This window comes from Massilia sp. YIM B02769 (genome assembly GCF_030411995.1).
Classification (GTDB): domain Bacteria; phylum Pseudomonadota; class Gammaproteobacteria; order Burkholderiales; family Burkholderiaceae_D; genus Telluria.
The window spans coordinates 113166-170166 of record NZ_JASNRC010000010.1 but is presented as its reverse complement, the minus strand read 5'-3'; the positions used below and the strand labels follow the sequence as shown (position 1 = coordinate 170166).

50 protein-coding genes and 2 tRNA genes (2 of these 52 only partly in view) are annotated in these 57001 nt (G+C 65.2%); 40 read left to right on the top strand and 12 right to left on the bottom strand.

Annotated elements, in window-relative coordinates; translation table 11 throughout:
- Positions 1-770: the 5' portion of a transglycosylase SLT domain-containing protein gene (locus QPK31_RS17540; RefSeq protein WP_290424187.1), read on the bottom strand. It extends 517 nt beyond the left edge of the window; 770 of the gene's 1287 nt are visible here — the first part of the coding sequence; it begins with the start codon at positions 768-770; its stop codon lies beyond the left edge, outside the window.
- A gap of 444 nt (positions 771-1214) precedes the next feature.
- On the opposite strand from QPK31_RS17540, the gene QPK31_RS17535 reads away from it, so the two are divergent.
- The 4 genes from QPK31_RS17535 (at position 1215) to QPK31_RS17520 (ending at position 7668) form a co-directional block, all read left to right on the top strand.
- The gene (locus QPK31_RS17535) at positions 1215-1784 is read left to right on the top strand and encodes a DUF1415 domain-containing protein (protein ID WP_290424186.1); all 570 of its coding nucleotides are present in this window, start codon (positions 1215-1217) and stop codon (positions 1782-1784) included.
- 13 nt (positions 1785-1797) lie between these two features.
- On the top strand, positions 1798-1980 hold the full coding sequence (locus tag QPK31_RS17530) for a DUF1289 domain-containing protein (RefSeq protein ID WP_290424185.1): 183 nt from the start codon (positions 1798-1800) through the stop codon (positions 1978-1980).
- 227 nt (positions 1981-2207) lie between these two features.
- Positions 2208-5390, top strand: coding sequence for a GGDEF and EAL domain-containing protein (locus QPK31_RS17525; RefSeq protein WP_290424184.1), 3183 nt, complete (start codon positions 2208-2210; stop codon positions 5388-5390).
- Entirely contained in the window at positions 5353-7668 is a 2316-nt protein-coding gene (locus tag QPK31_RS17520; RefSeq protein ID WP_290424183.1) for a molybdopterin cofactor-binding domain-containing protein, read from the top strand. Before QPK31_RS17525 ends, QPK31_RS17520 begins: the two co-directional genes overlap by 38 nt.
- 156 nt (positions 7669-7824) lie before the next feature.
- On the opposite strand, the gene QPK31_RS17515 is transcribed toward QPK31_RS17520, so the two are convergent.
- Positions 7825-8991 carry a putative sulfate/molybdate transporter gene (locus QPK31_RS17515; RefSeq protein ID WP_290424182.1) on the bottom strand — a complete coding sequence of 389 codons (1167 nt, stop codon included), beginning with the start codon at positions 8989-8991 and terminating at the stop codon, positions 7825-7827.
- 9 nt (positions 8992-9000) lie between these two features.
- Positions 9001-10095, bottom strand: a complete 1095-nt coding sequence (locus QPK31_RS17510) for a substrate-binding domain-containing protein (RefSeq protein WP_290424181.1) — start codon at positions 10093-10095, stop codon at positions 9001-9003.
- Positions 10096-10181: 86 nt separating this feature from the next.
- Here QPK31_RS17510 and QPK31_RS17505 point away from each other — a divergent pair, with 86 nt between their 5' ends.
- The 5 genes from QPK31_RS17505 to QPK31_RS17485 all read left to right on the top strand — a co-directional run bounded on the left by QPK31_RS17505 (position 10182) and on the right by QPK31_RS17485 (position 12649).
- The gene (locus tag QPK31_RS17505; protein ID WP_290424180.1) at positions 10182-10991 is read left to right on the top strand and encodes an extracellular solute-binding protein; all 810 of its coding nucleotides are present in this window, start codon (positions 10182-10184) and stop codon (positions 10989-10991) included.
- A 25-nt stretch (positions 10992-11016) separates the two neighbouring features.
- The gene (locus tag QPK31_RS17500) at positions 11017-11832 is read left to right on the top strand and encodes a substrate-binding domain-containing protein (protein WP_290424179.1); all 816 of its coding nucleotides are present in this window, start codon (positions 11017-11019) and stop codon (positions 11830-11832) included.
- 1 nt (position 11833) lies between these two features.
- Positions 11834-12175 carry a hypothetical protein gene (locus QPK31_RS17495; RefSeq protein ID WP_290424178.1) on the top strand — a complete coding sequence of 114 codons (342 nt, stop codon included), beginning with the start codon at positions 11834-11836 and terminating at the stop codon, positions 12173-12175.
- Positions 12176-12178: 3 nt separating this feature from the next.
- Positions 12179-12370 (top strand): molybdopterin-dependent oxidoreductase, encoded by a 192-nt coding sequence (locus tag QPK31_RS17490; RefSeq protein WP_290424177.1) that lies wholly within the window; start codon positions 12179-12181, stop codon positions 12368-12370.
- An 84-nt stretch (positions 12371-12454) separates the two neighbouring features.
- Positions 12455-12649: a hypothetical protein gene (locus QPK31_RS17485; RefSeq protein WP_290424176.1), complete on the top strand. Its 195-nt coding sequence runs from the start codon at positions 12455-12457 to the stop codon at positions 12647-12649.
- Between the two features lie 15 nt (positions 12650-12664).
- Here QPK31_RS17485 and QPK31_RS17480 read toward each other — a convergent pair whose 3' ends face one another.
- Complete coding sequence (locus QPK31_RS17480) at positions 12665-13090, bottom strand: thioredoxin domain-containing protein (protein ID WP_290424175.1); 426 nt, start codon at positions 13088-13090, stop codon at positions 12665-12667.
- Positions 13091-13180: 90 nt separating this feature from the next.
- Here QPK31_RS17480 and tsaB point away from each other — a divergent pair, with 90 nt between their 5' ends.
- From tsaB to QPK31_RS17460, 4 genes are read left to right on the top strand one after another with little or no spacing between them, the layout of a single operon-like run.
- Positions 13181-13900 carry a tRNA (adenosine(37)-N6)-threonylcarbamoyltransferase complex dimerization subunit type 1 TsaB gene (gene tsaB / locus QPK31_RS17475; protein ID WP_290424174.1) on the top strand — a complete coding sequence of 240 codons (720 nt, stop codon included), beginning with the start codon at positions 13181-13183 and terminating at the stop codon, positions 13898-13900.
- The gene (gene rimI, locus QPK31_RS17470; RefSeq protein WP_290424173.1) at positions 13897-14364 is read left to right on the top strand and encodes a ribosomal protein S18-alanine N-acetyltransferase; all 468 of its coding nucleotides are present in this window, start codon (positions 13897-13899) and stop codon (positions 14362-14364) included. Before tsaB ends, rimI begins: the two co-directional genes overlap by 4 nt.
- Positions 14361-15269: a uracil-DNA glycosylase family protein gene (locus tag QPK31_RS17465; RefSeq protein WP_290424172.1), complete on the top strand. Its 909-nt coding sequence runs from the start codon at positions 14361-14363 to the stop codon at positions 15267-15269. Before rimI ends, QPK31_RS17465 begins: the two co-directional genes overlap by 4 nt.
- Positions 15250-16218, top strand: a complete 969-nt coding sequence (locus QPK31_RS17460; RefSeq protein ID WP_290424171.1) for a DUF1853 family protein — start codon at positions 15250-15252, stop codon at positions 16216-16218. The genes QPK31_RS17465 and QPK31_RS17460 overlap by 20 nt, the downstream gene beginning before the upstream one ends.
- A 248-nt stretch (positions 16219-16466) precedes the next feature.
- Here QPK31_RS17460 and lplT read toward each other — a convergent pair whose 3' ends face one another.
- Positions 16467-17717 carry a lysophospholipid transporter LplT gene (gene lplT, locus QPK31_RS17455; RefSeq protein WP_290424170.1) on the bottom strand — a complete coding sequence of 417 codons (1251 nt, stop codon included), beginning with the start codon at positions 17715-17717 and terminating at the stop codon, positions 16467-16469.
- Positions 17718-17876: 159 nt separating this feature from the next.
- Between lplT and alr the strand changes: the two genes are divergently transcribed.
- The 3 genes from alr (at position 17877) to QPK31_RS17440 (ending at position 20751) form a co-directional block, all read left to right on the top strand.
- Positions 17877-18986, top strand: coding sequence for an alanine racemase (gene alr, locus QPK31_RS17450; protein ID WP_290424169.1), 1110 nt, complete (start codon positions 17877-17879; stop codon positions 18984-18986).
- A complete protein-coding gene (gene radA, locus QPK31_RS17445) occupies positions 18979-20358 on the top strand; it encodes a DNA repair protein RadA (protein ID WP_290424168.1) in 1380 nt (459 codons plus the stop codon). Before alr ends, radA begins: the two co-directional genes overlap by 8 nt.
- 75 nt (positions 20359-20433) lie before the next feature.
- Entirely contained in the window at positions 20434-20751 is a 318-nt protein-coding gene (locus QPK31_RS17440; RefSeq protein ID WP_290424167.1) for a PilZ domain-containing protein, read from the top strand.
- 345 nt (positions 20752-21096) lie between these two features.
- Here QPK31_RS17440 and QPK31_RS17435 read toward each other — a convergent pair whose 3' ends face one another.
- On the bottom strand, positions 21097-21678 hold the full coding sequence (locus QPK31_RS17435) for a hypothetical protein (protein WP_290424166.1): 582 nt from the start codon (positions 21676-21678) through the stop codon (positions 21097-21099).
- A gap of 376 nt (positions 21679-22054) precedes the next feature.
- Here QPK31_RS17435 and pstS point away from each other — a divergent pair, with 376 nt between their 5' ends.
- The 13 genes from pstS to QPK31_RS17370 all read left to right on the top strand — a co-directional run bounded on the left by pstS (position 22055) and on the right by QPK31_RS17370 (position 36267).
- On the top strand, positions 22055-23092 hold the full coding sequence (pstS, locus tag QPK31_RS17430) for a phosphate ABC transporter substrate-binding protein PstS (RefSeq protein ID WP_290424165.1): 1038 nt from the start codon (positions 22055-22057) through the stop codon (positions 23090-23092).
- An 83-nt stretch (positions 23093-23175) separates the two neighbouring features.
- Entirely contained in the window at positions 23176-24192 is a 1017-nt protein-coding gene (pstC, locus tag QPK31_RS17425; RefSeq protein ID WP_290424164.1) for a phosphate ABC transporter permease subunit PstC, read from the top strand.
- Entirely contained in the window at positions 24189-25043 is an 855-nt protein-coding gene (gene pstA, locus QPK31_RS17420; protein ID WP_290424163.1) for a phosphate ABC transporter permease PstA, read from the top strand. Before pstC ends, pstA begins: the two co-directional genes overlap by 4 nt.
- 16 nt (positions 25044-25059) lie before the next feature.
- Positions 25060-25857 (top strand): phosphate ABC transporter ATP-binding protein PstB, encoded by a 798-nt coding sequence (gene pstB, locus QPK31_RS17415; RefSeq protein WP_290424162.1) that lies wholly within the window; start codon positions 25060-25062, stop codon positions 25855-25857.
- 161 nt (positions 25858-26018) lie between these two features.
- Positions 26019-26711, top strand: a complete 693-nt coding sequence (gene phoU / locus QPK31_RS17410; RefSeq protein ID WP_290424161.1) for a phosphate signaling complex protein PhoU — start codon at positions 26019-26021, stop codon at positions 26709-26711.
- 6 nt (positions 26712-26717) lie between these two features.
- Positions 26718-27401 (top strand): response regulator, encoded by a 684-nt coding sequence (locus tag QPK31_RS17405; RefSeq protein ID WP_229435070.1) that lies wholly within the window; start codon positions 26718-26720, stop codon positions 27399-27401.
- Between the two features lie 18 nt (positions 27402-27419).
- On the top strand, positions 27420-28712 hold the full coding sequence (gene phoR / locus QPK31_RS17400; RefSeq protein WP_290424160.1) for a phosphate regulon sensor histidine kinase PhoR: 1293 nt from the start codon (positions 27420-27422) through the stop codon (positions 28710-28712).
- A 321-nt stretch (positions 28713-29033) separates the two neighbouring features.
- On the top strand, positions 29034-29945 hold the full coding sequence (locus tag QPK31_RS17395; protein WP_290424159.1) for a patatin-like phospholipase family protein: 912 nt from the start codon (positions 29034-29036) through the stop codon (positions 29943-29945).
- Between the two features lie 30 nt (positions 29946-29975).
- Positions 29976-30383: a heme-binding protein gene (locus tag QPK31_RS17390; protein WP_290424158.1), complete on the top strand. Its 408-nt coding sequence runs from the start codon at positions 29976-29978 to the stop codon at positions 30381-30383.
- Between the two features lie 429 nt (positions 30384-30812).
- Positions 30813-31976 (top strand): glutamine-hydrolyzing carbamoyl-phosphate synthase small subunit, encoded by a 1164-nt coding sequence (carA, locus tag QPK31_RS17385; protein WP_290424157.1) that lies wholly within the window; start codon positions 30813-30815, stop codon positions 31974-31976.
- 1 nt (position 31977) lies between these two features.
- Positions 31978-35208 carry a carbamoyl-phosphate synthase large subunit gene (gene carB / locus QPK31_RS17380; protein ID WP_290424156.1) on the top strand — a complete coding sequence of 1077 codons (3231 nt, stop codon included), beginning with the start codon at positions 31978-31980 and terminating at the stop codon, positions 35206-35208.
- A gap of 106 nt (positions 35209-35314) precedes the next feature.
- Positions 35315-35794 (top strand): transcription elongation factor GreA, encoded by a 480-nt coding sequence (gene greA, locus QPK31_RS17375; protein ID WP_229435081.1) that lies wholly within the window; start codon positions 35315-35317, stop codon positions 35792-35794.
- Between the two features lie 2 nt (positions 35795-35796).
- Positions 35797-36267, top strand: coding sequence for a DUF4149 domain-containing protein (locus tag QPK31_RS17370; RefSeq protein ID WP_290424155.1), 471 nt, complete (start codon positions 35797-35799; stop codon positions 36265-36267).
- Positions 36268-36452: 185 nt separating this feature from the next.
- On the opposite strand, the gene yhbY is transcribed toward QPK31_RS17370, so the two are convergent.
- Positions 36453-36923 carry a ribosome assembly RNA-binding protein YhbY gene (gene yhbY / locus QPK31_RS17365; RefSeq protein WP_290424154.1) on the bottom strand — a complete coding sequence of 157 codons (471 nt, stop codon included), beginning with the start codon at positions 36921-36923 and terminating at the stop codon, positions 36453-36455.
- Between the two features lie 42 nt (positions 36924-36965).
- On the opposite strand from yhbY, the gene QPK31_RS17360 reads away from it, so the two are divergent.
- The 6 genes from QPK31_RS17360 to QPK31_RS17335 all read left to right on the top strand — a co-directional run bounded on the left by QPK31_RS17360 (position 36966) and on the right by QPK31_RS17335 (position 42307).
- Positions 36966-37628 (top strand): RlmE family RNA methyltransferase, encoded by a 663-nt coding sequence (locus QPK31_RS17360; protein WP_290424153.1) that lies wholly within the window; start codon positions 36966-36968, stop codon positions 37626-37628.
- Positions 37629-37851: 223 nt separating this feature from the next.
- Positions 37852-39738 carry an ATP-dependent zinc metalloprotease FtsH gene (gene ftsH, locus QPK31_RS17355; protein ID WP_229435089.1) on the top strand — a complete coding sequence of 629 codons (1887 nt, stop codon included), beginning with the start codon at positions 37852-37854 and terminating at the stop codon, positions 39736-39738.
- A gap of 71 nt (positions 39739-39809) precedes the next feature.
- On the top strand, positions 39810-40646 hold the full coding sequence (gene folP, locus QPK31_RS17350) for a dihydropteroate synthase (protein WP_290424152.1): 837 nt from the start codon (positions 39810-39812) through the stop codon (positions 40644-40646).
- Between the two features lie 22 nt (positions 40647-40668).
- Positions 40669-42006: a phosphoglucosamine mutase gene (gene glmM / locus QPK31_RS17345; RefSeq protein WP_290424151.1), complete on the top strand. Its 1338-nt coding sequence runs from the start codon at positions 40669-40671 to the stop codon at positions 42004-42006.
- Positions 42007-42085: 79 nt separating this feature from the next.
- Positions 42086-42162, top strand: a tRNA-Pro gene (locus tag QPK31_RS17340).
- Positions 42163-42230: 68 nt separating this feature from the next.
- Positions 42231-42307, top strand: a tRNA-Arg gene (locus tag QPK31_RS17335).
- 25 nt (positions 42308-42332) lie between these two features.
- Here QPK31_RS17335 and QPK31_RS17330 read toward each other — a convergent pair.
- A complete protein-coding gene (locus QPK31_RS17330; protein WP_290424150.1) occupies positions 42333-42821 on the bottom strand; it encodes a hypothetical protein in 489 nt (162 codons plus the stop codon).
- A gap of 322 nt (positions 42822-43143) precedes the next feature.
- A complete protein-coding gene (locus QPK31_RS17325) occupies positions 43144-44250 on the bottom strand; it encodes a M28 family peptidase (RefSeq protein WP_290424149.1) in 1107 nt (368 codons plus the stop codon).
- A 218-nt stretch (positions 44251-44468) separates the two neighbouring features.
- On the opposite strand from QPK31_RS17325, the gene QPK31_RS17320 reads away from it, so the two are divergent.
- Positions 44469-45419: an MBL fold metallo-hydrolase gene (locus QPK31_RS17320; protein WP_290424148.1), complete on the top strand. Its 951-nt coding sequence runs from the start codon at positions 44469-44471 to the stop codon at positions 45417-45419.
- Positions 45420-45431: 12 nt separating this feature from the next.
- Here the strand turns inward: QPK31_RS17320 and QPK31_RS17315 are convergent, their stop codons facing one another.
- The gene (locus tag QPK31_RS17315) at positions 45432-46715 is read right to left on the bottom strand and encodes a family 1 glycosylhydrolase (protein WP_290424147.1); all 1284 of its coding nucleotides are present in this window, start codon (positions 46713-46715) and stop codon (positions 45432-45434) included.
- Positions 46716-46836: 121 nt separating this feature from the next.
- Between QPK31_RS17315 and QPK31_RS17310 the strand changes: the two genes are divergently transcribed.
- From QPK31_RS17310 to QPK31_RS17300, 3 genes are all read left to right on the top strand, one after another.
- The gene (locus tag QPK31_RS17310) at positions 46837-48828 is read left to right on the top strand and encodes a TonB C-terminal domain-containing protein (protein WP_290424146.1); all 1992 of its coding nucleotides are present in this window, start codon (positions 46837-46839) and stop codon (positions 48826-48828) included.
- 157 nt (positions 48829-48985) lie between these two features.
- The gene (locus tag QPK31_RS17305; protein WP_290424145.1) at positions 48986-50119 is read left to right on the top strand and encodes a polysaccharide biosynthesis/export family protein; all 1134 of its coding nucleotides are present in this window, start codon (positions 48986-48988) and stop codon (positions 50117-50119) included.
- A gap of 40 nt (positions 50120-50159) precedes the next feature.
- Positions 50160-50303, top strand: a complete 144-nt coding sequence (locus QPK31_RS17300; protein ID WP_290424144.1) for a hypothetical protein — start codon at positions 50160-50162, stop codon at positions 50301-50303.
- Positions 50304-50452: 149 nt separating this feature from the next.
- Here QPK31_RS17300 and QPK31_RS17295 read toward each other — a convergent pair whose 3' ends face one another.
- Both QPK31_RS17295 and QPK31_RS17290 read right to left on the bottom strand, forming a co-directional pair.
- Positions 50453-52423: a nucleoside-diphosphate sugar epimerase/dehydratase gene (locus QPK31_RS17295; protein WP_290424143.1), complete on the bottom strand. Its 1971-nt coding sequence runs from the start codon at positions 52421-52423 to the stop codon at positions 50453-50455.
- A 398-nt stretch (positions 52424-52821) separates the two neighbouring features.
- Positions 52822-53763, bottom strand: coding sequence for an N-acetylmuramoyl-L-alanine amidase-like domain-containing protein (locus QPK31_RS17290; protein ID WP_290424142.1), 942 nt, complete (start codon positions 53761-53763; stop codon positions 52822-52824).
- Between the two features lie 235 nt (positions 53764-53998).
- On the opposite strand from QPK31_RS17290, the gene QPK31_RS17285 reads away from it, so the two are divergent.
- A protein-coding gene (locus QPK31_RS17285) for a TonB-dependent receptor (protein ID WP_290424141.1) crosses the window boundary here: on the top strand, positions 53999-57001 show its 5' portion. 3 nt of this gene lie beyond the right edge of the window; 3003 of the gene's 3006 nt are visible here — the first part of the coding sequence; the start codon lies at positions 53999-54001; its stop codon lies off the right edge, out of view.

Below are 57001 nucleotides of genomic sequence, written 5' to 3'. Positions count from 1 at the left end.
TGGTTGTCGATCACCGGCAGGTTGACGCCGTACTGGCCCGGGTTGGCGACGATGTTCTTCACCGCCTGCAGCTTCGGCACGTAGTTGCGGGTCTCGGCCGGCATCAGGTCGGCCAGGCTTTCGAAGTCGGTCGGCTTGCCGGCTTCCTGGTTGCGCTTGATCGCCTTTTGCACATTGCCTTCGCCCCAGTTGTAGGCGGCCAGGGCCAGCTGCCAGTCGCCGAACATGGTGTACAGGCGCTGCAGGTAAGTCAGGGCGGCGTCGGTCGAGGCCAGCACGCCGCGGCGCTCGTCCTTGAACATGTTCTGCTTCAGGTTGAAGTCCTTGCCGGTGCCCGGCACGAACTGCCAGATGCCGGCGGCATCGGCGCTCGACAGGGCTTGCGGGTTGAAGGCGGACTCGATGATGGGCAGCAGGGCCAGTTCGGTCGGCATGCCGCGCTTTTCCAGCTCCTGCACCACGTGGAACATGTAGAGCGAGGCGCGGCCGGAGATGCGGGCCATGTACTCTGGCTTGGCGCTGTACGACTTGGCGTGGCGCTCGACCAGGTTGTTATTGATGTCGGGAATGGCGTAACCGCTGCGGATACGGCCCCAGACGTCGGTTTCCTTGTATTCGTCGACCTTCAGCATGGCGGCAGTGGCAGGCACTGCGGTGCGGGTCAGGGAGGCGCTCTGGGTGGCATTGGCCGGCGCGGTATCGATGGCCAGGGCGAGCGGTGCGGTGCAAACCAGCACGATCGCAGCGGCAAGGGAAGTAGTGCGGGTCATGTCGTAGATAGCTTTCCAGTGTTGCGTCCAGGAACGGCAGGACTGACGATAAGGGGGCAGTGTAAGTAGCTGCGGCTGAGGCAGTCAAGCAATACCTCCGCTCGGTTACAAATTTTTCTGTCTACTCAATATGCTAACAGGCAATACTTTATGGAACTTTTTGAAGGGGTATCCATCTTTTGTTCGGCATTACCGTAGGGGTGTGGCAGTTCAATGCCAGGGTACTCCCGATGGGTATGCGAAAAATTGCCATACGGAAGATATTCTTTAAAGCAATTAAAATCGGTGTGGCTGGCTTTCCGGAACGTCAAGCAGCCGGCCGGTACGGCTCGCTTCCTGACGCTCTCAACTTACCCGGCGCGCATTGCCGGTCTATGAGCGCACGCAAACTCTGCGTACAATCGCGCTTTCGCCCCCGGCCTTACTTCTTATCGAAAGCACCACATGAGTCATGCCAACCTGAACGCCGACGACGACGCGATCGTCGCCGCCACCCGCCGCTGGCTGGAGAAAGCCGTGATCGGCCTGAACCTGTGCCCGTTCGCCAAGTCGGTGTATGTGAAGGAGCAGGTGCGCTATGTCGTGTCGCCGGCGCGCACGCCCGAAGCATTGCTGGAGCAATTGATGGACGAGCTGCAGCGCATGTCCGATACCCCGGCCGAAGAGGTCGACACCACGCTGCTGATCCATCCTTTCGTGCTGAACGACTTCATGGACTACAACGAGTTCCTGGACGTGGCCGATGCCGCTGTCGAGGACATGCATCTCGACGGCGAACTGCAGGTGGCCAGCTTCCACCCGGACTACCAGTTCGCCGATACCGACCAGAACGACATCGCGAACTACACCAATCGCGCGCCGTACCCGATCCTGCACCTGCTGCGCGAGGACAGCATCGCGCGCGCGGTGGAGGCCTTCCCCGACGCCGCCGAGATCTTCGAGAAGAACATCGATACCATGGAAAACCTGGGCCACGAAGGCTGGGACAAGCTCGATGTCGGACCAGCACGATAAGAAGGAGGGGCCGATGGCGCCTGCCCGGCCGGACACACCCTGCGTCGCGGTCTGCTCGACCACCTTCGACGAGGTCTGCCGCGGCTGCGGGCGCACCGTGGCCGAAGTCGCGAACTGGGTGTCCATGAATGCCGAGCAGAAGGAAGTCGTGTGGCAACGCATCCTGGCCCAGGGTTATCCGCGCCGGAATACCTGATCGTTTCGACAATACCTGAGCACGGTTGAAACCGGAATGAAGTATTGACGCGCCGTATGCGATCATAGGGCCGACACCGGCAGTCGACGCGCGTGCAGCGACTGCCGGTATCGGTATGGTTGTGCGCACCCAACGGTTGGTGACTCACGTCAATTTACTGTGCATAATCGTGGGCTTGCGTACTTACTAAGGCCGGCCGAGCCGGCTCAACCATTGCGGCCACGACGATGTTCTCCACGATGTTCCGGATCGATTTGCGCGCACTTCCCGCCAGGCTGGGCCGGTTATACAGCCGCTCGATATACGGCGCGCTCATCATCGTGGTGGTGGGCGGCCTGGTGGTCCCGGCCCTGGCCGCCGGCTACCTGCTGCTGGCGGTGCAGGAACGCCGCGCCACCGTCGCCGAACTCGACGCCACCCTGCAGCGCAACGCCGAGATCCTCGCCCTCGGCATCCAGGAATCGCTCTGGAACATGAACACCGACGCCGCGCGCTCGCTGGTCGACTCGGTGATGCGCGACCCCTCGGTGGTGCGGATCCAGGTGCGCGGCGTGGCCGGCAGCCCGGCCGACACCGGCCTGATCGACGCCCATGCGCCGGCGCGTCCGCTGGGCCGGGTGCTGCGCGCCGAGCGCCAGATCGTGGTGCGCGGCCAGCCGATCGGGCAGGTGACCATCGAGATGGACGACCTGCAAAGCGAGGAAGCCCTGCACCGCAAGCAGTTCCACTACGCGCTGGTGCTGGCGGTGCAGGTGGTGGTCTCGCTGGCGCTGATCCTGACCTTCCTGCGCCGCCGCCTGCACCGCCCGCTGCGCACCCTGGCCGCCTTCTCCGACCGCCTCTCGCGCGGCGATTTCGACACGCCCCTGGCGCTGGAAGCGAAAGGCGAGCTGGCGCGCCTGGGACGGCAAATGGAGCGCATGCGCACCGCCATCCGCGCGCTGTTCGTCGACATCGCGCGCCGCGAGGAACAGTTCCGCACCATCGTCAACCAGGTGCCGGGCGCCGTGTTCCGCGCCCATCCGGGCGGCCCGATCGAATTCGTCAGCGACGCCATCGAGGAGATCTCGGGCTACCCAGCCGAGCGCCTGATGCGCGGCAGCACCGAGGACTGGTCGAACATCGTCTGCCCGGAAGACCGGCGCCTGCAGCGCCGCATCACGCGCGAAGCGATCCATTCCGGGCGCAGCTACGAAATCGAATACCGCATCGTCGACGCCCACGGCCTGGAGCGCTGGGTGCTGGAAAGCGGCCAGCCGCAGGGCAGGCCGGGCGACCCCGACTTCCGCGTGGACGGCATCATTTCCGATATCAGCGAACGCAAGCACAACGAAATGCGTATCGAGGCGCTGCTGGTCGAGCAGGGCGCCATCCTCGACAACGTGATGTTCGGCGTGGTGTTCACGCGCGAACGGCGCATCGTCTCGACCAACCGCCGCGCCGAGGACCTGTTCGGCTACCCCGACGGCAGCCTGGTCGGCCAGCCGGCATCAAGGCTGTTCGTCAGCCAGGACGAGCATGCGCGCGCCGAGGATGTGTTTTTCCCGATCCTGGCGCGTGGGGCGGACGCGCGCCACGAGCGCCAGATGCGCCGCCGCGACGGCAGCCTGCTGTGGTGCCTGGTCAGCGGCAGTTCGCTCGTGCCCGGCCACCCGGAGGCGGGGAACGTCTGGGTCTTCGCCGACATCTCCGAGCGCAAGGAGGCGGAAGAAGAGCTGGCCCTGTCGGCCACCGTGATCGCCCACATCGCCGACGGCGTGATGGTGACCGATACCTGCGGCACCGTCGTCGCGGTGAACCCGGCCTTCACGACGATCACCGGCTACACCGAGGCCGAGGCGATCGGCCAGCCCTGGGACATGACCCGTTCGAGCCGCCACGACGACGCGTTCTATACCAACCTGGCCCAGGAGCTGCAGACGGGCGGCTTCTGGCGCGGCGAAGTCTGGTCCTGCCGCAAGGACGGCGAGGTCTTCCTCGAGTGGCTGACGGTATCGGCCGTGCGTAACAGCGAGGGCGTGCTGACCCATTACGTGGGCGTGTTCAGCGATATCACGCGCCTGAAGGAGTCGCAGGAGCAGCTCGACTTCCTGGCCCACCACGACCCGCTGACAAGCCTGCCGAACCGCCTGCTGTTCCAGGACCGCCTGCTGCACGCAATCGGCCGCGCGGCGCGCGAGGCGCAGCAGCTGGCCGTGATGTTCGTCGACCTCGACCGCTTCAAGAACGTCAACGACACCCTCGGCCACCAGGTCGGCGACCAGCTGTTGAAAGAGGTCGCAAGCGCCCTGCACGGGCGCTTGCGCGAGGGCGACACCCTGGCGCGTCTGGGCGGCGACGAATTCGTGGTGCTGCTCGAGCACGTGGACGGGCAGTACGGCGCGACCCAGGTGGCGCAGAAGCTGGTGGCGCTGTTCGAGCAGCCTTTCATGGTCTCGAACCACGAGCTGTTCGTCACCGGCAGCATCGGCATCGCCCTGTATCCGCAGGACGCGCAGGACGCGAACCTCCTGATCCGGCATGCCGACGTCGCCATGTACGGGGTCAAGTCGCGCGGCCGCAACGGCTACCAGTTCTATTCGCCCGCCATGGACGGCGAAGGTGTCGAACGCCTGCGCATGGAAGCGTTGCTGCGCCGCGCCATCGAACGCCACGAGATCTTCCTGCACTACCAGCCGCAGGTGGAAATCGACAGCGGCCGCCTGATCGGGGTCGAAGCCCTGGTGCGCTGGCATCATCCCGAACTCGGCGCCGTCAGTCCGGCGCGCTTCATCCCGATGGCGGAAGACTCCGGCTTCATCAACCAGCTCGGCGAATGGGTGTTGAACGAAGCCTGCCGCCAGATGGGGCGTTGGGATGCGCTCGGGCTGCAGGTGCCGAAGATGGCGGTGAACCTGTCGGTGCGCCAGGTCGAGCGCGGCGCGATGGCGCCGCTGGTCGCCCGCGTGCTGGGCGAGACCGGCCTGGCGCCGCGCCGCCTGCAGCTGGAAGTGACCGAGTCGGTCATCATGAACACCGGCGACGCCGCCGCCTTTATCGGCGAACTGCACGGCCTGGGCGTGGGCCTGGCGATCGACGACTTCGGCACCGGCTACTCGTCGCTGGCGTATTTGAAGCAGCTGCCGGTGGACGTACTCAAGATCGACCGCAGCTTCATCAAGGACATTCCGGCGGATGCCGACGACGAGGCGATCGCCATCGCCATCATCCAGCTGGGCAAGAGCATGAACCTCTCGGTGATCGCCGAGGGGGTGGAAAACGAACAGCAGGCAGCCTTCCTGCTGCGCCATGGCTGCACGCGTGCGCAGGGGTTCCTGTACGGGCGGCCCGTGGGGCCGGAGGCGCTGCTGGCAGACTGGGGACAGAATACGCATGAGAGACAATCCATCCACGGGGAGACCAGTTCCTGAGCCAGAGAACGCACCGAAACGCCGTTCGCGCCGCCGCTTCCTGCTCGGCGGCCTGGTGGCCGGCGGCGCGCTGCTGGTCGGCTGGGGCGTGCAGGCGCCGCGCCAGCGCCTGCATACGGCGCTGCCGCTGCCGGTCGAGAACGGCGCCGTCGCGCTGAACGGCTGGGTCGCGCTGCATCCCGACGGCACGGTGTCGGTGGTGGTGCCGCGCAGCGAAATGGGGCAGGGCGTGCATACCGCGCTGCCGATGCTGGTGGCCGAGGAACTCGACGTGCCGCTGGCCCGGGTGCGCATCGCCGCCGCGCCGATCGACAAGATCTTCGGCAACCTGACGGTGCTGCGCGAAAACCTCCCTTTCCACCCTGACGAACGCGGCAACGTGAAGGACGGCGTGCAGTGGATGCTGTCCAAGGTCGGACGCGAACTCGGCATCATGTTCACCGGCGGCTCGACCAGCGTGAAGGATGCCTGGGTGCCGATGCGCGAAGCCGGCGCCGTGGCGCGCGCCATGCTGGTGAAGGCCGCGGCCGAGGACTGGAAGTCGCCGGCCGCCCACTGCCGCACCGAGGACGGCTTCGTACTCCACCGCGACGGCCGCAAGGCCTCCTACGCCAGCCTGGCGGCGCGCGCGGCCGAAGTGGGCGCCGGCATCGATGCATCCAGTGTGAAGCTGAAGCAGCCGCGCGAATTCCGCCTGATCGGCAAACCGGTGCCGCGCCGCGATACGCCGGGCAAGGTCGACGGCAGCGCGCGCTTCGGCATCGATGCGCGGCCGGCCGGAATGCTGTATGCGGCAGTCAGGATGTCGCCGGTGATTGGCGGCGCCGTCGCCTCGTTCGACGCTGCGCGCGTGGAAGACCTGCCGGGCGTGACCAACGTGGTCGACTTTTCCGCGGCGCTGGGCGCGTTTTCCGGCGCCGGCGCCGGCGTCGCCGTGGTGGCGCGCAGCTGGTGGCAGGCGAAGCAGGCCGCCGCCGCGCTGCCCGTCACCTGGGCCGAGGGCGCGCAGGCAGGACTGTCGTCGGAAGCGATCTACCAGGGCTTGACGGCGGCGCTCGACAACGAATCCGGCTACGCCTATTACGAATCCGGCACCCAGGACGTGCGCGGCGTGGCCCGCACCGTGAGCGCCGAATACCGCGCGCCCTTCCTGGCCCACGCCGCCATGGAGCCGGTGAACTGCACCGCGCAGGTGGTGGATGGCAAGGTGCGCCTGTGGGCCTCGACCCAGGTGCCGAGCATCGCGGTCGACGTTGCCGCCAGGGTGGCCGGCGTGGCGCGCGAGGACGTCGGCATCGAGGTGATGCTGCTGGGCGGCGGCTTCGGGCGCCGCCTGGAGGGCGACATGGTGGCGCAGGCGGTGGCGGTGGCGATGGCGTCGCATGGCAAGCCGGTGCAGCTGATCTGGACGCGCGAGGACGACACCACCCACGATGTGTATCGCCCGGCGGCGCTGGCGCGCTTCACGGCGCGGCTCGACGCGCAGGGCCGCATCCTGGCCTGGAACAACAAGTCGGCCAGCGGCGCCATCGGCCACCAGTACTTCCCGCGCAACCTCGGCCTGCCCGGCATGGGACCGGACAAGACCACGGCCGAGGGCGAATACGACATGCAGTACGAGATCGCCAACCAGCGCATCGCCCACGTGATCGTCGACAGCGCCGTGGCGCTCGGCTACTGGCGCTCGGTGGGGCACTCGCACAACGCCTTCTTCAAGGAGGGCTTCCTGGACGAAGTCGCGCACGCGGCCGGGCAGGACGGCGTGACCTACCGGCGTGCGCTGCTGGCGCGGCACCCGCGCCACCTCGCGGTGCTCGACGCGGCGGTGCGCGCCGCCGGCGAAGCCCCGGCCGGCCGCGCGCACGGCGTGGCCCTGCACCAGTCCTTCGGCAGCATCGTGGCGCAGGTGGCCGAAGTGTCGGTCGAGGAAGCGGACATCCGTGTCCACCGCGTGGTCTGCGCGATCGACTGCGGCATCGTGGTGAACCCGAACATCGTGGCCCAGCAGATGGAGTCGGCGGTGGTGTTCGGCCTGTCGGCGGCGCTGGGCGGCGAGATCACGATCAAGGACGGACGCGTGCAGCAGTCGAACTTCGGCGACTACCCGGTGCTGCGGATGGACCGCGCCCCGGTCGTCGAGACCATCATCCTGCCGAGCGCCGAGCCGCCCGAAGGCGTCGGCGAACCGGGCGTGCCGCCGGTGGCGCCGGCCGTGGCCGCGGCCGTGTTCCAGCTGACGGGAAAACGCCTGCGCAGCCTGCCGCTCCGTTTGGCATAAAAACAACGGGGGTCAAGTCTGCCATCAAGACACGAGCTCGGCCGTGAATGCAGTTTTTCCGCTTGTGTACGCTGCCTTGACTGAGACGTCCTGGACTAATGCAGAGTCCGTGTCAGGATGGCAGACTTGACCCCCGTTGTATTTAGGAGACTTGTTTTACGAAGCGGTGCGCGATCGGCGGCACATCCAGCTGGCCACCACGCCCACCACCAGCCCCAGCCCGACATTCCACAAGGCCGCCATCGCCGTCAGCGCCACCGGCAGCAGCACGCGCCAGTCGCGCGTGCGCGGCGCGTTGCCGCTGGCCAGCCGTACGCCGGTGAGGAACAGGATCGCGCCCAGCACCGCTGCCGGCACCGCCTGCAGCAGGAAGACGATCGCGCCGCTGAAGCACAGGGCCAGCACGACCAGCGTGGCGCCGAAGATGATCGGGGCGCCGCCGCTGCGCGCGCCAAAGGCGGCGTAGGCCGCCATGCCGCCCGCGCCGTGGCACATCGGCACGCCGCCGATGGCGCCGCCGGCCAGGTTCATCACGCCGGTGGACACCGCTACCTTCCTGACGCTGGTTTCGCGGTCCGGGAACAGGCGGTTGTTTTCCTCGGTGGTGCCGATGACGGCATTGCCCAGCGTGAGCGGCAACTGGGGCAGGGCCAGCAGCAAGGTGCCGGTGACGAAGTCCGGCCACTGCAACTGTCCCAGTGCCGGCGACGGCAGCCGCAACGCGAAGCCGAACGCCGCCGCATCCCACAACGCCGGCTGGCGCGCCACGCCATAGGCCAGGCCGCCGGCGAGTAACACCAACATCGCCGGGAACGGCCGGCTATTCCTCAGCACCAGCGCCAGGATCAGCGCCGCGACGGCGGCAAGCCAGTCGCTGCCCATCATGCGCAGTCCCTGCAGCATGAAGGAGATCCCCAGGCCGAGCATCACGCCGAGCACCGCCTCGCGCGGAATCGCCCGCGCCAGCCGGCTCGCCGCGCCGCTCAGGCCCAATACCAGCCACAGCGCGCCGCTGACCACGCTGGCGGCAACGACGGCGTTGGCCGAGAGCGTGGCCGCCTGCGCCACCGCGACCGCGCCGATGGCCTTCATCGGCTGCACCGGCAGCGGCGTGCGGTACACGAAGCCGCAGGCGACCAGGGCCAGGCCAAAGGCGAGCAGGATGCCGACCGGGTCCATCTTCATCACGCTCACATAGGCGACCACATAAGGAATGAAGATGCCGAGGTCGGCAAAAGCGGCCGCCCATTCCGCGCGGTCGAAGCGCAGCGGCGCCGGCTCAGTGCGCGCTCCCGTCGGTATCTGCGGCAGCTCCTCATGCATACGGCGTCGTCACTTCGGCTTGCGGAAGGAATACCAGGGCAGGGCGCGGCTCAGCGACACGACCTCGCCGGCGCCGCTGGTGTCGTAGCCGGGCAGGTCGGCCGTCAGGCTTTGCCACTCGCTGCGCGCCAGCAGTTCGCGCAGCTTGGCGATCGGCGCCGCGTCCACCGCTTCCTTCAGGCAGACAAAGTAATACTGCTCGCGCATCACCGGAATGAAGTCGAGTCCGAATTCGACGGCGGCGGCCTGGATGCCGAAGCCGGCGTCGGCCAGGCCGGATGCCACCGCCGCCGCCACCGACAAGTGGGTCGGCTCGGCGCTGTCGAAGCCGTTGACGCTGGTGGTGGCAATCGCCGCCTGGCGCAGCAGCTGCTCGACCGCCAGCCGGGTGCCGGAATTGACCTGGCGGTTCACAAAACGCACGTCAAGGCGCGCCAGGTCCTGCACGCTGTGGATGGCTTTTGGATTGCCGCGCGCGACCATCAGCCCCTGCTGGCGGCCGACGAAGTTGATCAGCTTGTGGACGCCCGGTTTCAGCAGCGACTTGAAGGCCTTTTGCGTCATGCTGCCCGGCGCGCGGTCTTCGCTGACGTGAAAGCCGGCGAGCTGGCACTCGCCGCGCCCGAGCCCTTCCAGGCATTCGACGCTGCCGCGAAACTGCAGGTCGAGGTGCAGCTTGGCGCTGCGGCCCATGAATTCCTTCAGGCGCGGCAAGGCCAGGTCGTGGCTGGCGAACATCGGGATCACATGGGCGTTGGGATCGAAGGCGAGCGCGAATTCGCGCTCCATCTCGGCCACCAGGTTCTCGACCTGGGGCAGCACGCGCATGCGCGCGCGGCGCTCGGCGAACAGCAGCTTTTCGCCGAAGGGCGAGAGGCGGGCGCGCTTGCCGCGCTCCCAGACGATCAAATCCGATGCCAGCGCCGCTTCCCATTTCTTCAGCTCGCCCCAGACGTGGCGGTAGGACAGCCCGAGCGTGGCGGCGGCCTGGCCGACCGATCCCGCGCCGTGGATGGCGGACAGGATGTCGAACAGCGGGTTGTCCAGCTGGGAGCGCAGCGCGGCGGAATCCGCGAAGCTGTAGGCGAGCTTAACGTGCAACATATGCAACCATGTTCATATTGAAAGTTTCTAAAGGCGGCTTACCATAGCACATCGATAAGAGGCAGAGGAACAAGATGGGGCTGACCATGAAGAAGCGTACGCTCGGCGCAATGGCGCCGGCGTCGCTGTTGCCCCCGGCGGCGCCGGCGCAGGATGGCGCCACGCCCGGCGCCGCCACCGCCGCGGCGCCCGTGCTGCTGGCGGCAGGCAGCCTGCGCCAGGCCTTTGGCGACATCCTGGCGGCCTACCGCGCGGCCGGCGGCCAGCATGTCGAGGTCCAGTTCGGCCCGTCCGGCAAGCTGAGGAAGGACATCGAAGGCGGCCGCACCGTCGATGTATTCGCCTCGGCGGCCAGCGCGCATACCGAAGCCCTGGCCGCGATCGGGCTGCTGGGCGCATCGCAGGTGTTCGCCCATAACGATTTGTGCGTGGTCGCGACCCCGCAAGCCGGCCTGCGCGCCGATACGCTGCTCGACGGCCTGCGCGCGCGGGAGCTGCGCCTGGCCACCTCGACACCGGTCAGCGACCCGATGGGCGACACCACCTGGCGGTTCTTCCGCAACGCCGACCGGCAGCAGCCCGGCCTGTACGCCGTGCTGGATGCGAAAGCCCTCAAGTTGTCGGGCGCCGCCAACGGCGACCCGAACAGCAGTTCCCCTTACATCGGGGCCTTCCAGCAGGATCGGGCCGACGCCTACATCATGTACTGCACCAACGCCGCGCTGGTGACCCGGGCCTTGCCGCGCCTGCAGGTCGTCCGCATTCCCGACAGCCTGAACGTGCGCAGCCGCTACGGCATCGCCGCAAGAAAGGGTTCGGAGGAGGGCGAACGCCTGCTGCGCTTCGTGTTGGGCAAGCCGGGCCAGGACATCCTGCACAAACACGGATTTCATTGAACGCTTTTAAACGAGAGAGAGAAGCATGACCAAACTGACGAAACACCTTGCCGTACTCGGCTTCCTGCTGGCGACCGCCGTTCCGGCCCTGGCCCAGCAGGTGATCAAGCTGTCGACCACCACCAGCACCGAGAACTCGGGGCTGCTGCAATACCTGCTGCCGAAGTTCGAGGCCAAGACCAATTCGAAGGTCAACGTGATCTCGGTCGGCACGGGCAAGGCGCTGGAGCTGGCGAAGAACGGCGACGTCGACGTGACCCTGGTGCACGCGCGCGCCAGCGAAGACAAGTTCGTGGCCGAAGGCCACGGCGTGAACCGGCGCGACGTGATGTACAACGACTTCATCATCGTCGGTCCGGAAAGCGATCCGGCCAGGATCAAGGGCAGCAAGGATGTGCTCGACGCGATGAAGAAGATCACCGCCAGCGGTGCGAAATTCATCTCGCGCGGCGACAATTCCGGCACCGACCAGATGGAGAAGGCCTACTGGAAGCAGGTCGGCAGCCAGCCGCAGGGCGCCGCCTACGTGTCGGCCGGCCTGGGCATGGGCGAGGTGCTGACCATGGCCGCCGAACTGCGCGCTTATACGCTCACCGACCGCGCCACCTACATCGCCTACCGCGCCAGGACCGGCCTGCAGATCGTGGTCGAGGGCGACCAGAAGATGTTCAACCCTTACGGCATCATCGCCGTGAATCCGAAGAACTTCCCGCAAGCAAACTACAAGGGCGCGATGCAGCTGGTCGAGTGGATCACCTCGCCGGAAGGCCAGGGCCTGATCGCGGCGTTCAAGGTCGAAGGCCAGCAGGTGTTCTTCCCTTCGTACAAGGGAGGTAAATAAGATGGCGCGCGCCGGCGGCACCGATTGGCGTGCGGCTTCGCATCTATTCCTGAGCTTGCCGCTGCTGCTGGCGGCCGGCCTCGCGTCTGCCCAGGATGCGGAGCTGGAAGTGAAGGTCGGCGCCGCGGCCGCGCGCCGCTTCACGGGGGCCGAGATCGCGGCGCTGCCGCAGACCGAACTGGTCGAGACCCGCAGCGTGGGCGGCGGCGCCAAGGCCGAACAGGCCGAGCTGCGCTACCGCGGCGTGCTGCTGCGCGACCTGCTCGATGCGGCCGGCGTGCAGAACCTCGACCGCTACGCACTGCGTCACTCGGGCGTGGCGGCGCGCGCCACCGACAACTAAGCGGTGCTGTTTTCCTGGGGTGAGCTCTACAACGCGCGTGTGGGCGACAAGGTGCTGGTCATCACGACGATGAACGGCAAGCCGCTGCCCGCCACCGAAGGGCCGTATGCGCTGCGTTCGCTGTCCGACACCAAGTCCGGGCCGCGCCATGTGAAGTGGCTGAACCGGATCGAGGTCTTCACCGTCCCGAAATAAGCTTTGCCGGGAGGCTAGGTGACGCCGCACCGTTCCCGACTGTGCCAGACTGGCACCGTCAGGAACCATTGCGAGGAGCACCACATGAACACCGATAACCAGCAAGCCCAGGATCAGCAAGCGGAAGAAGCAGCGCAAACAGCGGCGCAACCGGCTGCGCACGACACCAGGCCATCCGACGCGGTCGACGGCCTGAAGGACAAGAAGCCCGAGGAACTCACCCCGGACGAACTGCGCCTGATGGCCGACACCATGCCGGGCGAGGGGCCGGGCGACTGAGTGTTACCGGCCGGTTCAGCCGGCGTCGCGCAGCAGCGTGCGCAAATTGCATTCGCGCTGCCAGGTGCGCCGCTCGTCGCTGGACCCGGCCAGGCGCGCCAGTTCGGCGGCCGGCAGCTCGGCCTGCGCCTTGACCAGGCGGTCGGCCACGGCGGGGTCGGGCAGCATGGTGCCGAAGAAGGCGACCGTGTCGTCGCGCTGCAGCAGCAGGGTAGGGAAGTTCTCGACGTCGAGGTCGCCGACCACGTCGGCCTGGTCTTCGATGTCGATCCAGACGAAGACCTTGTCCGGGTGGCGCGCGGCCAGGCCCTCGAAGGCGGCGCGGTAGCCGCCGCAGGTGCCGCACCAGGCGGCGCACAGGCAGGCGACGACCCAGCGGTCGCCGCCGATGGCGTCGGCGACGGCGCCGCGGTTGTCGTTGTCGAGTGTCAGGCTATGCATGGGCGAATTCTACCTCGCGCGGACGAATCCGGCAGTAGTGGGATCGGTCGGCGCCATGGCCGGGCCGGGCGCGGCGGGTTAAAATACGGTATGCCTATCATCCTTGCCATCGAAACCTCGTCGGAACTCGCCTCGTGCGCGCTGCTGCTTGACGCCCCGCGCGGCGCCAAGGTCCTGTCGCGCGAATCGGGCGGCGTACGCACCCATTCCCAGTCCGTTTTGCCGATGGTGCAGGAGCTCCTGAACGAAGCCGGTATCAAGCTGGCCGATTGCGAGGCCATCACCTTTGGCGCCGGCCCCGGTTCGTTCACCGGCGTGCGCACCGCCTGCGGCGTGGCCCAGGGCCTGGCCTTCGGCGCCGATTTGCCGGTGCTCCCGCTGCTGACGCTGGCCGCGATGGCCGAAGCCTGCCGCGCCCGTACCGGCGCGGTCGAGGTGCTGGCCGTGCTCGATGCGCGCATGAACGAAGTCTACTGGGCGCAGTACCGTTACGACGGCGGCTGGACCACGGTGGTCGAGCCGGTGCTGTCGGCGCCGGAGGCCGTGCAGCCGCTGGCGGTCGACGGCCTGGCCGCCTGCGGCAACGGCTTCGCCGCTTACCCGCAAGCCTTCGAGGGCAAGGCCTTTGCCGCCGGCGCCCACCCCGACATCGTGCCGCATGCGCGCGAGCTGGCGCTGCTGGCCGCGCCGGCGCTGGCCGCCGGGCAGGCGCTGCCGGCCGCCGCGGCCCAGCCGCTCTACCTGCGCAACAAGGTCGCCTACACCAGCGCCGAGCGCCAGGCGATCAACGCCGCCAAGGCCGGCGCATGACGGCACTGCAGCACGCCGGCCTGGCGCTGGCGCCGATGGAGATCGGCGACGTCGACGAAGTCCATGCGCTCGAATGCAGCGTCTTCCCGCATCCCTGGACGCGCGGGAACTTCGTCGACTGCATCGCCAGCGGCTACGACGCCTGGGTCGCGCGCGACGCGCACGGCAAGCTGGCCGGCTACTTCCTGCTGATGTACGCGCTCGACGAAGCCCACCTGCTCGACGTGGCGCTGGCCGGTGAGCGCCATGGCACGGGGCTCGGGCGCTGGCTGCTCGACACCCTCGGCGCGCGCGCCCGTGCCTGCGGCGCCGAGTCGGTGCTGCTCGAAGTGCGGCCCTCGAACGCGCGCGCCCTGCACGTGTACACGCGTTACGGTTTCAGGGAGATCGGCCGGCGCAAGGGGTATTATCCGGCGCATGAGGGAACGCGCGAGGATGCGATCGTGATGAGGCTGGAATTATGAGTACGAGCGAACGCGACGAAGTCTTCCTGCAGGAGATGGGCATCGCGCCGTTGTGGCGCTTGCGCCGCCCGCAGCAGGAAGAGTCCGTCGAGGCCGAACCGGCCGTGGAGCTTGCCGCCGAGGCGCCCGCGCCCGCAGCCGCATCTGCTACACCTGCGCCTGCACCCGCCCGGGCGCCGGCCCCGGCCTTCATCCCGCCGCCGCCGCGCGACCCGGCCTGGGGCGAGGTGCCGATGACCTCGGCCCCGCCGCCCGCACCGTATGTGCCGCCGGCACCGCCCCCAGCCGTCGAGGAAGACACCGGCCCATCGCCTGAAGAAATCGCGAAGATGGACTGGGACGAGCTGCGCACGGCGATTGCTTCTTGCCGTCGCTGCGGCGCCTGCGAAGGCGGACGCAAGCCGGTGTACGGCGCCGGCGCCCGCACGGCGCGCTGGTTCGTCGCCGCCGGCGCCACCTCGAGCGTCGACGAAAAGGCCGGCCAGCCCCTGGCGGGCGAGGCCGGCAAGCTGCTCGATAACATGCTGGCCGCGGTCGACCTGTCGCGCGGGCAGGACGCGTACGTCACCAGCCTGGTGAAATGCCGTCCCGCCAGCGCGAACGGCGGCGACCGCGCACCGACCTTCGATGAAGCCGCCGCCTGCCGCCCCTTCCTGGAGCGCGAATTGGCCTTGACCGGTGCGCCCACGGTGCTGACCCTGGGCCAGATCGCCGCGAATGGCCTGCTCGGCAAGCCGCTGCAGGAACCCCTGGCCGGTTCGCGCGGCGCCGTGCACGCGCTGGGCGGGGCCGATCTGGTGGCCACCCTGCATCCGGGCGAACTGCTGCGCCGTGGGGCCGACAAAGCCCAGGCCTGGGCCGACTTGTGCCGCGCGCGGGCTGCGCATGCGCGACGGGGCCGATAGCTACCAGGCAGGTTTCCACCGCCGCTGGTCGCACCTGCGGCGCGCACGGGTGCGTGCGCTGGCCTGGCTGCTCGACTCTCCCGACCTGCTCGACAGCGCCGCGCCGCACTGGCAAGGCCGCATCGCGTCGCTCGGCCCGGTCACGCCGGAGGTCGCGCGCTGGCTGCTTGCGCTCGACCACGATCCGGCCGCGCTCGATGCGGCGCTCGGGCCGCGCGTCTACACCCGTCTCGGGCTGTATGCCGAAAAGCTGATGGCCTTCTATTTCCAGCGCCAGGGCCGCCTGGTCGAACATGGCCTGCAGATCCGCGCCAGCCGCAACGACACCGTCGGCGAATTCGACTTCCTGCTCGATGCCGGGCCGGAAGCGCTGGAACACATCGAGTTCGCCACCAAGTTCTATCTGCTGCAAGGCGGGAAAGGGCAGACGTTCGACGCCCTGGTCGGTCCGAACCTGGCCGACAGCCTGGGCGCCAAGATGCGCAAGATCTTCGAGCGCCAGCTGGAACTGGGCGCGCATCCGGCGGCCCAGGCCCAGTTGCCGCGTCCGGTGACGGCGGCGCGGGCCCTGGTGAAAGGCTGGCTGTTTTATCCGGCCGGCAGCTGGGACGCGATGAGCGGGATCACGGCGGGGCACTGTCGCGGCTTCTGGTGCGCCCTGGATGAACTCGATGCGACCGGGGCCGATGCCTTCCTGATCCTGCCGAAGCTGCAATGGCTGGCGCCGTTTCGCGCGGCACAGGCGGACGGGCTGTTGAGCCGCGCGCAGCTGCATGCGGAGCTGGAGGCGCAGTTCGAGGGTTCGGGGGCGCCGGTGCTGGTGGCTGTGGTGCGTGAAACGCCGGGCTGCGTGGAAGAAGTCGAGCGTGGATTCATCGTGCCGAACGATTGGCGCGAGCGGGCGGCGGCGCGTTATCCGGCGAATGTAGCGCGGAATATTATTTGGTAATATTAAAATATTTGCAAATAATATTAACGGTTTAGAAGCCGTCGCCGTTAGTCGTAGGTTGGGCACTCCGTGCCCACGCGGTACGTGCGCTCGCACATATTGTTGGCCGCACCGTCACCTTCCCGAAGCGTTCGCAGTATTGCTGACGTCAGCGGGCGACGCTTTCAAACACGTGTCCGAGATAGGAGCACGTAACCGCGTGGGCACAGAGTGCCCACCGTACGGGAAACGCCGTGGGCCGATTCCGATCAGTGCTTGTGCTCGCCAATCAAGGCCAGCGAATCATGCTGCTTCTGGTTCTGCTGGTGCCGCCGCAGGATCAGCCAGGTGATGCCTGCAATCGACAGCCCGAAGATCACGATAATGATGTTCAAGTCGAGGTTCAGCGTGATCATGATCGCGTACATCGCCAGCATGGTCAGGATCGACAGGTTCTCGTTGAAGTTCTGCACCGCGATCGAGTGCCCCGCGCTCATCAGCACGTGGCCGCGGTGCTGCAGCAGCGCATTCATCGGCACCACGAAGAAGCCCGACAGGAAGCCGATCAGGGCCAGCAGCGGGTAGGCCACGATCACGTCGTGCACGAACACCATCACGGTCACGACCAGGCCCATGAAGATGCCCATCGGGATCACGGTCAGCGATTTCTTCAGCGGGATGACCTTCGCCGCCAGCGCCGCGCCGACCGCCACGCCGATCGCCACCACGCCAATCAAACTGGTCGCTTTATCCAGCGGCATGTGCAGCGAACGCTCGGCCCACTTCAGCACGATGAATTGCAGGGTCGCGCCGGCGCCCCAGAACAGGGTGGTCACGGCCAGCGAGATCTGGCCGAGTTTATCTTTCCACAGCGTCGCCGAGCAGTTGGCGAAGTCGGCGATCAGCTTGACCGGGTTGCGTTCCTGGTGCTCGTAGCGCGCGCCGGTATCGGGGATGCGCAGATTGAACAGGGCCGCGAGGATGTAGATGATGACCACGATGGCCATTGCCGCTTCGCTGGTGCTGTCGATGCCGGGGATGCCCAGGCCGAGCAGCAGGCGCGAACCGGCGTCGCTCACCAGGGCGCCGCCGAGCACGGTGCCGAAGATGATCGACATCACCGTCAGGCCCTCGATCCAGCCGTTGGCGGCGACGAGTTTTTCCGGCGGCAGGAGCTCGGTCAGGATGCCGTACTTGGCCGGCGAATACACGGCCGCGCCGAAGCCGACCACGGCGTAGGAGAGGAGGGGATGGACGGTCAGGAACATCAGGCCGCAGCCGAAGATCTTGATCAGGTTCGCGATGAACATCACGCGGCCCTTGAGCAGCGAATCGGCAAAGGCGCCGACAAAGGCGGCCAGCAGCACATAGAACAGCACGAACGACAGCTTCAGCAACGGCGTCAGCGATGCCGGGGCGTTCATCGTCACCAGGATGTCAATGGCTACGAACAGCAGCGCATTGTCTGCCAGCGACGAGAAGAACTGCGCCGCCATGATGGTGTAGAAACCACGGTTCATCGAAAGTATCTGAAAACAAGTCTGGGTTGCTTTATACCATGAAAGGGTGGCTCGCCAAAGAATTCAGCCCGGCAGAAAGGGGGGCTGTCCGGTAAAATAGAGCCTTTCACCTAATACTGTTTCTCTTCTTTTTCCGGTCCCTTTCCCCATATAGTTGCCATGCCACGCCCCCTCTGCGCCACCATCCACCTCGATTCGATGCAGCATAACCTGGCGCGCGCCCGCGCCTGCGCCCCGCAGTCCAAGGCCTGGGCCGTGGTGAAGGCGAACGCCTATGGCCATGGCCTGGAACGCGGCATGAAGGGCTTTGTCCTGGCCGACGGCCTGGCCCTGATCGAGACCGAGAATGCCCTGCGCCTGCGCGAACTCGGCTGGATCAAGCCGATCCTGCTGCTGGAAGGGATCTTCGACGCGTCCGACGTGCCGCTGCTGGCCGAGCACAACATCAACAGCACCGTGCACTGCCTCGAGCAGATCAGGATGCTGGAGTACACCCAGCTGTACCGCCCGATCGACGTGCACCTGAAGATGAACACCGGGATGAACCGCCTGGGCTTCCGTCCCGACGAATACGCGGCTGCGTACAAGCGCCTGCGCGCGATCCCGGGCGTGCGCAACATCACCCACATGACCCACTTCGCGAATGCCGACGAGCTGGAGCACCCGCGCCTGACCATCAGCGAGCAGGTGCGCCGCTTCCGTGCCGGCGTCGAGGGCCTGGCGGGCGAACGCAGTCTGTCGAATTCGGCCGGCGTATTGCACCAGGAGGTGCTGGCCCAGGAGCTGCAGAACGACTGGGTCCGTCCCGGCATCATGCTGTACGGCGGCACCCCGGGGGGCGGGCGCACGGCCCACGACTTCGGCCTGCGCCCGACCATGACCCTGAGTTCCGAGATCATCGCGATCCAGCAATTGGAAGCGGGCGACACCGTCGGCTACGGCAGCCGCTTCGAAGCCAGCGGTCCGATGCAGGTGGGCGTGGTGGCCTGCGGCTATGCCGACGGCTACCCGCGCCACGCGCCGCACGGCACCCCGGTGATCGTCGACGGCGTGCGCACCAGCGTGGTGGGGCGGGTGTCGATGGACATGATGACGGTCGACCTGACCCCGATCCCGAATGCGCGGGTCGGCAGCAAGGTCACGCTCTGGGGCGACGGCTTGCCGATCGACGAGGTGGCCGCCGCCTCGGGCACGATCGGCTATGAATTGATGTGCGCACTCGCGCCGCGGGTGCGCGTGAACGAAGGACGGATGGGAACCCATGGCTAAGGCAAAAACCCAGTTTGTATGCAGCGAATGCGGCAGCGTGAGCAGCCGCTGGATGGGGCAGTGCCCCGACTGCAAGGCCTGGAACACCCTGGTCGAGTCGGCGGTGGAAACCGCCGGCGTGAACCGCATGTCGCAAACGGTGAACCACAAGGCGCTGGCGCAGACGGCGCCGGTGCTGTCCCTGGCCGACATCGAGGCCACCGACGTGCCGCGCTTCGGCACCGGCATCGAGGAATTCGACCGCGTGCTCGGCGGCGGCCTGGTGGCCGGCGGCGTGGTGCTGATCGGCGGCGACCCGGGCATCGGCAAATCGACCCTGCTGCTGCAGGCGCTGGCCAACCTGGCGTCGGTGCGCAGTACCTTATATGTGAGCGGCGAGGAATCCGGCGCCCAGATCGCCCTGCGCGCCAAGCGCCTGGCGGTCGACGCCAAGGACCTCAAGCTGCAGGCCGAGATCCAGCTCGAGAAAATCCTCGGCACCCTGGCCGATCTGAAGCCGGAAGTGGCGGTGATCGACTCGATCCAGACCCTGTATTCGGATGCGCTCACCGCGGCCCCGGGTTCGGTGTCGCAGGTGCGCGAATGCGCGGCGCAACTGACGCGCGTGGCGAAGCAGACCGGCGTGACCATCATCCTGGTCGGCCACGTGACGAAGGAAGGCGCGCTGGCCGGCCCGCGCGTACTGGAACACATCGTCGACACCGTGTTGTACTTCGAGGGCGATACCCAGTCCAGCTTCCGCCTGGTGCGCGCCATCAAGAATCGCTTCGGCGCGGTGAACGAGCTGGGCGTGTTCGCCATGACCGAGAAGGGCTTGAAGGGCGTCTCGAACCCGTCGGCGCTGTTCCTGTCGCAGCACGACAGCCAGGTGCCCGGTTCTTGCGTGATGGTGACGCAGGAGGGCACCCGGCCGCTGCTGGTGGAAATCCAGGCCCTGGTCGACGCCAGCCACTTGCCGAATGCGCGCCGGCTGTCCGTCGGCCTGGAGCAGAACCGCCTGGCGATGCTGCTGGCCGTGCTGCACCGGCATGCCGGCATCGCCGCCTTCGACCAGGACGTGTTCATCAACGCGGTGGGCGGCGTGAAGATCGCCGAACCGGCGGCCGACCTGGCCGTGCTGCTGGCGATTAACTCGTCGATGCGCAACAAACCGCTACCGCGCGGCCTCGTCGTATTCGGCGAAGTGGGCCTGGCTGGCGAAATCCGCCCGGCGCCGCGCGGCCAGGAGCGCCTGAAGGAAGCGGCCAAGCTGGGCTTCTCGACGGCGATCATTCCGAAAGCCAACGTGCCGAAGCAAAAGATCGAGGGCATGAACATCATTGCCGTCGAGCGCATCGACCAGGCATTCAGCAAGCTGCGCGAACTGGATTGATCCTGTAAGGACTGACGGGGCCGCTGCTTTCTTCTTATAATAGGCCTCGTTCCACAGGCAAGAGCTGGTGAATTCGTGACAGAACAAAGGCAGTCCCCACGCAAAGTACTGAAAACCCGCGCCATGCTGGCCTTCGAAGGCAGTGCCCCGGTGCTGGGCCGTACCACCGACCTCAGCGCCCAGGGTGTCAGCATCAGCGTGCCGCATCCGGTCGTGGCCGGCCAGACGGCGCAATTGCGCTTCGACCTGCTGGTCGACGGCAACATCGTTCCCATCAACACCCGCGCCAAGGCCTCGCATTGCATCCTCAGCCATGGCGAGTTCAAGGTCGGCTTCCAGTTCCTCAACCTGGACCTGGGCGCCATGACGGCGCTGGCGCGCTTCCTGCGCTAGGACAGGGCAGGGACAACGCAGGGATCAAAACGAAGCGGCGAGCGCCCAGGGGCCTCGCCGCTTTTTGTCGTCTTGACGTCTGGCCCATGATGGGCCGTGCACTATTCGTGATAGTGGTCGTGCAGGGCTTCCGAACTGCCGCCGATCTCCTGGAAGATTTCGTAGGCAATCAGGCCAACCATGCCGCTCAGGATTGCAAATACAAACATGTTAAACATACGACCGAAACGCCCTTCAGCATCCCCCTCCATGTAAAGACTACGCCTTGAGCATAGCAGCCGGTGGCGTATTTACAAGGGCGTCGCCGCCCGTTTTTTTGCAGTCCAGGTCGCTTGACAGAGGGGCTTACCAGGCGCTGGCGGGAATCGCATCCGGGCAGGGCGACTCGGCGGTATTCACCATGATCTGCTTCAGCATCTGCGCCATCTGCGAGGCGTAAGCGAGGTGATCGGCGCGGGTGGACGCGCTGGCCTTGAAAGCGGCGCCGGCGCAGGCAGTCCACAGTTGGACATTGTCGGGGTCGCTGATGGAGCGCTGCTGGTAATTCATGGCAATCTCGCGGAAGCGCTCGCTCTCGCCTTCGTCGACCTGGGCCGGCGCCGCGCCGCCCACCAGGACCAGGCGCGAGGGCGCGCCGTTCGCCGGCACCTTGCCGGCCTCGAGGGTGAGGGCGTCGACGATGCGCAGCGAATACGTGATGCCGTTGTTCGGATTGGTGAAGTGGTACATGCCCGGCGCTGCCTGGGTGTACACCGACTGCTTGTTCGGTTCCTTGACCACCAGGGTGTTCCCGGACCCGCTCACGTCGATGGAATAGCTGCCGCCCTCCAGCATATAGGTGCCGGCGGTGAAACCTTGCTGTGCGCTTGCGGATGCCGCGACGGCGACGGCCACGGCGAGACCGGCCAGGTGCTTTGCCTCGATCATGTCACTCCTCCGTATTGACGTATTGGAGTGTCAACTCTAGCGCAGCCGCTGTGCCCGGCAAATATTTCTTTCGTGGCCAGCGGCGCGGCGTTGTAGTTCTGGCACGCCGAGGTCGCCGTCATCAATTGTGTGACGGCCATTCCGGTAACACGGCACTATGGCGCAAAAATGCGTCTTGCGGGGCGTGGATGGCTTTGTCACGAGGCGGTAACGCGCCTGAAATACGTGTGTGACACGCCCATAACCCTATGTCATCGTTTTCATGACAAGGATTTTTGCGATGTCATTAACTTGTCATATTCGATCAGTAGACTGCGCTGCAATCGCCCGGAAGCTCCGGGGCGCAGTTTGCACCACACCTTGAAAGGATATCGATATGCGTATGAAGCACCTGTTCCTCACCGTCGCGCTTGCCGCTGCCACCCTGGCAACGACTGCCCAGGCAGCGAACATCACCGGCGCCGGCGCAACCTTCCCTTATCCGATCTACGCCAAGTGGGCGGAAATGTACAAGGCGGCCAGCGGCACCGGCCTGAACTACCAGTCGGTGGGCTCGGGCGCCGGCATCAAGCAGATCAAGGCCAAGACCGTCGACTTCGGCGCCTCCGACATGCCGCTGCCGGCCAAGGACCTGAACGACGCCGGCCTGTTCCAGTTCCCGGCCGTGATGGGCGGCGTGGTGCCGATCGTCAACCTGCCGGGCGTCGGTCCGGGCCAGGTGAAGCTCACCGGCGCCGTGCTGGCCGATATCTTCATGGGCAAGATCACCAAGTGGAACGCCCAGCCGATCGCGGCCCTGAACCCGGGCGTCAAGCTGCCCGCCGACGACATCACCGTCGTGCACCGCGCCGACAGCTCGGGCACCTCCTTCCTGTTCACCGACTACCTGTCGAAAACCAACCCGGACTGGAAGCTGAAGATCGGCGCCGGCACCTCGGTGAAGTGGGCGACCGGCGTCGGCGGCAAGGGCAACGAAGGCGTGGCCGCCAACGTCCAGCGCATCAAGGGCGCGATCGGCTACGTCGAGTGGGCCTACGCCAAGAAGAACAAGATGTCGCACACCCAGCTGCAGAACCGCGAAGGCGCCTTCCTCCAACCCGACGACGAAGCCTTCAAGGCCGCCGCCGCCAGCGCCGACTGGGCCAAGGCCCCGGGCTTCGCCGTGGTCCTGACCGACCAGCCGGGCAAGGCCAGCTGGCCGATCACCGGCGCTTCCTACATCCTGGTGCACAAGTCGCAGGCCGACGCCGCCAAGGGCAAGGAAGTCCTGAAGTTCTTCGACTGGGCCTACAAGAATGGCGCCGGCGCAGCCGCCGACCTGGATTACGTGCCGATGCCGGCCAGCGTCACCAAGCTGGTCCAGGATGCATGGAAAGCCAACCTGAAGGACGCTTCGGGCAAGGCGGTCTGGTAACAGCAACATTTCGCCGCCGGCACCCGATCAGGCCGGCGGCGCCTGTTTGTCCCTGAAAGCAGCACACTCAATAAGAACATCACATGAGCGCACATCCATCCGTCGCCCTCGACAAGCCAGCCAGCGCGGTGCACGCCGACAAGCAGCAGGCGGCCCTCAACAAGACCATGCGCAACCAGCGCATCCAGGACTTCATCTTCCACAAGGTCACCCTGCTGTTCGCGGCCAGTGTGCTCATCGCACTGGTCGGCATCATCATTTCGCTGGCGATCGGCGCCGCGCCGGCCTTTAAGGAATTCGGTGCGTCCTTCATCAGCACCGTCGAGTGGGACCCGGTCGACGACAAGTTCGGCGCCCTGATCGCGATCTGGGGCACGCTCGCGACCTCGCTGATCGCGCTGGCCGTCGCCTTCCCGATCAGCTTCGGCATCGCGCTCTTCCTCACCGAGATCTGCCCGGTCTGGCTGCGCCGCCCGATGGGCACCGCGGTCGAGCTGCTGGCCGGCGTCCCGTCGATCATCTACGGCATGTGGGGCCTGTTCGTGTTCGCGCCGCTGTTCGCCGACCACGTGCAGCCGCTGCTGAAATCGACCCTCGGCCAGCTGCCGGTGATCGGCCAGCTGTTCCAGGGCCCGACCATGGGCATCGGCATCCTGACCGCCGGCCTGATCCTGGCCGTGATGATCATCCCCTTCATCTCCTCGGTGATGCGCGACGTGTTCGAGATCGTCCCGACCGTGCTCAAGGAATCGGCCTACGGCCTGGGCTGCACCAAGTGGGAAGTGGTGCGCAAGGTGGTGCTGCCTTATACCCGCAACGGCGTGGTCGGCGGCGTGATGCTGGGCCTGGGCCGCGCCCTGGGCGAAACCATGGCGGTCACCTTCGTCATCGGTAACGCGCATGAACTGAGCTGGTCGCTGTTCTCGGCCGGTAACTCGATTTCCTCGACCCTGGCGAACGAATTCGCCGAAGCGGCCTCGCCGCTGCACGTGTCTTCGCTGTTCGCGCTGGCACTGATCCTGTTCGCCATCACCTTCGTCGTGCTGTCGGCTGCAAAACTGATGTTGGCGGGGATGTCCCGCAAGGAAGGCACGAAATGAACACGACGAATCCTGTCTACCGCAAACGCCTGCTGGCGCACCGCATCGGCATCGCCCTGTCGGTACTGGCGATGGCGATCGGCCTGGCCTTCCTGGCCTGGATCCTGTGGACCCTGCTGGCCAACGGCTTCGGCGCACTGTCGACCACGATGTTCAGCGGCGACACCCCGGCGCCGGGCAGCGAAGGCGGCGGCCTGCGCAACGCGATCGTCGGCAGCCTGATGATGGTCGGCCTGTCGACCCTGGTGTCGACCCCGATCGGCATCCTTGCCGGCATCTACCTGGCCGAGTACGGCGAGACCAACCGCTTCGGCCAGATCACGCGTTTCGTCACCGACATCATGCTGTCGGCGCCGTCGATCGTGATCGGACTGTTCGTCTACGCCCTGTACGTGGCCAACGTCAAGCACTTCTCGGGCTATGCCGGCACCATCGCGCTGTCGCTGATCGCCATTCCCGTGGTCGTGCGCACCACCGACAACATGCTGCGCCTGGTACCAAACAGTTTGCTGGAAGCGGCATTCGCCCTCGGCGCGCCGCGCTGGAAGGTGGCGATGCTGGTGCGCCTGCGCGCCGTGAAAGCCGGCGTGATCACCGGCGTGCTGCTGGCCCTGGCCCGTATCTCGGGCGAGACCGCGCCGCTGCTGTTCACCGCCCTGAACAACCAGTTCTTCAGCACCGACATGAATGCACCGATGGCCAACCTGCCGGTGGTCATTTACCAGTTCGCGATGAGCCCTTACGATGACTGGCGCTCGCTGGCCTGGGGTGGCGCACTGCTGGTGACCTTCACCGTGCTGTTCCTGAACATCCTGTCGCGCACCGTCTTCACCCAGAAGACGCCACGTTAATTTATCCTGACGAATTATGACCCTTGCTATGGCAACCCCGACCGCAGCTCCAAGCGCTAAAACCAAGACCATCGAGATTGCGGGCCTGAATTTCTTCTACGGTAAAACGCAGAGCCTGAAGAACGTGTCGCTCGACATCCACGACAAGCAGGTGACCGCTTTCATCGGCCCTTCGGGCTGCGGCAAGTCGACCCTGCTGCGTACCCTGAACCGCATGTACGATCTGTATCCGGGCCAGCGCGCCGAAGGCCAGATCAACTACCGCGGCCGCAACATCCTGGAGCCGGGCATCGACGTGAACGCCCTGCGCGCGAAAATCGGCATGGTGTTCCAGAAGCCGACCCCGTTCCCGATGTCGATCTACGACAACATCGCCTTCGGCGTGCGCCTCTACGAAAACCTGTCGAAGGGCGAGATGGACGAGCGCGTCGAATGGGCGCTGAAGAAGGCGGCGCTGTGGGAAGAAGCGAAGGACAAGTTGAACAAGAGCGGCCTGTCGCTGTCGGGCGGCCAGCAGCAGCGCCTGTGCATCGCGCGCGGCGTGGCGGTGAAGCCGGACGTGCTGCTGCTCGATGAACCGACCTCGGCGCTGGACCCGATCTCGACCGCGAAGATCGAGGAACTGATCAGCGAACTGAAGCAGGACTACACGATTACCATCGTGACCCACAACATGCAGCAGGCGGCGCGCTGCTCGGATTACACTGCGTACATGTACCTCGGGGAACTGGTGGAATTCGGCGACACCGACCAGCTGTTCATGAACCCGGCGCGAAAAGAAACGCAGGATTACATCACCGGCCGCTTCGGCTGAGTGGAGGGGGCTTCGATCAACCTACTGCGCGTCGGATTGGCGCCCTGCGATGCTCGCTGTACATTTAGTACAGCTGCGCTTCTCGGACGCCACTCCTTCCGCTCGCTACGGTTTCTCGAAGCCCCGATACGATAACAATATTCAAGAATAGGGAGAAGCGAATGATCGGCGAACACTCATCCAAGCAGTACGACCAGGAACTCGAGGGCATCCGCTCCAAGGTGCTCCTGATGGGCGGCATGGTGGAAACCCAGTTCGAGGAAGCGCTGAACTGCTTCCGCGTCGACGACGCCGCGAAGGCCGACAAGGTCATGACCGACGACCACGCGGTGAACCAGCTCGAAGTGCAGCTCGACGACGCCTGCAGCCACCTGATCGTGAAACGCCAGCCCACCGCGAACGACCTGCGCACCGTGATGGCCACCATCAAGGTCATCACCGACCTGGAACGCATCGGCGACGAGTCGAGCAAGATCGCGCGTACTGCGAAAAGCCTGCACGCGCGCGGCGTGGGCAGCTTCGCCCACTACGACATGATCCGCACCATCGGCAAGGCGACCTCCGACCTGCTGCACGATGCGCTCGACGCATTCGCGCGCCTGGACGGCAAGCAGGCCTTGCAGATCATCGCGGCCGACGAGATCGTCGACCACGAGTTCCGCACCATCCTGCGCAACCTGATCACCTTCATGATGGAAGACCCGCGCACGATTTCGTCGGCGCTGGACACGCTGTGGGTGGCGAAAGCCATCGAGCGCATCGGCGACCACGCGAAGAACATCGCCGAATACGTGATCTACGTCGTCGAAGGGCGCGACATCCGCCACAGCAAACCAGCCGTGCAAGAGGGCTGATAAGCGATGCAGAACACGAGCGTACTGGTGGTGGAGGACGAGCCGGCGATCGTCGAGCTGGTGAGCTATTCGCTGCGCGAAGCCGGCTGGACCATCCGCTCGGTCGGCACCACGGCCGCGGCCTGGGACAGCATCGCGCACGGCAAGCCCGACCTGCTGCTGCTCGACTGGATGCTACCCGACCAGAGTGGCCTGCGCCTGCTGGCGCGGCTGCGCGGCGACCGCGACTTCCAGGACATCCCGGTGATCATGCTGACCGCGAAGAGCATGGAAGAAGACAAGCTGGCCGGTTTGAACACGGGCGCCGACGATTACGTCACCAAGCCGTTTTCGCCGCGCGAGCTGCTGGCCCGTTCGCGCGCGCTGCTGCGCCGCAAAAGCCCGCACCTGGCCGAGGCGCCGCTGCGCGCGGGCAGCGTGGTGCTCGATCCGGCCAGCTGCACCGTCAGCATCGAGGGCAGCCAGATCGACATCGGCAATGCCGAATACAAGCTGCTCAAATTCCTGCTGGCGCACCGTGAGCGCGTGTTTTCGCGCGCCCAGCTGCTCGACAAGGTGTGGGGCGACCACGCCGTGATCGAGGAGCGCACGGTCGACGTGCACGTGCTCCGCTTGCGCAAGGCGCTGAAGGGCGCCGAGGGGCTGATCCGCACGGTGCGCAGCGTCGGGTATATGCTCTCGGAAAAATAACGCTTCCTTGAAGGCCAGATGAATCCCACATTGCTGTTCTGGGTGCCGGCGCTGTTGCGCATGGCGTCCCTCTTCGTTGCCGCCGGCGTGGTCTGGTGGATGGGCGGGCTGGTGGCAGGCCTGGTGGCCGCGCTGCTGGGCATGATCGTGGTGCTGGTCTCGCAGTTGCGCTACCTGCAGCAGCTGGGTCACTGGCTGGACGACCCGCAGTCCGGCAAGCTGCCCGACGGCTGGGGCGCCTGGACCGACGTCTTCGCCCGCCTGTACCGCCTGCGCCGCGAGGACGAGCGTCACCAGAGCGAATTGGCGGAATGGCTGGCGCGCTTCCGCCAGGCCATGAGCCTGCTGCCCGAAGGCGTGGCGATCATGGACGACGTGCTGTTCCTGGAGTGGTGCAACCCGGCGGCCGAGCGCCACTTGGGCCTGACGCTGGAGCGCGACAAGGGCCTGCGCGTGACCAACCTGGTGCGCCATCCCGACTTCATCGACTACATCATCCTGGGGCGCTACGAGCAGCCGCTGACCCTGTCCTTCCGCGGCCGCAAGATCGAATGCCGCATCATCCCGTTCGAGAACCGGCGCCAGATCCTGGTCACCCACGACGCCACCGATACCGAACGCATCGAAGCGATGCGGCGCGACTTCATCGCGAACGCCTCGCACGAACTGCGCACGCCGCTGACGGTAATCGTCGGCTTCCTGGAAATCGCGATGTCGGACCCGTGCATGGACGCGGCCACGCGCCAGGCCCACCTGAAGCTGATGACCGAGCAGGGTGGGCGCATGCAGCGGCTGATCGAGGACATGCTGACCCTGTCGCGGCTGGAGTCGGACGAATTCCCGCTGCGCCGCGAGCGGGTCGATATCGCCGGGCTGGTGGAGTCGGTGGCCGCCGAGGCGCGGGCCTTGTCGGGCGGGCGCCACGAGATCGCGGTGTCGGTCGACGGGCCGGACGTGATGGGCAGCGTGGAAGAGCTGCGCAGCGCGTTTGCGAATCTTGCGTCGAACGCGGTGCGCTATTCGCCCGAAGGCGGACGCATCGACCTGTCGTGGAAGCGCGGCGAGGACGATCTGCAGTTCTCGGTGAAGGACAGCGGGATCGGGATCGACCCGCAGCATATCTCGCGCCTGACCGAGCGTTTCTACCGCGTCGACAAGAGCCGTTCGCGCGAGACGCAGGGCACGGGGCTGGGGCTGGCGATCGTCAAGCACGTGCTGCTGCGGCATGGCGGGCGGGTGAAGATCTGTTCGAAGCCGGGGGAGGGGAGTATCTTCACCGCGTCTTTACCCAACACCTCGCTGCCGGGGTGAATTCGACGCGTTTGGTTGGCGCAATGCCGTAGGGTGGGTTCTCGAACCCACCAGTGCCGTAGGGTGGACACCTGTGTCCACGCGGTACGACGGTCGCGACCACGCCACACGTGACATTGGCTCGCGGCGCTTGCGGCCTCCGGTCGCTTTGCGTGACGCATCGGCACGACCGCGTGGGCACAATTGCCTTTCGCGGCCCGGCCCACCCTACAAAACCGATATTCGAACGTCCGCATCCGAGTCACGCCGCCCATAAGCCCAGCCTCATCCACCACCCCACATTGCGCGGTACAATCGAGAATTGTCCCTCTCGACCCGCACATGTTCTCTCGACGCACCACTCTCATCGCGCTCGGCGCGCTTGCATTGGCCGGCTGCGGCAGCACCCCGCCGCCCGTCACTCCCACTCCCGCCGTGGTCGCCACCCCGGCTCCCCCGAAGAAAATCCGCATCGGCCTGGCCCTGGGCGGCGGCGCGGCGCGCGGCTTCGCCCACATCGGCGTGATCAAGGCCCTCGAAGCCCAGGGCATCCACCCGGAAATCGTGGTCGGCACCAGCGCCGGCTCGGTGGTCGGCGCCCTGTACGCCTCGGGCCTGGACGGCTTCACCCTGCAGCGCACCGCGATGAGCATGGACGAAGCCACGATCTCGGATTGGGCGCTGCCGCTGTTCTCCAAGTCCCCGGGCGTGCTGAAGGGCGAGGCCCTGCAGAACTACGTCAACAAGGCGGTCAATAATGTGCCGATGGAACGCCTGAAAAAGCGTTTCGGCGCCGTCGCCACCGACCTCAAGACGGGCGAATCCATCCTCTTCAACAAGGGCAACACCGGCCTGGCCGTGCGCGCCTCGTCCTCGGTGCCGAGCGTGTTCCAGCCGGTGAAAATCGGGACCAAGACCTACGTCGACGGCGGCCTGGTGGCGCCGGTACCGGTGAAGTACACGCGCGAGATGGGCGCGGACTTCATCATCGCGGTCAACATCTCGACCCAGGCCGATTCGCAAGCCACGGCCAGCTCGGTCGACGTGCTGCTGCAGACCTTCTCGATCATGGGCCAGCGCATCAATTCGTATGAGCTGAAGGATGCCGACGTCGTCATCACGCCGGCGTTGGGCAAGATGGGCAGCGCCGACTTTGCCGGCCGCAATCTCGCTATCCTGGCCGGCGAACAGGCCGCCGCCGCAGTGATGCCGCAACTGAAGGCCAGGCTGAAGGCCAAACAGCAGCAGCCATAACAATCAAAACAGTTTTAACAAGGAAACGATATGAAAACCAAGCCATTCCTCACCCTGGAAGACGTGAAAATCATCGCGGCCGCGGCCGAAGCCGAAGCGCTGGCGAATAACTGGGCGGTCACCTTCTCGATCGTCGACGACGGCGGCCACCTGCTGTGGCTGCAGCGCCTGGACGGCGCGCCGCCGGTGTCGTCGCACATCTCGCCAGCCAAGGCCAAGACCGCCGCGCTCGGCCGCCGCGAGTCGAAGATCTATGAGGATGTGATCAATGGCGGGCGTGTGTCCTTCCTGTCGGCGCCGGAAATCGAAGGCATGCTGGAAGGCGGCGTGCCGGTGATCGTCGATGGGCACGTGATCGGCGCGGTGGGCGTGTCGGGCGTGAAGTCGGAGCAGGATGCGCAGATCGCCAAGGCGGGGATCGCCGCGCTGGTTGGCTGATCGTAGGGTGGACGGCTGCACCCGGTTATTTGCATGAACGCGACGTTTGCGCCGTTCACGCGTTCAACCGGCTTCGCTCATAGCCGCATCAGGTCAAGCACGGATTGAACGCGTGGGCGGCGCAGCGGCAGCGTGTCCGCCAGCCGCCGGGTGTAGCCGACCACCGTACGCCATTAACGCCCGGAAAAGTCCCGCTCATCGGTAAGTAAAAACACGCATTTCCCCTGAAATCGAGCCGTCGGTACATTGCCGCCACCCTCGAAGCGCGCTATAATTGAGGGGTTTAACCATTCTACTTACTTGCCGTAGCGCCTACCTTCCATTCCTCATTCCAAACGACCTCCATACTCGGATTGCACCCGTGCATCCGCGGTTCTTGGGTGTCGGTCTGACGTGGCGCCGCTACGGTAACTTTATTGGGAGTTACCCTTGCCGCCATTTTTTTCTGGCCCAGCCGTCCCGGCCATCCTGGCCCTCGCAGACGGAACGATTTTCAAAGGTGTGTCCATTGGCGCCGCCGGCCACACGACCGGTGAAGTGGTCTTCAATACCGCGATCACTGGCTACCAGGAAATCCTGACCGACCCCAGCTACTCGCGTCAGATCGTCACGCTGACCTACCCGCACATCGGCAACTACGGCGTCAACACCGCCGACGTCGAAGCCGGTAAAGTCCACGCCGCAGGCCTGATCATCCGCGACCTGCCGCTGCTGGCATCGAACTTCCGTTCCACCCAATCGCTGTCGGACTACCTGAAGGCCGAGAACGTCGTGGCCATCTCCGGCATCGACACCCGCAAGCTGACCCGCCTGCTGCGCGAAAAGGGCGCCCAGGCCGGCGCCATCCTCACCGGCACCCAGGGCAACCAGCCATCCGAAGCGCAGGCGCTCGAGCTGGCCCGTTCCTTCCCCGGCCTGGCCGGCATGGACCTGGCGAAAGTCGTCTCCGTGAAAGAGCCGTACGTCTTCACCGAGACCGAATGGAAACTCGGCCAGGGCTTCGGCAGGCAGGACAATCCTGAATACCACGTCGTCGCTTTCGATTATGGCGTCAAGCGCAACATCCTGCGCATGCTGGCCGAACGCGGCTGCAAGGTCACCGTGCTGCCCGCCGAGTCGACCGCCCAGGACGCGCTGGCCCTGAACCCGGACGGCATCTTCCTGGCCAACGGCCCCGGCGACCCGGAGCCATGCGACTACGCCATCAAGGCGACCGCGGAGCTGATTGAAAAGGGCATCCCGACCTTCGGCATCTGCCTCGGCCACCAGATCATGGCGCTCGCCTCGGGCGCCAAGACCATGAAGATGAAGTTCGGCCACCACGGCGCAAACCACCCGGTGCAGGACCTCGATTCGAAGAAGGTCTTGATCACCTCGCAAAACCACGGCTTCGCGGTCGACCCGGAAACCCTGCCGGAAAACTGCCGCGTGACCCACGTCTCGCTGTTCGACGGTTCGCTGCAGGGCTTTGCCCGCACCGACAAACCCGCTTTCTGCTTCCAGGGCCACCCGGAAGCGTCGCCAGGCCCGACCGACGTTGCCTACCTGTTTGACCGCTTCATCGGCCTGATGCAAGCGCAGGAGAAAAAATAATATGCCAAAACGTAGTGATATCAACAGCATCCTGATCATCGGCGCCGGCCCGATCGTCATCGGCCAGGCCGCGGAGTTCGACTATTCCGGCGCCCAGGCCTGTAAAGCCCTGCGCGACGAAGGCTACAAGGTTATCCTGGTCAACAGCAACCCGGCGACCATCATGACCGACCCGGAGATGGCCGACGTCACCTACATCGAGCCGATCACCTGGAAGGTCGTCGAGCGCATCATCGCCAAGGAAAAGCCGGACGCGATCCTGCCGACCATGGGCGGCCAGACCGCGCTGAACTGCGCGCTCGATTTGCACCGCCACGGCATCCTGGAAAAGTACAACGTCGAACTGATCGGCGCTTCGCCGGAAGCCATCGACAAGGCCGAGGACCGCTCCAAGTTCAAGGATGCGATGACCAAGATCGGCCTGGGTTCGGCACGCTCGGGCGTGGCGCACTCGATGGACGAAGCGCGCGCCGTGCAGCGCGAACTGGGCTTCCCGACCATCATCCGTCCGTCGTTCACCATGGGCGGCTCGGGCGGCGGCATCGCCTACAACGAAGAAGAATTCGAATCGATCTGCAAGCGCGGCCTGGAAGCCTCGCCGACCTCGGAGCTGCTGATCGAAGAGTCGCTGCTGGGCTGGAAAGAGTACGAGATGGAAGTCGTGCGCGACAAGGCCGACAACTGCATCATCATCTGCTCGATCGAAAATCTGGATCCGATGGGCGTGCACACCGGCGACTCGATCACGGTCGCACCGGCGCAGACGCTGACGGACAAGGAATACCAGATCATGCGCAACGCGTCGATCAACGTCCTGCGCGAGATCGGCGTCGACACCGGCGGCTCGAACGTGCAGTTCGCGATCAACCCGCAAGACGGCCGCATGATCGTCATCGAGATGAACCCGCGCGTCTCGCGTTCCTCGGCGCTGGCCTCGAAAGCCACCGGCTTCCCGATCGCGAAAGTGGCGGCGAAACTGGCGGTCGGCTTCACGCTGGACGAGCTGCGCAACGAGATCACCGGCGGCGCGACCCCGGCCTCGTTCGAGCCGTCGATCGACTACGTCGTCACCAAGATCCCGCGCTTCGCCTTCGAAAAATTCCCGGCGGCCGACAAGCACCTGACCACGCAGATGAAGTCCGTCGGCGAAGTGATGGCCATGGGCCGCACCTTCCAGGAATCCTTCCAGAAGGCCCTGCGTGGCCTGGAAGTGGGCGTCGACGGCCTGAACGAAAAGACGCGCGACCGCGAAGTCATCGAGGAAGAGCTGGGCGAGCCCGGCCCGGAACGCATCTGGTACGTGGGCGATGCCTTCGCCCAGGGCTTCACGCTGGAAGAAGTGCACCAGTTGACGAAAATTGATCCGTGGTTCCTCATCCAGATCAAGGAAATCGTCGACATCGAACTCTGGCTGGATCACCAGAAGCTGGAGTCGCTCGACAAGCCGACCCTGTACAAGCTCAAGCAGAAGGGCTTCTCGGACGCGCGCATGGCCTTCCTGATGCACACCACGCAGGCCGCGGTGCGCGAGCGCCGTCACGCGCTGGGCATCCGCCCGGTCTATAAACGCGTCGATACCTGCGCCGCCGAGTTCTCGACCGACACCGCCTACATGTACTCGACCTACGACGAGGAATGCGAAGCGGCGCCGACCGACAAGAAGAAGATCATGGTGCTGGGCGGTGGCCCGAACCGCATCGGCCAGGGCATCGAGTTCGACTACTGCTGCGTCCATGCGGCGCTGGCGATGCGCGAAGACGGCTACGAGACCATCATGGTCAACTGCAATCCGGAGACCGTGTCGACCGACTACGATACCTCGGACCGCCTCTACTTCGAGTCGCTGACCCTGGAAGACGTGCTCGAAATCGTCGACCTCGAAAAGCCGGTGGGCGTGATCGTGCAGTACGGCGGCCAGACCCCGCTGAAGCTCGCGCTGGACCTCGAAGCGAACGGCGTGCCGATCGTCGGCACCTCGCCGGACATGATCGACGCCGCCGAAGACCGCGAGCGCTTCCAGAAGCTGCTGCAGGACCTGCAGCTGCGCCAGCCGCCGAACCGTACCGCGCGCACCGAAGCCGAAGCCCTGGCCCTGGCCACCGAAATCGGCTACCCGCTGGTCGTGCGTCCTTCGTACGTGCTGGGCGGCCGCGCCATGGAAATCGTGCACGAGCAGCGCGACCTCGAGCGCTACATGCGCGAAGCGGTGAAGGTGTCGAACGACTCGCCGGTGCTGCTGGACCGCTTCCTGAACGATGCGATCGAAGTCGATGTCGACTGCATCTCGGATGGCGAGACCACCTTCATCGGTGGCGTGATGGAACACATCGAACAGGCCGGCGTGCACTCGGGCGACTCGGCCTGCTCGCTGCCGCCTTACTCGCTGTCTGCCGAGACCATCGATGAACTGAAGCGCCAGACCGCGCTGATGGCGAAAGGCCTGAACGTGGTCGGCCTGATGAACGTGCAGTTCGCGATCCAGCAATCGGAAGTCGATGGCAAGCTTGTCGACACCGTGTTCGTGCTGGAAGTGAACCCGCGCGCATCGCGTACCGTGCCGTTCGTGTCGAAGGCCACCGGCATTCAACTCGCCAAGGTGGCGGCGCGCTGCATGGTCGGCCAGACGCTGGCGGAGCAGGGCATCACGAAGGAAGTGACGCCGCCGTTCTACAGCGTCAAGGAAGCCGTGTTCCCGTTCGTGAAGTTCCCGGGCGTCGACACTATCCTCGGACCGGAAATGAAGTCGACCGGCGAAGTGATGGGCGTGGGCGAGACCTTCGGCGAAGCCTTCGTGAAGTCGCAGCTAGGCGCCGGCATCAAGCTGCCGGAGTCGGGCAAGGTCTTCCTGTCGGTGAAGGGCTCGGACAAGCCGCGCGCGGTAAAAGTGGCGCGCGACCTGGTGTCGCTCGGCTTCTCGCTGGTGGCCACGAAGGGCACCGCCGCCGTGATCGCGGCGGCCGGCCTGCCGGTGACCGCCGTGAACAAGGTGATCGAAGGCCGTCCGCACGTGGTCGACATGATCAAGAACCACGAGATCGAGATGGTCATCAACACGGTCGAGGAAAAACGCAGCGCGATTTCCGACTCGCGTACCATCCGTACCTCGGCGCTGGCGGCGCGCGCGGTGACCTACACCACGATCGCCGGCGCGGAAGCGGCGATCCAGGGCATGCGTCACCTGAGCGAGTTGAAGGTCTACGATTTACAAGGCCTGCATAACACCTTAAACTAGTAGTCAAGTAGTACCCGTCAAACCACAGAGTTCGCGCGGCTTGCGTCGCGCGCCTCTGTGGTTTTCACTTGTACGTCCCACAAACATCAGCAGAAGCGACAGATCTATGAACACTACCGTACCGCTCACCAAATACGGCGCCGAACTTCTGAAGGAAGAACTGCATCAGCTCAAGACCAAGGAGCGCCGCATCGTCATCGACGCGATCGCCGAAGCGCGTTCGCACGGCGATTTGTCGGAAAACGCGGAGTACGACGCCGCCAAGGAGCGCCAGGCTTTCGTCGAAGGCCGCATCGCCGAACTCGAAGGCAAGCTGAGCGCCGCCCAGATCATCGACCCGGCCACGCTGGACGCCGAAGGCCGCGTGGTCTTCGCTTCCACCGTCGACCTGGAAGACCTGGAAAACGGCCAGAAGGTGAGCTACCAGATCGTCGGCATCGACGAAGCCGACATCAAGCTGAATAAAGTCTCGGTCACCTCGCCGATCGCGCGCGCCCTGATCGGCAAGTTCGCCGGCGACGTGGTCGAAGTGCAGGCCCCGTCCGGCCCGCGCGAATACGAAATCCTGGAAGTGCGTTACGTCTGATGATGGCCATGTCGGCGCGCGCTGTGTCCCGTATTGCCGGCGTACGCCTGCTGGTTGCGGCGCTGTGGGCCGGCGCGCTGTGGGTGCTGGGCTACGTGGCGGCGCCGGCGGTGTTCTCGACGGCGTCGGGAACGGTGGCGGGCGACATCGTCGGATCGTTCCTGCACCGGCTGGCCTGGATCAGTTTCGTTTGCGCCGCGCTGATGCTGGTGCTGGTGCGTTTCTCGGGTGACCTGGATGCGGCGCGCAAGCGTTTCCTGAATCTGCTGGTGCTGGCAATGCTCGCCTGTGCGCTCGTCATGTACGTTGGCTTGCAGCCGGCGATGGCAGCGATGCGCGAGGCGGCAGGGCCGGCCGGGATCCGCGCTTCGCCGGAGTGGACGAAGTTCGCGGTGATGCATGGCGTGTCGCAGCTGTTTCACCTGATCGAAAGCGTGCTGGCGGCGGTGCTGCTGCTGAAAACCCGAACGTAGGGTGGACGGCTTTGCCGTCCACGCGTCGATCGTTATCGGCTCCGTTCGCGTGCTCGATGATCTTGCCGCCAACTATCGACGCGTGGGCGGCGCATGCATCTCGAATGCCCAACTGCCGCCGGTAGAGCCGACCACCCTACGTCCGCTACCCACGAAAAAAAACCGGGGAATCCCCGGTTTCTTTTTTACTTGTTCAGCGCCGATTTCTTGGAGCTGGTCTGGCGCGGTTTGGCGCGCTTGATGTTGCCGCCGGCGGTGACGCGCTCGTTGCCCTTGAGCATAACCTTGGTCACGCTCGGCTTCTTGGTGCCGCTGGCGCTGGCCTTGACGATGGTGACTTCGCGCATGCCCTTGCCGGCCTTGGCGCTGCGTTCCTTGACCGCTTCTTTTTTCGGACGGTAGAGCACCAGCAGCTTGCCGATGTGCTGGACCTGGGCAGCGTCGAGTTCTTCGCTGATCTGTTCGTACATGGCGACACGGGCTTCGCGGTCGTCGCCGAAGACGCGGACCTTGATCAGGCCGTGGGCGTCGAGACTGGCGGCGATTTCCTTCATGACGGACTCGGTCAGGCCGGCTTCGCCGATCATGACAACTGGGTTGAGCCCATGGGCTTCCGCACGCAGCGCGCTGCGCTCGGCCGGAGTGAGTTTAAGCATAATAATTTTTGGATGTACCTATAAAAGCAGTATTCTACGCGAATGGCCAAGAACAAATTAAACAAAAACTGGTTGCACGACCATATTAACGACCCTTACGTCAAGCTGGCACAGAAAGAAGGCTACCGTGCACGCGCCGCTTTCAAGCTGAAAGAAATCGACGAAAGCGAAAAACTCATCAAGTCCGGGCAGGTCATTGTCGACCTCGGCTGCACCCCTGGTAGCTGGGCGCAATATACCCGGCGCAAGCTCGCGGGCAAGGAAGGCGGCGGCATCAACGGCACCATCATCGGCCTCGATATCCTGCCGATGGACCCGATTGCCGACGTCCATTACATCCAGGGCGACTTCCGCGAAGATGTTGTATTAGACCAACTCGCCGAGGTGCTGGAAGGCCGCAAGACCGACCTCGTGCTGTCCGACATGGCCCCGAACCTGTCGGGGATTCCCACGGCCGACGCCGCGCGCATGGAACATTTGATCGACCTCGCGATTGAGTTTTCTCAAATGCATCTGAAGCCGGGCGGCGCATTGTTGGTGAAGTGCTTCAAGGATATGGGCTTTACCCAGATCGTCGAGAAGTTCCGTACCGAGTTCAAGACCGTCAAGCAGATCAAACCCAAGGCAAGTCGCGACAAGTCTTCGGAAATCTTCCTGCTCGGACGCGGTCTGAAGAATCCAGTGGAATATAAATCCGCGGCGTAAGACGATCCAGCCCTTGATATTTGAGATCGCAGCCACACATGCACGCCGTGATGCTCCGTTCGGTACCACCCATAAGTGAGTCGTGCCGCACGGAACTGAAAAAAGTGGCAATATGGCATGTTGAGGTGCGCCCCATGGCGCGGCCTCGTAGCACAGCATGTCTAATGCGAGTAAAATCGGCAATCTCACTGGTAATGGTGCGGATCGCATCGGAGGAGTTTTCGTGAATAATATGTTTTCCAAATCCGCCATCTGGGTGGTCGTCGCACTGCTGTTGTTCATGCTGTTCAAGCAGTTCGACAATCACAGCCCGGCCGGTGGCAGCAAGACCATCGCTTATTCCGAGCTGCTCGACGATGTGAAGGCGCGCCGCGTGAAGGACGTCGTGATCGAAGGCGCGAACATCACCGCCACCCGTACCGACGACACCAAGGTGCGCGCCACCGCCACCATGCTCGACCGCGGCCTGATCGGCGACCTGCGCGAGAATGGCGTGCGCTTCGACGTCAAGCCGCCCGAGGAGCCATCGTTCCTGCAGCAAGTCTTCATCTCCTGGTTCCCGATGCTGCTCCTGATCGGCGTCTGGGTCTTCTTCATGCGCCAGATGCAGGGCGGCGGCAAGGGCGGGGCGTTCTCGTTCGGCAAGTCGAAAGCGCGCATGCTCGATGAAACGAACAACAGCGTCACCTTCGCCGACGTCGCCGGTTGCGACGAAGCGAAAGAAGAAGTCAGCGAAATCGTCGACTTCCTGAAAGACCCGACCAAGTTCCAGAAGCTCGGCGGCCGCATCCCGCGCGGCGTGCTGATGGTCGGTCCTCCGGGTACCGGTAAGACCCTGCTGGCGCGCGCCATCGCCGGCGAAGCGAAAGTGCCGTTCTTCTCGATCTCGGGTTCCGACTTCGTCGAGATGTTCGTCGGCGTGGGTGCGTCCCGCGTGCGCGACATGTTCGAGAACGCCAAGAAGCACTCGCCTTGCATCATCTTCATCGACGAGATCGACGCGGTCGGCCGTCACCGTGGCGCCGGCATGGGCGGCGGCAACGACGAGCGCGAACAGACCCTGAACCAGCTGCTGGTCGAGATGGACGGCTTCGAGGCCACTTCGGGCGTGATCGTGATCGCCGCCACCAACCGCGCCGACGTGCTCGATAAAGCCCTGCTGCGTCCGGGCCGTTTCGACCGCCAGGTAATGGTGGGCCTGCCGGACATCCGCGGCCGCGAACAGATCCTGAACGTGCACATGCGCAAGGTGCCGATCGGCGCCGACGTGAAAGCCGACATCCTGGCGCGCGGCACGCCGGGCTTCTCGGGCGCCGACCTGGCCAACCTGGTGAACGAGGCCGCGCTGTTCGCCGCACGCCGCAACAAGCGCCTGGTCGAGATGCTCGATTTCGAAGACGCCAAGGACAAGATCTACATGGGTCCGGAGCGCAAGTCGATGGTCATGCGCGAAGAGGAACGCCGCAACACGGCTTACCACGAGTCGGGCCACGCCGTCATCGCCAAGCTGTTGCCGAAGGCCGACCCGGTGCACAAGGTCACGATCATGCCGCGCGGCTATGCCCTGGGCCTGACCTGGCAGCTGCCTGAACACGATGCGCTGTCCGGCTATAAGGACAAGATGCTGGAAGAAATCTCCATCCTGTTCGGTGGCCGTATCGCCGAAGAGATTTTTGTTGGCCAGATGTCGACCGGCGCCTCGAACGACTTCTCGCGTGCGACCAAGCTGGCGCGCTCGATGGTCACCCGCTTCGGCATGTCGGAAAGCATGGGTGTGATGGTCTACGAAGACAGCGAGAACGAAGGTTTCTTCGGTGGCGCCACCAAGACGATTTCGGAAGCGACCCAGCAAAAGGTCGACGCCGAGATCCGCGCCATCCTCGACACCCAGTATGCGCTGGCGCGCCGCCTGCTGGAAGAAAACCGCGACAAGGTGGAAATGATGACCAAGGCGCTGCTCGACTGGGAAACCATCGACGCCGAACAGATCAACGACATCATGGCCGGCCGCGAGCCGCATCCGCCGAAGTCCAGCATCCTGACCAAGCGTACGCCTCCTGGCGACAGCGGTTCGGGCGGCGTTGCCACCAACGCACCGGCACCGGCTTGATCGGTTTGTAATACCCCTGCAAAAGGCATCCCTGGATGCCTTTTGCTCGTTAACACTCTGTATTCTTCCTTATGCGTCAATTCCTGCAGTGCGGCCGCTTCCGTTTCGAGCTGGGGCGGCGTCCCCTCGTCATGGGCGTCCTGAACGTCACCCCCGATTCCTTTTCCGATGGCGGCCAGTATCACGCCCTCGAATTCGCGGTCTCGCGCGCCGAGGACATGGTGGCCAGCGGCGTCGACCTGATCGACATCGGCGGTGAATCCACCCGGCCCGGTTCGCCCAGCGTCCCAGTCGCCGAGGAACTGGCACGCGTGATGCCGGCCCTGTATGCCTTGCAGGAAGCCGGTAAAGCCTTGTCGGTCGATACCTGCAAGCCCGAGGTGATGCGCGAAGCCATCATCGCCGGCGCCGACATGATCAACGACATCAACGGTTTCCGGGCGCCCGGCGCCATCGAGGCTGTAGTGAACAGCGACTGCGGCCTGTGCGTGATGCACATGCAGGGTACGCCCCAGGATATGCAGGCCCAGCCGGTTTATGCCGACGTGGTGGCCGAGGTGATCGCCTTCCTGCGCGAACGCGTGCAGGCCCTTGTCGCGGCCGGCGTCGACCACGAACGCATCTGCGTCGATCCCGGCCTCGGCTTCGGCAAGACGGTCGATCACAACTACGCATTGCTGCGCCATACCGGACGCATTGCCGATGAGCTTGGCGTGCCTGTACTGATCGGCCTGTCGCGCAAGTCGATGATCGGCGCGGTCACCGGCCGTCCGGTGGAGGCGCGCATGGCCGGCAGCCTGGCTGGCGCGTTGGCTGCGGTGGCGCAGGGCGCTAGAATTGTGCGAGTGCATGATGTTGCAGAGACGGTCGACGCGCTGAAGGTATGGCGTGCTGCGACCATTGATTAAGATCCCACAAGAAAGAAAACAAATGGCACGCAAATATTTCGGTACCGATGGCGTTCGCGGACAAGTTGGCGTGGCGCCGATCACCCCCGACTTCGTGATGCGCCTCGGCTACGCGGCCGGCAAGGTGCTGGCCAAGGACAATGCCACGGCAACCCGTCCGACCGTGTTGATCGGCAAGGACACCCGTATTTCCGGCTACATGCTGGAAGCCGCGCTGGAAGCGGGCTTCTCGGCCGCCGGCGTCGACGTGATGCTGGCCGGCCCGATGCCGACCCCGGCGATCGCCTACCTGACGCGCGCACTGCGCCTGCAGGCCGGCGTCGTGATCTCGGCCTCGCACAATCCCTTCCAGGACAACGGCATCAAGTTCTTCTCGGAACATGGCACCAAGCTGCCGGACAGCGTCGAACTGTCCATCGAGGAAGCGATCGACCAGCCGATGGATTGCGTGCCGTCGGACAAGCTCGGCCGTGCGACCCGCCTGCGCGACGCGCAAGGCCGCTACATCGAGTTCTGCAAGAGCACCTTCCCCAACGAACTCGACCTGCGCGGCCTGAAGATCGTGGTCGACAGCGCCCACGGCGCCGCCTACAACATCGCGCCGCACGTGTTCCATGAACTGGGCGCCGAAGTGGTCTCGATCGGCGCCACGCCGGACGGCTTCAACATCAACGCCGGCTTCGGCGCCACCGCCCCGAAAGCGCTGTCGCAGGCTGTGCTCGACAACAAGGCCGACCTCGGCATCGCGCTGGACGGCGACGCCGACCGCCTGATCATGGTCGACGCCACCGGCCGCGTCTACAACGGCGACGAACTGCTGTACCTGATGGTGCGCGACCGCATGGCCACCGGTCCGGTGGCGGGCGCCGTCGGCACCCTGATGACCAACATGGCGCTCGAAGTCGCGTTCAAGAACATGGGCATCGGCTTCGCACGCGCCAAGGTCGGCGACCGCTACGTGCTGGAAGTGATGCAGGAGCGCGGCTGGATCCTTGGCGGCGAAGGCTCGGGCCACCTGCTGGCGCTCGACAAGCACACCACCGGCGACGGCATCGTCTCGGCGCTGCAGGTGCTGTCGGCACTCAAGCGCAGCGGCAAGTCGCTGCAGGAATGCTGCAGCGAGCTGAAGCTGTATCCGCAGACCCTGATCAACAAGAAGGTGCCAGCGGGCTTCGACTGGACCCAGGACACCGCCATGGTGGCCGAAAAGGAAGCCGTCGAGCGCGAGTTGGGCGACGCCGGCCGCGTGCTGATCCGCGCCTCCGGCACCGAGCCCCTGATCCGCGTGATGGTGGAAGCGAAGGAAGCGGAACTGGCCGAGAGCATGGCCCGCCGCATCGCCGACAAGCTGGCTGCCTGACGGAACAGGGCGCCGGCCGGCTCGAAACAAGGCGCGCACATTGACGCGCGCCCTGTGAAGCAGTATGATACTGCTTATTCGGAGTGTAGCGCAGCCCGGTAGCGCACCTGGTTTGGGACCAGGGGGTCCAAGGTTCGAATCCTTGTACTCCGACCAAGTTTTACTAACGGGCCGTCGTCATGACGGCCCGTTTTCGTTTATCCGGCTATTCTGCCGGATTCCTACTGCCCATAGCTCAGTTGGATAGAGCATCAGCCTTCTAAGCTGAGGGTCGCTGGTTCGAACCCAGCTGGGCAGGCCAAGCTTGTTCGCATCCATCCAGGCGTTTAATTCCCGTTGTTCCCGTTGCGGCCATTCTGGCCAGGACTTGGCACGAACAGGCCGGCCAGGAAGCCAATCACACTCGTGAACATTGTCAGCACGATTTCCGGCTTGACGCTGGACCCGGTCGGCGCCGACAACACGCCGATGGCAAGCGTCACGAACGAGCCCACCAGGACAATGGCGAAGGCGGAGACCACGACCAGCCACAGCAGGTCGCGCATGCCGGGAGTAGGGCGCGGAAATCCGCCTTCGCTGACCTCCTTGGCAATCTGCTCGCGCTCGGCCTGTGGCTGGGCCTTGATGGCATCGATGAGAACCTCGGCTTTCTCCTCGACGGGCAGCCGCTGCAGCGTGGAGCCGAGACTCGCACTCGTGAACCCCTTCAATCCGGTTGGATCGACAAGTTGCGGCATTTCGTGTCCAAAGGTCCGCAGTTCGTCCGAGGTCAGTTCCTTCATTCGTCCAGTGATGTCGCTCAGCGCAGTTGACATGATTGCCCCCGGTGAAATGACACCTGCTCCGGTCAGAAAGCCGGTGCCGGTTAGAAGATGATCCGGGTCGCCAGGGAAGAATCTGCGAGGAAGCGTCAGCGATTCCGGGACTGGGTCGCGGAATGCGTCAACGTCGATGATAGCGGGTCCGGGGCTGGCTGAATGGGCACTTCGGCGTCGTGTTGTTTCGACGCCCTGATCGTGTACCTGGCCTATGAAGGAAGACGAAAACGTTTCCTATCCTGACTGGCGGACTGCCACATGCGTCTCCCGGCCGCGTGAATGCGGGCGATTCCCGGACCGGGAGAACTGGAGTGGCAGCTTATTGCGGCTTGATGCCGCGCTGTTCCTGGATACCCAGGTATTTGCTGGCCTTTGGATTGCTCCTGCTCCACTTCGGCGCTTCGCTGCTGTTGGCGATATGCCAGATCGCCAATGCCACCGTACGATCGACCGCCGCCATGTTCTCGTAGTCGATCTTGTCCCAGTGGTCGCCTGCGCCATGGTAGTCGGGGAAGGCGTAGGCCACGCTCACCGTGTGCGCCGGAATGCCCTGGTCGGCCAGCGCCTGGTTGTCGCTGTGGGCGAAATACTTGTCGCTGTTCACCGGATGCTTCCAGACCTTGATGCCGGTCTGGTCGCCTGCCTTTTTCAGGATCTCGCCGACATCCGAGAAGTCATAACCAGTGACGGCAAAGGCGCGCTGCTGAGGGCCTTCGCTGTCGTCGGTGCGGCCAACCTGCTCGATGTTGATGCCGGCCACGGTCTTTTCGATCGGCACCAGCGGATTGGCGCCGTAGTAGCGCGAGCCGACCAGGCCGTGTTCTTCGCCGAACACCGTCATGAAGACGATGCTGCGCTTCGGACGTTCCTTGTTGGCGGCAAAGGCCTTGGCCAGTTCGATCACGGAGACCGTGCCGCTGCCGTCGTCGTTGGCGCCATTGAAGATGCCGTCGCCTTCGCCCGGCTTGGTTCCGACGTGGTCGTAGTGGGCCGTTACCAGGATGTAGGTGTCCTTCAGAGCCGGGTCCGAGCCGCGCAGGATGCCGACCACGTTGCGCACCTTGGCCGGTGCCGCCGGCGCGGCGTTCTTGTCGCGGCGCGGGTTGATCTTGTTCCAGTCGGCGGTCTGGAAGTAAGGCTCGTCGCCCAGCGGTTCCAGGCCGGCGGCGCGGAATTGCGAGGCGATGAACTCGGCCGCGATGTCGAGCCCGCGCGATGGCGTGCCGCGTCCTTCCAGCGCATCCGAGGCCAGGAAAGCCAGGTTGCCGCGCATGGCCGTGGCCGAGATGCGGTCCAGGATCGGCGCAGCAGCAGCAGGCGTGGCGGAGGCGGCAGGGCCGGCGGCCTGGGCGAGCGAGGCGGCGAGGGAAACCGGGAACGACAGGCTGGCAAGCATGACGGCGCGGGAAAGGATACGTCGGGTCATTGGCATGGAGGGTCCGTAAAGACGAGGAAGTCGGATGAATGAAATGTCAAAACCTTGCAAGTATCGCTGAGCTTTGCACAAGCGGCAACCTTGCATGCGCCGTGCCGTGCTGTCCAGCGCTGACCTTGTCCGTTTGCAAAGAGACGCCGTGCTGTCGGGCTTCGTGGTAGCGTTCCGACATCGCGAACCCGTGGCGGTTCGGTCATGACGGAGTGTGTATGTCTTGTTGCCGCTTGTTGGGAAGCGCTTTCCTGTCCCTCGTCCTGGTATGCAGCCTTGGCGGCAGCGCGTTCGCCCAGGAACAGGCGACCGCCGATACCTATACCCTGAAGCTGCCGGCCGGCGACCCGGCCGCGGAAAGCGAGCAGAACGGAAATGTGCAATTCATCGGCACCGCCACGGTCCTGATCCGCTACCGCGGCCTGACCATCATGACCGACCCGAACTTCCTGCACAAGGGAGAACACGTCCACCTCGGCTATGGCCTGACCTCGCAGCGCCGTACGAATCCGGCCATCGATTTCGACAAGCTGCCCCCGATCGACCTGGTGATCCTGTCGCACATGCACGACGACCACTTCGACAAGCTGGTCCAGGAAAAGCTGCCGCGCAACACGCCGATCGTCACCAACAAGGAAGCCAGCGAAGCCCTGAAGCGGCTCGGCTTCACCCAGCGGTTCGCGCTGAGCGTGTGGGACCGGCTCGAAGTGACCAAGGGCGACGCACGCGTGCGCATCACGTCCACGCCGGGCCGGCATGGCGCGGCCGGGGTCGCGGTGCTGCTGCCGAAAGTGATGGGCAGCGTGCTCGATTTCGGCGCGAACGCCGATAGCCCGGACTACCGCATGTACATCAGCGGCGACACCCTGGTCTACGACGACATCCAGACCATCCCGCAGCGCTTTCCGGGCATCGACCTGGCGCTGCTGCACCTGGGCGGCACCCGCATCCTGGGCGTGTTCAAGGTCACGATGGACGGCAAGGACGGCGTGCAGATGCTGCAGGTCATCCGCCCGAAAAAGGCGATCCCGATCCACTACGACGACTACGACGTCTTCAAGTCGCCGCTGGCGGATTTCGCTCGCGAAGTGAAGGCGGCCGGGCTGGAGGAGGGCGTCGTCTACCTGGCGCACGGCGAAAGCTATACCTTTACGCCGCGCCAGCGCTGACGCCCGGCCGGGTCATTTCCCGAGCAGGCTGCCGCCGACCGGCGATTGCGGATCGATGGTGGACAGCTCGGTGTCGTATTCGTGGGGCATGACCACCGGCACCTGCAGGCAGATGCTCTTGGTCGGCAGCACGGTTTCCCAGGCGCGCACGAGTTCGCGGTAGGCTACACCCACCGGGCGGATCTTGCGGTCGAGGTCGAACAAACCGAGGGCGTTCACGTTGCCATTGTCTTCGCGCAGGGCCGTATCCCAGTCGACCTGGTCGGTGAGCGAATACCAGGTGAAGCCGATCAGCGGCACGCCATTGTTCCGCACGCGCAGCACGTTGGCCCATTCCTTCTTCAGCCAGTACACGGCCTCGTCGCCGGCCGGACCCTGGCACAGGTTGGTCTCCGTGTGCATCACCGGCAGGCGGTAGCGGTTGTAGTACTGGTGGGTGATGACCGCATAGCCGAAGATCTCGCCGGCCGCGCGCGTCATGCCGTCGGCCGAGACATAATGTTCGTTGGTCTGGTAATAGTCGTTCCCCATGATGCAGTGGTGCTTCAGGTTGTGCTGGAGGAAGAAGTGGTATTCCTCGCGCGACATGCCATTGTCCAGCAGGTACTCGTACATCTCGGAATCGACGCGGCGGCCATAGTTCAGGTCGAGCGCCAGGAAGCGGCGTGCATTGTTGAGTTCGGCCGGGCCGATGGCGTCGGGCGCTTCGGCGTGGAAGTATTCGGTCGATTCGCTCTGGATGAACAGGGCGTCGGGCCGTACCTTCAGGATCGCATGCATGGCCAGGATGTTGGCCTTGACCACGTGCTTGATGGCGGTGACGAAGGCGGCATCGGTGCGCATCTGCTCGTTCCACCAGCCGTACAGCGTCGAGAAGACCGCGCAGATCCACATCTCGTTGATCGGCGTGTACATCTGCACCCAGGGGTAGCGGCGCGCAAAGGCGCCGGCATAGGCCGCGAACAGTTCCGGGAAATCGGGATTCTGGAAGTTGCCGATCCAGTCGGGCACACCGAAGTGGCAGAGGTCGACGATCGGGGCGATGTTCCGGCGCCGCAAATCGTTGAAGGTCAGGTCGGCGAATTCCCAGTCGTAGCGCTCGGGGCCGAGGTAGCAGCGGTGCAGGGGAGGGCCGTAGCGCAGCACGCGCAGGCCGAGTTCCTGTACCAGGTCGAAGTCGAGCTTCCAGTGCCGGTAGTGGCCGCATTTCTCGAGCTCGTCCATCCGGGTGCGGCCGCCGTTGATGGTGGGATTGCTGTTCTCGATACCTGTTGCGAAAATGAAACCTGGGTGCATGCAGTTCCTCCCTTCGTCGCTACTTGCCTTTAGTATCGTCCACGTATTTCGCGAATGCTAGCGTGCGCAGTGTTCCTTAAGTAAACGTTAAGCTGTGAACTCATCCATACCGCCCTTGCGCATGCCCCACGCCGCCGCCGCACGCCACGCTTCCGATCGCGTCAACCGCCGCATGCTGGCCGGCCTGGCGCTGTCGCTGCTCGTGCATGCGCTGATCCTGGCGATCCAGTTCGGCGTGCCGGGCATGCAGGCGGGCAGCGGCGGGCCGATCACGGTCGTGCTGGCGCCGCCGCAGGCTGCGCAGCCCCTGCCGCCTTTACCGCCTTTACCGCCATTGCCGCCGGCCGGGGAGCCCGTGCCGGCGCCTCCGGCCCTGCCTGCACCGGAAGCGGCGCCCTTGCCACCGGCTTTAGCCGCTGCTTCGCCCACGCCGCGGCCGCCAGCGCCCGGCTTCCAGCTGCGCGATCCGGTGCCGATCGCGCCGCCGCCGGCGCCGGCCAGGCCCGCGCCCCAGCTGGCCAAGCGGCGGCGCCCCCTGCGCAAGCCGCCCACCCGGCCTGCGCTCGAAACGCCGGTCATTGCCCAGCTGGACGATCCGGCTTCCGCTTTCAGGCTGCCGCCACCCGAGATGGTTCCCGAAGCGCCCGAGGAGCCGCCCGCGCCGGCGCAGGCCGAGCCTGAGGCTGCCCCCGAAGCGCCGGCGCTGGCCGATGCGGCGGATGCGGCAGCCGAAGCCATGGCGCTGGAGCAGGAAGAGAAACGGCTCGCCGCCGAGCGTGCGGAGCGGCTGGCGCGCGAGGAAGAGGAGCGCCTGGCCGCTGCGCGCCTGGCTGCCGAGCAGGAGGCCCTGCTTGCCGCCGAGCAGCGCCGGATCGAAGACGAACGTGCTCGCCAGATAGAGACGCAGCGCCGGCACGCCGACGAAATGCGGCGGCTGGCGGAAGAACAGCGCCTGGCGGAAGAGCAAAGCCTGGCGCAGCGCGAGCGCGAGCGGGACGCGGCGCAGGCGCGCGAGCGCCAGCTTGCCCGGCAGCGGCAACAGGAGGCGGCGGCCCAGGCCCTGGCCGAGCAGGAGCGCGTGGCCGAGCAACAGCGCATGCTCGACCAGCAGCGCGAGGCGGAGCAACGCGAACGTGCCCTGGCGCAGCAACGCGAGGAGGCAATGCAGCGCGAACGTGCGCTGGCACGGCAGCGCGAGGAAGTGCTGGAGCGAGAACGCATCCTGGCCCGGCAGCAGGCCCGGCAACGTCTGGAAGACGAGCAGCGTGCGCGCGAAGCGGCCCAGTCGGCCCAGGCACGCCGCGCCGCCGAGGAAGAAGCGCTGCGGCTCGCCCTGGAGCGCCAGCGCGAGGCCGAGGCCGAGGCCGGGCGCCGCCTGGCCGAGCAGGCCCGGCAGCAAAGCGAAGAAGAAGCGGCACGCCGCCGCGCCGAACAGCTGGCGCAGCAAAAGATGCAGGAACAGCTGCAGCAACAAATGCAGCAACAGGCCGAGCGCCAGCGTGCCCAGGAGATTGCGCGCCGCGAAGCCGAAAGGACAGCGCTCGCCGAACGCGCGCCTGCGCCGGGCGCCGGCGGACTGGATTCCGGCATGGATGCCGGACTCGCCGCCGGACCGGGCCGCGGCAATGGCAGCGGCGGCGCCGGAACCGTTCCGCGCGGCATGCTCGGCAGCGACCTGGCCCTGCGTGCGCGCGAGATGATGCGCGGCATCGATATCCCCGTCGAGCAGCCGCCGGCCTTGCGTGCCAGGGACGCGCGCCGGATCGCGGTCGCTTCCAACGAACGCGACGTGCCTGTACGCATGTACGTGGAAAGCTTCCGCCAGAAGATCGAGCGCACCGCCGCGCAGATCCAGATGCGCGTCTCCGCTGCGCCGGCCCGCTACGATCCCCTGGTCAGCGTGGCGGTGCGCAGCGACGGCAGCATCGACGACGTCGTCATCCTGCGTTCGAGCGGGCGCGCCGAGACCGACGAAGCGGTGCGCCGCATCATCCACCTGAATGCGCGCTATGCCGCGTTTCCGCCGAACGTGGCGGCGCGTTTCGACGTGATCGAGATCCGCCGCATCTGGACCTTTGCCGAGACCCTGAAGCTGCTCGAAGAGGTGCGCTGAGGGCGCCATCCCCGCATGCGCAAGCAATGACGCCCCGCCCGGGGCCCGCGCGCGTTACCTGAGCCTGCCGTTTGATATGCAGCAAAGCTGCCTGTGACGGACGCCTTACGCTGACTTGGTCAGCCTGACAAGGCGCTTCATTTTCATAGGCAAGCTCATGAATTTACCAACAGAAATTTTGCGTCTGCGCATTTTTGTCGCAGGCTGTGCGTCCGCGTTTGCATTCGTCCTCGCCGGCTGTACCGGAGGCCCGCAATTCCGTTCCGAGACCGGCAACGCCGATGCGCCGCCGACCGAGCTGATCACCGAGCAATTGATCGAGGCCGAGCAGCAGGCCGCCGCCGCGCGCGGCAACCAGGATTTGTCGAAGCTGCTGGTGGCCCATCCGCCGCCTTATACCATCGGCCGCGGCGACATCCTCTCGATCGTGGTCTGGGACCATCCCGAGCTGGCCGCCGGCGGCATGACCGCCGCCACCGCCTCGGCGGATGCGGCCGTGGCCGTCGCCGGCGCCACCGCGAACGCGCAGCAGCCCGGCTTCGTGGTCGACCACCAGGGCCGCATCCAGTTTCCTTTCGCCGGCCTGCTGCCGGTGGAAGGCCTGACCGAAGACGGGGCGCGCGCTCTGCTGACGCAAAAGATCGCCAAGTACATCGCCAATCCCAACATCACGCTGCGCGTGCAGGCCTACCGCAGCAAGCGCGTCTACATCGACGGCGAGGTCAAGTCGCCCGGCCTGCAGGCGATCAACGACATTCCCATGACCCTGGTCGAGGCGCTGAACCGCGCCGGCGGCCTGCTGCCCACGGCCGACCAGAGCCGCATCGCGCTCGAACGCGGCGACGCCCGCTACGCCATCAACCTGCGCGAGCTGGTCCAGAAGGGCATCAACCCCGGCAACGTGATGCTGGCGCCGGGCGACGTGGTGCGCGTGCATTCGCGCGACGAAAGCAAGGTCTTCGTGTCGGGCGAGGTCGTCACGCCGCGCGCCCTCACCATGCACAACGGCCGCCTCACCCTCAACGAGGCGCTCGGTGAAACCGGCGGCGTCAGTCCCCTGAGCGGCGACGCGCGCCAGATCTACGTGGTGCGCAAGACCCCGGGGCGCACCCGCGTGTTCCAGCTCGACGCCCGCGTCACGGGGTCGCTGGCCATGGCCGAGTCCTTCGAGCTGCGCCCGAAAGACGTGGTCTACGTGGCGGCGTCGCCGCTGGCCAACTGGAACCGCCACCTCAGCTTGCTGTTCCCGGGCGCGCTGACCAATGCGGTCGGCGTCAGCACCCGTCCTTGATGACTGTCCGCGCATATTGGTGAACATTCGGAGAACAACCATGACCAAACCCGCCGACAGCCATTCCCTGGCCCACGTGACCCACAGCCCGCCCATCCTCAGCGTGCCCTTCGACCCGCGTCCGCCTGTCAGTGCGACCGACGAGCCGACCGTCGACCTCAAGGGCCACTTCAATACCTTGTAGCCGAGTCCGATGATGCCGATGACGGCGGTGCGGTCGCGCAGTCTGGCGGTAAGCTGTTGCAGGTGGGCCGATTGATGTTCGTCGCGCATGGGTATCCTCGCCATTCAGGGTAACGTCAGGGTAAAAAAAGGAAAACGGATGCCGCGCCGCTAGATGCGGAAGGGCACGAATTTGTTGATCAGGCTGAGTCGGGCCGGCTCGAGCACCGGCGGCGGGCTGGTCACGGGCAGCTGCGGCGTGTATTCGCTGACGATGGCCTTGACCATCGATTCGATCATGGCGCGCTCGTGGGTTTCGCAGGCCATCATCAGGCAGGTGATGCAGGTTTCCAGCACGCTGGGGCGCAGCGCGTTTTCCTTCATGCGCATGATGCGCGGATGCTCGCTGGGGAAGACGGTGCCGTCGGTGAGCAGTTCCTCGTGCAGCTTTTCGCCGGCGAACAGGCCGACGAACTTGATCTCGATGTCGCCGTTCGGGTTCTGCGGCGATTTCTCGGTGAGGCCGGTCATGGCGATCATGGTGCGCGCCAGGTCGACGATGCGTACCGGTTCGCCCATGTCGAGCACGAAGACGTCGCCGCCCTTGGCCATGGCGCCGGCCTGGATGACCAGCTGGGCGGCTTCCGGAATCAGCATGAAGTAGCGCGACACCTCGGGGTGGGTGATGGTCAGCGGGCCGCCTTTGGCGATCTGGCGCTGGAACAGGGGGATCACCGAGCCCGAGGAACCGAGCACGTTGCCGAAGCGGACCATGCAGAAGGTGGTCTGGCTGCCGCGCGCGGCCGCCGCCTGGAAGATCAGTTCGGCGATGCGCTTGCTGGCGCCCATGATGTTGGTCGGGCGCACCGCCTTGTCGCTGGAAATGAGCACGCAGGTTTCGACGTTGTGGCGGGCGCAGGCGCCCGCCACGACCTGGGCGCCGAGCACGTTGTTGCGCAGGCCTTCGACGATGTTGGCCTCGACCAGGGGCACGTGCTTGTAGGCGGCGGCGTGGTAGACGGTGTCGATGTGGCTGTCGCCGAGGATGCGTTCGACCAAATCGGCGTTGCAGACCGAGCCGAGGTGGGCGTCGATGCGCAGGTCGGGGAAGCGGGTACTGAGTTCCTGGCGCACGGTGTACAGCGCGTATTCGGAGTGGTCGAGCAGGTGCAGGCGGGACGGGCCGAGGGTGACGATCTGTCGGCACAGCTCGCCGCCGATGGAGCCGCCGGCGCCAGTGACGAGCACGGTCTTGCCGCGCACGCAGCGGGCGAACAGGTCGAGACGTGGCGGCACGGGCGGGCGGCCGAGCAGGTCTTCGAACTTCAGCTCGCGGATCGAGTCGCGTGGACGCACCCGGTCGTCGGCCAAATCGACCAGGCGGCTGAGGATCTTGGTGGTGACGCCGGCCAGGGCCAGGCGCTGCATGATCTCGCGCAGGCGTTCCGCCGGCATGGCGGGCACGGCGATGACGACGGTGCGGATGCCGTGGGCGGTGACCATGTCGGCCAGCCGGTCCGTGTGGAACACGCGCAGGCCGGCGATCGTGCGGTCGTTCAGGGCGCGCTTGTCGTCGAAAAAGCAGACCGGACGGTATTCGTCGCTGTTGCGCATGGTTTGCGCCAGGCGCGCACCGGGCTCGCCGGCGCCGTAGATCGCAACCGCATCCGAGGTCGGACGGTTTTCCGCATGATTGCGCAGGAAATTGCGCATGCCGATACGCGAGGTAACGACATAGGAAAAAACGATAAACCAGTAGATTGCCAATGCACTGCGGGGAAATACCGCATCGTTAATGGCAAACAGCACGACATAGGCGCACAATACGGCAATGCCGAGCGCAAAACCGGTGGCGCTTAATAAGCGCTGGTCGATAAAACGGATCACGGCCCGATACAAATCGGACATCGAGAAAGCGGCAATGGTGACCAGCGCCACCAATATATAGGAGGCGGGGCCGTAATGCGCCGCCAGGCGCATGTCGCCCCGCAGCAGCAGGGCGATAAGAAAACATAGAGGAAGGGCAAGGAGGTCGATCGCCACCATGAAAGCGATTTTCGTGGTCCGATGCAGCGATACCATGCGGGCGCAAAACTGGCTCAGGATATTCGTGGACGGGGTCGACATGGTAATCGCGGTCAAATGGTTTGCGGGAAAGCGGATAATCCAGTGCCAACTGATGAAGAATTAACGTACTCAGCAATATTTCCGCTATTAATTAAATCAATGAGCGAGAATTAGACTCATCGCCGCTGAGTAAGTTTATTATCGGACCGCCTTGGAATGCTGAGTTTGACCCTGCTCAACCACGAATTGCGAATTAAAATGAAAAACGACTGTCGTTAAATATAAGAAATGGAAATAGGAAATATATCGCGAGATTTTGTGCGATAGATTTCTTGTTGGAATTGTCTAGGGAGATCATGCCGGAAGGCTGATGGGTGTCGCCGGACCGGCAAGACCATGGGCGCGGAGGGACCGCGCCGGTGGGGAAGAAAAATGGGCAGCCCGCCGCCTGGCGGCAGGCTGCCGGGCCGGGTTCAGCTTCCCGGGCGCGGTTGCGGCGCCATCGGCGGCACCACGATGTTGTCGTTCAGGCGCAGGAACTTGAAGCCGGCCAGGCGCTGGCCGTTCTTCCCCTCGCGCGCATTCTTCGCTTCACGCTCGGCGGCGCGCGCGATGTAGGACGCGAAGGTTTCCTCGCGCACCTGCGGTTCCGAGGAGTGCAGGAAGTGGCGTTCGCCGTCCGGCCCCAGCACCACCAGGCCCACGTGCGAGGCCCAGTGCTCGCCGTCGCGGGTCGAGATCACGTTGACGAAGTCGCCTTCCTGCAGTTGCGCTGCGATGCCCGCCACCGCGTCCTTCGGCACGAAAGCCTGGCGGCTGGTTTCCACCGGGATGTCGCGCACGGTGTTGTGACGGGTCCTGAGGAAACGGGCGCGGTCGACGCGCATGTCGTAGCCTGGGCCGTTGGCGCCGGCCAGTTCGGCGCTGATGTCGGTGAGCAGCCAGCGGTTCGAGACGTTCCAGTCCAGCTCGGTGTAGTGGTTACGCGTGGCCACGCCGATCACGCCGTCCTTGTAGCGGATGCGCTGCAGCATCCAGAAAAACTCTTCCCACGAACGCGAGAGCGCCATCGCATAGGTGTGTTCCGCAAATACCACGCAATCGCTGTGGTCCAGGCTGAACAGCGGCAGGTTGTCGTGTACCTCAAACGGGAATTCGCCCAGCAGATTCAGGATATAGGGCTGGCCGATGTTCTTGCGGCCGATCGCCGCGATGCGCTTGCGCAGGTCGGGCTCGGCCGCATGCTGCCAGGCCACGTAGCGGCCGGCTTCCACTGGGCTCATCCGGTAAATCGGTTTTTGCAGGATGGTCTCGAGCGCCACCGGGGCGGCGGGCGCCTGGGCGGTGGTCGACGCGGGCGGCGTGGCGCAGCCGGCAAGCACGGCGCCGGCGAGAAGCAGGGGGAGTGAGCGCATGGGCAATGAATTCCGAGAATCGAAACGCCAACGCTAACGCGCGCCGAGTCAGTTTGACAATGATTATTCGTCGCCCGGCCATAACCGGCGGTTGCAGACGGTCTGTACATTCCTTCAAGTTATGACAGGAGGATGACAAGTGATTGTCCAAGTTATTTGCTTATAGCTAATACTTTCAGTATGGCAGAGAAGTATCGCTGCCGCAGGACACAATATTTATATCAGGAGAGAGAACATGTTCAAGCAGAAGCCGCTCGCAGCGGCCGTATCGACCGCACTGTTCGGCCTGGCGGCACTACCGGCCCTGGCCCAGGACAGCGAGGCGCAAGCGCCGATGCAGACCGTCGAGGTCACCGGTATCCGTGCCTCGATGGCCAAGTCGCTCGCCGTCAAGAAGAACGCCACCGGCAACGTCGAGGTCATCACGGCGGAAGACGTCGGCAAGATGCCCGACCGCAACCTGGCCGACTCGCTGCAGCGCCTGGCCGGCGTGGCCGTGCGCACCGACTACGATGAAGCGGAAAAGGTGTCGATGCGCGGCACCAACCCCGACATGTCCCTCATCCTGTTCAACGGCCATACCGTGTCCGGCGGCGACTGGTACGTGGGCGACCAGGGCTCGAGCTCGCGCTCGACCAGCCTGTCGCTGATGCCGTCCTCGGTCCTGAACCAGGCCCTGGTCTACAAGACCTCGTATGCCAACATCGTCGACGGCGGCCTGGCCGGCACCATCAACGTCACCACGCGTAAACCCTTGGCCCAGAAGGAACGCCTGTCGGGCGTGGCCAGCATCGGCGCCAGCTATGCCCAGTTGCCGGACAAGACCGCGCCCGACGCCGACGTCTCGGTCAACTGGAAGAACGAAGCGAACACCTTCGGCATCATCGCCCAGGGCTTTGCCCAGAAGCGCTACGTGCGCCGCGATTCGGTGTCGCGCTTTGCCTACGGCACCAGCAGCGGCTGGGGCGAGATCAATACCGCCACCATGCTCGGCATCACCGACGCCTCGCTGGCCGGCACCGGCTACACGGCCGCCGACCTGAACGGCGTGCGCCTGCCGGGTTCGATGAGCTCGGAGTTCGTCGAATCCGTGCGCGACCGCAAGGGCGGCATGCTGTCGATGCAGTTCAAGCCGAACGCCGATCTCGACGTGACCCTGACCGGCTTCCATTCGCAGATGAACGCGAACAACAATGGCCGCCTGACCTCGGGCGCCATCTACTCGATGCTGATGGGTAAAGGCGAAGCGCTGGGCGGCACCACCGCCAGCTCGCCGAACACCTCGTCGAACGGCCAGCGCGTGTATGCCCAGATCCGCAACCCGGTGATCGTCACCGAACGCACCATGTACGGCCACGACCTGAAGATCCTGAAGTCCGCCGACATCGTCTTCCCGGACGGCACCACGCCCCAGTACGTCGGCAACTCGGAAGGCTTCTACCGCGACGGCGCCCAGGCCACCAGTTCCTTCATCGACCTCGACGCGAAATACCGCGTGACCCCGGACCTGACCGTGAAGGGCCTGTTCTCGACCACGCGCGGCGTCGGCAAGACCGACCTCGACCAGGGCACCACCTTTGCCCGCTACGGCACCGGCGTGTCCTACGCGCTCGGCGGCCTGCACGAGGCGCCGTATGTCCAGTACCAGGGCGCCGGCAGCAACCAGCCCGGCATCAACCCGGACGGCAGCGGCTACATGATCGTCGGCCGCACCGCCTCGGGCGTGAAGACCACTGACAAGGAGTCGAGCGGCCAGGTCGATGCCGAGTACAAGCTGAACAACGCCTGGGTGCAGTCGCTGGAAATGGGCCTGCGCCATGCCGACCACAAGCGCGACAGCCGCCGCTGGGGTCCGGCCTTCCGTACGCCATTGACCGTCACCTACGATGCCACCGGCAAGATCATCCAGTCGACCGCGACGCCGCTTGATGGCTGGCAGCCGTATCCGGGCAACTTCGGCAGCGGCCTCGGCGGCTCGGGCTGGGACAACACCGGCTTCACCTATTCGCCGGAAGCGCTGAAGGCCTACATCGCGGCCAACACCAAGGAAACCAGCGAGGCCTTCGAGCGCCGCGTCAGTTCGGAAATCGACATGCGCGAGCGCCAGAGTTCGGCCTACCTGATGGCGAACCTGGAAAACGGTCCGTGGTCGGGCAACGTCGGCCTGCGCTACGTGCGCACCGTGGTCGACGCCCAGATCGCCACGCCGATCCCGAACCCGCGCACCTGCCTGCGCAGCGCACCGGGCCAGCCGGCCACGGTCTGCGCCGCCTATCCCGGCGCGATCACGGATGCCGGCGATGCGGTGGCCTTCTACGACGGCACGACCTTCAACCCGCTGTCGGGCACGATGTACTACAAGACGCCGACTCACAAGGTGTTCAAGAACTTCCTGCCGAGCCTGAACCTGCGCTACGAGATCACGCCGGACATGATTGCCCGCTTCGGCGCCAGCCGTACCATCGGCCGCCAGAACTACAACGTGCTGGGCAGCGGCTTCGGCACCCCGGGCTGCGACGCCAACGGCTGCCGCGTGACCGGTCCGAACCCGGACCTGCGTCCGCTCACCTCGGACAACATCGACATCTCCTGGTCCTGGTTCTTCGCGCGCCGCTCGAACGTGACGGCCAGCCTGTTCCACTCGAAGATCGACGGCTACGTGAAGACCGGCACCGTCGGCACCTCGACCATCGAACTGACCGACCCACGCGACCAGGTGGTGAAGACCTTCTTCATCAACACCTCGTCGCAGCAGGGCGCGAAGATCACCGGCATCGAGCTGGCCTACGAGCAGCCGTTCGGCAGCAGCCCGTTCGGCTTCACCTCGAACGTCAGCCGTGCCAAGACCAAGGTCGACGACGGCCGCCCGATGGTGGGCGCCTCGGAATGGGCCGGCAACCTGGGCCTGTACTTCGAGAACGACAAGGCATCGGCGCGCCTGGTGGCGAACTACCGCGGCGAATACGTGAACAGCACCACGGCGCCGTCGCCGACCGCGAACAGCCAGGGCCTGTCGGTGATCAACGGCGTGACCATGCCGACCGCGCCGACCATGGCCGCGCCGGTGACCACGCTCGCCCTGAACGCCAGCTACAACTTCACGCAGCAGCTGTCGCTGTCGTTCAGCGCGACCAACCTCACCAATGTGAAGCGCGCCTACTACCGCTACAGCGAGGAAGAGCAGCAGAAGCTGGACGTGAGCGGGCGCCAGTTCTACCTGAACCTGCGCTACAAGTTC

Bases quoted from the DNA above. Each gene is read 5' to 3' on its own strand.
- QPK31_RS17535 (WP_290424186.1), top strand. From the start codon at position 1,215: ATGAGTCATGCCAACCTGAACGCCGACGACGACGCGATCGTCGCCGCC.
- QPK31_RS17530 (WP_290424185.1), top strand. From the start codon at position 1,798: ATGGCGCCTGCCCGGCCGGACACACCCTGCGTCGCGGTCTGCTCGACC.
- QPK31_RS17525 (WP_290424184.1), top strand. From the start codon at position 2,208: ATGTTCTCCACGATGTTCCGGATCGATTTGCGCGCACTTCCCGCCAGG.
- QPK31_RS17520 (WP_290424183.1), top strand. From the start codon at position 5,353: ATGAGAGACAATCCATCCACGGGGAGACCAGTTCCTGAGCCAGAGAAC.
- QPK31_RS17515 (WP_290424182.1), bottom strand. From the start codon at position 8,991: ATGCATGAGGAGCTGCCGCAGATACCGACGGGAGCGCGCACTGAGCCG.
- QPK31_RS17510 (WP_290424181.1), bottom strand. From the start codon at position 10,095: ATGTTGCACGTTAAGCTCGCCTACAGCTTCGCGGATTCCGCCGCGCTG.
- QPK31_RS17505 (WP_290424180.1), top strand. From the start codon at position 10,182: ATGAAGAAGCGTACGCTCGGCGCAATGGCGCCGGCGTCGCTGTTGCCC.
- QPK31_RS17500 (WP_290424179.1), top strand. From the start codon at position 11,017: ATGACCAAACTGACGAAACACCTTGCCGTACTCGGCTTCCTGCTGGCG.
- QPK31_RS17495 (WP_290424178.1), top strand. From the start codon at position 11,834: ATGGCGCGCGCCGGCGGCACCGATTGGCGTGCGGCTTCGCATCTATTC.
- QPK31_RS17485 (WP_290424176.1), top strand. From the start codon at position 12,455: ATGAACACCGATAACCAGCAAGCCCAGGATCAGCAAGCGGAAGAAGCA.
- QPK31_RS17480 (WP_290424175.1), bottom strand. From the start codon at position 13,090: ATGCATAGCCTGACACTCGACAACGACAACCGCGGCGCCGTCGCCGAC.
- tsaB (WP_290424174.1), top strand. From the start codon at position 13,181: ATGCCTATCATCCTTGCCATCGAAACCTCGTCGGAACTCGCCTCGTGC.
- rimI (WP_290424173.1), top strand. From the start codon at position 13,897: ATGACGGCACTGCAGCACGCCGGCCTGGCGCTGGCGCCGATGGAGATC.
- QPK31_RS17465 (WP_290424172.1), top strand. From the start codon at position 14,361: ATGAGTACGAGCGAACGCGACGAAGTCTTCCTGCAGGAGATGGGCATC.
- QPK31_RS17460 (WP_290424171.1), top strand. From the start codon at position 15,250: ATGCGCGACGGGGCCGATAGCTACCAGGCAGGTTTCCACCGCCGCTGG.
- lplT (WP_290424170.1), bottom strand. From the start codon at position 17,717: ATGAACCGTGGTTTCTACACCATCATGGCGGCGCAGTTCTTCTCGTCG.
- alr (WP_290424169.1), top strand. From the start codon at position 17,877: ATGCCACGCCCCCTCTGCGCCACCATCCACCTCGATTCGATGCAGCAT.
- radA (WP_290424168.1), top strand. From the start codon at position 18,979: ATGGCTAAGGCAAAAACCCAGTTTGTATGCAGCGAATGCGGCAGCGTG.
- QPK31_RS17435 (WP_290424166.1), bottom strand. From the start codon at position 21,678: ATGATCGAGGCAAAGCACCTGGCCGGTCTCGCCGTGGCCGTCGCCGTC.
- pstS (WP_290424165.1), top strand. From the start codon at position 22,055: ATGCGTATGAAGCACCTGTTCCTCACCGTCGCGCTTGCCGCTGCCACC.
- pstC (WP_290424164.1), top strand. From the start codon at position 23,176: ATGAGCGCACATCCATCCGTCGCCCTCGACAAGCCAGCCAGCGCGGTG.
- pstA (WP_290424163.1), top strand. From the start codon at position 24,189: ATGAACACGACGAATCCTGTCTACCGCAAACGCCTGCTGGCGCACCGC.
- pstB (WP_290424162.1), top strand. From the start codon at position 25,060: ATGACCCTTGCTATGGCAACCCCGACCGCAGCTCCAAGCGCTAAAACC.
- phoU (WP_290424161.1), top strand. From the start codon at position 26,019: ATGATCGGCGAACACTCATCCAAGCAGTACGACCAGGAACTCGAGGGC.
- QPK31_RS17405 (WP_229435070.1), top strand. From the start codon at position 26,718: ATGCAGAACACGAGCGTACTGGTGGTGGAGGACGAGCCGGCGATCGTC.
- phoR (WP_290424160.1), top strand. From the start codon at position 27,420: ATGAATCCCACATTGCTGTTCTGGGTGCCGGCGCTGTTGCGCATGGCG.
- QPK31_RS17395 (WP_290424159.1), top strand. From the start codon at position 29,034: ATGTTCTCTCGACGCACCACTCTCATCGCGCTCGGCGCGCTTGCATTG.
- QPK31_RS17390 (WP_290424158.1), top strand. From the start codon at position 29,976: ATGAAAACCAAGCCATTCCTCACCCTGGAAGACGTGAAAATCATCGCG.
- carB (WP_290424156.1), top strand. From the start codon at position 31,978: ATGCCAAAACGTAGTGATATCAACAGCATCCTGATCATCGGCGCCGGC.
- greA (WP_229435081.1), top strand. From the start codon at position 35,315: ATGAACACTACCGTACCGCTCACCAAATACGGCGCCGAACTTCTGAAG.
- QPK31_RS17370 (WP_290424155.1), top strand. From the start codon at position 35,797: ATGGCCATGTCGGCGCGCGCTGTGTCCCGTATTGCCGGCGTACGCCTG.
- yhbY (WP_290424154.1), bottom strand. From the start codon at position 36,923: ATGCTTAAACTCACTCCGGCCGAGCGCAGCGCGCTGCGTGCGGAAGCC.
- QPK31_RS17360 (WP_290424153.1), top strand. From the start codon at position 36,966: ATGGCCAAGAACAAATTAAACAAAAACTGGTTGCACGACCATATTAAC.
- folP (WP_290424152.1), top strand. From the start codon at position 39,810: ATGCGTCAATTCCTGCAGTGCGGCCGCTTCCGTTTCGAGCTGGGGCGG.
- glmM (WP_290424151.1), top strand. From the start codon at position 40,669: ATGGCACGCAAATATTTCGGTACCGATGGCGTTCGCGGACAAGTTGGC.
- QPK31_RS17330 (WP_290424150.1), bottom strand. From the start codon at position 42,821: ATGTCAACTGCGCTGAGCGACATCACTGGACGAATGAAGGAACTGACC.
- QPK31_RS17325 (WP_290424149.1), bottom strand. From the start codon at position 44,250: ATGACCCGACGTATCCTTTCCCGCGCCGTCATGCTTGCCAGCCTGTCG.
- QPK31_RS17320 (WP_290424148.1), top strand. From the start codon at position 44,469: ATGTCTTGTTGCCGCTTGTTGGGAAGCGCTTTCCTGTCCCTCGTCCTG.
- QPK31_RS17315 (WP_290424147.1), bottom strand. From the start codon at position 46,715: ATGCACCCAGGTTTCATTTTCGCAACAGGTATCGAGAACAGCAATCCC.
- QPK31_RS17310 (WP_290424146.1), top strand. From the start codon at position 46,837: ATGCCCCACGCCGCCGCCGCACGCCACGCTTCCGATCGCGTCAACCGC.
- QPK31_RS17305 (WP_290424145.1), top strand. From the start codon at position 48,986: ATGAATTTACCAACAGAAATTTTGCGTCTGCGCATTTTTGTCGCAGGC.
- QPK31_RS17300 (WP_290424144.1), top strand. From the start codon at position 50,160: ATGACCAAACCCGCCGACAGCCATTCCCTGGCCCACGTGACCCACAGC.
- QPK31_RS17290 (WP_290424142.1), bottom strand. From the start codon at position 53,763: ATGCGCTCACTCCCCCTGCTTCTCGCCGGCGCCGTGCTTGCCGGCTGC.